General features: G+C 59.9%; 60 protein-coding genes (2 of these 60 only partly in view). 26 read left to right on the forward strand and 34 right to left on the reverse strand.

Annotated features, from left to right (window positions below; translation table 11 throughout):
- From JT51_RS16455 to JT51_RS16465, 3 genes are all read right to left on the reverse strand, one after another.
- Positions 1-540: the beginning of a DNA translocase FtsK gene (locus tag JT51_RS16455; protein ID WP_037315144.1), read on the reverse strand. It extends 2,361 nt beyond the left edge of the window; only the first 540 of its 2,901 coding nucleotides appear in the window; the start codon lies at positions 538-540; the stop codon falls past the left edge of the window.
- A 14-nt stretch (positions 541-554) separates the two neighbouring features.
- Entirely contained in the window at positions 555-1,736 is a 1,182-nt protein-coding gene (locus tag JT51_RS16460) for an aminotransferase class I/II-fold pyridoxal phosphate-dependent enzyme (RefSeq protein ID WP_037315460.1), read from the reverse strand.
- A gap of 109 nt (positions 1,737-1,845) precedes the next feature.
- A complete protein-coding gene (locus JT51_RS16465; protein ID WP_037315147.1) occupies positions 1,846-3,174 on the reverse strand; it encodes an amidase in 1,329 nt (442 codons plus the stop codon).
- Between the two features lie 55 nt (positions 3,175-3,229).
- Between JT51_RS16465 and JT51_RS16470 the strand changes: the two genes are divergently transcribed.
- Positions 3,230-4,492 (forward strand): FAD-dependent monooxygenase, encoded by a 1,263-nt coding sequence (locus tag JT51_RS16470; RefSeq protein ID WP_235216197.1) that lies wholly within the window; start codon positions 3,230-3,232, stop codon positions 4,490-4,492.
- Here the strand turns inward: JT51_RS16470 and JT51_RS16475 are convergent.
- The 4 genes from JT51_RS16475 to JT51_RS16490 form a co-directional block, all read right to left on the reverse strand.
- On the reverse strand, positions 4,489-4,674 hold the full coding sequence (locus JT51_RS16475; RefSeq protein ID WP_037315150.1) for a Trm112 family protein: 186 nt from the start codon (positions 4,672-4,674) through the stop codon (positions 4,489-4,491). The two genes, JT51_RS16470 and JT51_RS16475, sit on opposite strands and share 4 nt — an antisense overlap.
- Complete coding sequence (locus JT51_RS16480) at positions 4,671-5,312, reverse strand: LON peptidase substrate-binding domain-containing protein (RefSeq protein ID WP_037315153.1); 642 nt, start codon at positions 5,310-5,312, stop codon at positions 4,671-4,673. Before JT51_RS16480 ends, JT51_RS16475 begins: the two co-directional genes overlap by 4 nt.
- A gap of 27 nt (positions 5,313-5,339) precedes the next feature.
- Positions 5,340-6,257, reverse strand: coding sequence for a thioredoxin (gene trxA / locus JT51_RS16485; RefSeq protein WP_037315156.1), 918 nt, complete (start codon positions 6,255-6,257; stop codon positions 5,340-5,342).
- An 85-nt stretch (positions 6,258-6,342) separates the two neighbouring features.
- Positions 6,343-7,131: an exodeoxyribonuclease III gene (locus JT51_RS16490; RefSeq protein WP_037315159.1), complete on the reverse strand. Its 789-nt coding sequence runs from the start codon at positions 7,129-7,131 to the stop codon at positions 6,343-6,345.
- A gap of 227 nt (positions 7,132-7,358) precedes the next feature.
- Between JT51_RS16490 and JT51_RS16495 the strand changes: the two genes are divergently transcribed.
- Complete coding sequence (locus tag JT51_RS16495) at positions 7,359-7,814, forward strand: hypothetical protein (RefSeq protein ID WP_037315465.1); 456 nt, start codon at positions 7,359-7,361, stop codon at positions 7,812-7,814.
- A gap of 227 nt (positions 7,815-8,041) precedes the next feature.
- On the opposite strand, the gene JT51_RS16500 is transcribed toward JT51_RS16495, so the two are convergent.
- Positions 8,042-8,728: a response regulator transcription factor gene (locus JT51_RS16500; RefSeq protein WP_037315162.1), complete on the reverse strand. Its 687-nt coding sequence runs from the start codon at positions 8,726-8,728 to the stop codon at positions 8,042-8,044.
- Between the two features lie 161 nt (positions 8,729-8,889).
- On the opposite strand from JT51_RS16500, the gene ribA reads away from it, so the two are divergent.
- Positions 8,890-9,984: a GTP cyclohydrolase II gene (gene ribA, locus JT51_RS16505; protein WP_037315165.1), complete on the forward strand. Its 1,095-nt coding sequence runs from the start codon at positions 8,890-8,892 to the stop codon at positions 9,982-9,984.
- A complete protein-coding gene (locus JT51_RS16510; protein WP_037315168.1) occupies positions 9,981-10,481 on the forward strand; it encodes a L,D-transpeptidase family protein in 501 nt (166 codons plus the stop codon). The genes ribA and JT51_RS16510 overlap by 4 nt, the downstream gene beginning before the upstream one ends.
- On the opposite strand, the gene JT51_RS16515 is transcribed toward JT51_RS16510, so the two are convergent.
- The gene (locus tag JT51_RS16515) at positions 10,465-11,124 is read right to left on the reverse strand and encodes a YggS family pyridoxal phosphate-dependent enzyme (protein WP_037315171.1); all 660 of its coding nucleotides are present in this window, start codon (positions 11,122-11,124) and stop codon (positions 10,465-10,467) included. The two genes, JT51_RS16510 and JT51_RS16515, sit on opposite strands and share 17 nt — an antisense overlap.
- 102 nt (positions 11,125-11,226) lie before the next feature.
- On the reverse strand, positions 11,227-12,264 hold the full coding sequence (locus tag JT51_RS16520) for a porin (RefSeq protein ID WP_037315174.1): 1,038 nt from the start codon (positions 12,262-12,264) through the stop codon (positions 11,227-11,229).
- 294 nt (positions 12,265-12,558) lie between these two features.
- Between JT51_RS16520 and JT51_RS16525 the strand changes: the two genes are divergently transcribed.
- The 4 genes from JT51_RS16525 to holA all read left to right on the forward strand — a co-directional run bounded on the left by JT51_RS16525 (position 12,559) and on the right by holA (position 17,160).
- Positions 12,559-13,047 carry a DUF3576 domain-containing protein gene (locus tag JT51_RS16525; RefSeq protein ID WP_037315177.1) on the forward strand — a complete coding sequence of 163 codons (489 nt, stop codon included), beginning with the start codon at positions 12,559-12,561 and terminating at the stop codon, positions 13,045-13,047.
- Between the two features lie 72 nt (positions 13,048-13,119).
- Positions 13,120-15,657, forward strand: coding sequence for a leucine--tRNA ligase (gene leuS / locus JT51_RS16530; protein WP_037315466.1), 2,538 nt, complete (start codon positions 13,120-13,122; stop codon positions 15,655-15,657).
- Entirely contained in the window at positions 15,644-16,135 is a 492-nt protein-coding gene (gene lptE, locus JT51_RS16535; RefSeq protein ID WP_037315180.1) for an LPS assembly lipoprotein LptE, read from the forward strand. Before leuS ends, lptE begins: the two co-directional genes overlap by 14 nt.
- Positions 16,132-17,160, forward strand: coding sequence for a DNA polymerase III subunit delta (gene holA / locus JT51_RS16540; RefSeq protein ID WP_037315182.1), 1,029 nt, complete (start codon positions 16,132-16,134; stop codon positions 17,158-17,160). The genes lptE and holA overlap by 4 nt, the downstream gene beginning before the upstream one ends.
- Here the strand turns inward: holA and JT51_RS16545 are convergent.
- Positions 17,157-18,341: a TIGR03862 family flavoprotein gene (locus JT51_RS16545; protein ID WP_037315186.1), complete on the reverse strand. Its 1,185-nt coding sequence runs from the start codon at positions 18,339-18,341 to the stop codon at positions 17,157-17,159. The genes holA and JT51_RS16545 overlap by 4 nt on opposite strands.
- Before the next feature lie 48 nt (positions 18,342-18,389).
- Here JT51_RS16545 and JT51_RS16550 point away from each other — a divergent pair, with 48 nt between their 5' ends.
- Positions 18,390-18,686 (forward strand): hypothetical protein, encoded by a 297-nt coding sequence (locus JT51_RS16550; protein WP_037315189.1) that lies wholly within the window; start codon positions 18,390-18,392, stop codon positions 18,684-18,686.
- Here the strand turns inward: JT51_RS16550 and JT51_RS16555 are convergent, their stop codons facing one another.
- From JT51_RS16555 to JT51_RS16565, 3 genes are read right to left on the reverse strand one after another with little or no spacing between them, the layout of a single operon-like run.
- On the reverse strand, positions 18,687-19,424 hold the full coding sequence (locus JT51_RS16555; protein ID WP_037315192.1) for a VOC family protein: 738 nt from the start codon (positions 19,422-19,424) through the stop codon (positions 18,687-18,689).
- Positions 19,421-20,029 (reverse strand): enoyl-CoA hydratase/isomerase family protein, encoded by a 609-nt coding sequence (locus JT51_RS16560; RefSeq protein WP_037315195.1) that lies wholly within the window; start codon positions 20,027-20,029, stop codon positions 19,421-19,423. The genes JT51_RS16555 and JT51_RS16560 overlap by 4 nt, the downstream gene beginning before the upstream one ends.
- The gene (locus JT51_RS16565; protein ID WP_037315198.1) at positions 20,026-20,769 is read right to left on the reverse strand and encodes an SDR family oxidoreductase; all 744 of its coding nucleotides are present in this window, start codon (positions 20,767-20,769) and stop codon (positions 20,026-20,028) included. The genes JT51_RS16560 and JT51_RS16565 overlap by 4 nt, the downstream gene beginning before the upstream one ends.
- A 139-nt stretch (positions 20,770-20,908) precedes the next feature.
- Between JT51_RS16565 and JT51_RS16570 the strand changes: the two genes are divergently transcribed.
- From JT51_RS16570 to lpxK, 5 genes are all read left to right on the forward strand, one after another.
- Positions 20,909-22,432: a hypothetical protein gene (locus JT51_RS16570; protein ID WP_037315469.1), complete on the forward strand. Its 1,524-nt coding sequence runs from the start codon at positions 20,909-20,911 to the stop codon at positions 22,430-22,432.
- A gap of 170 nt (positions 22,433-22,602) precedes the next feature.
- Positions 22,603-23,949, forward strand: a complete 1,347-nt coding sequence (locus JT51_RS16575; protein ID WP_037315201.1) for a TldD/PmbA family protein — start codon at positions 22,603-22,605, stop codon at positions 23,947-23,949.
- Positions 23,936-24,736, forward strand: coding sequence for a 3'(2'),5'-bisphosphate nucleotidase CysQ (locus JT51_RS16580; RefSeq protein WP_037315204.1), 801 nt, complete (start codon positions 23,936-23,938; stop codon positions 24,734-24,736). Before JT51_RS16575 ends, JT51_RS16580 begins: the two co-directional genes overlap by 14 nt.
- Entirely contained in the window at positions 24,733-25,968 is a 1,236-nt protein-coding gene (locus JT51_RS16585; RefSeq protein WP_051927611.1) for a 3-deoxy-D-manno-octulosonic acid transferase, read from the forward strand. Before JT51_RS16580 ends, JT51_RS16585 begins: the two co-directional genes overlap by 4 nt.
- Positions 25,955-26,953: a tetraacyldisaccharide 4'-kinase gene (lpxK, locus tag JT51_RS16590; RefSeq protein ID WP_037315209.1), complete on the forward strand. Its 999-nt coding sequence runs from the start codon at positions 25,955-25,957 to the stop codon at positions 26,951-26,953. Before JT51_RS16585 ends, lpxK begins: the two co-directional genes overlap by 14 nt.
- 38 nt (positions 26,954-26,991) lie before the next feature.
- On the opposite strand, the gene JT51_RS16595 is transcribed toward lpxK, so the two are convergent.
- Positions 26,992-27,657, reverse strand: a complete 666-nt coding sequence (locus tag JT51_RS16595) for a DsbA family protein (protein ID WP_037315213.1) — start codon at positions 27,655-27,657, stop codon at positions 26,992-26,994.
- A gap of 14 nt (positions 27,658-27,671) precedes the next feature.
- Positions 27,672-28,178 (reverse strand): DUF721 domain-containing protein, encoded by a 507-nt coding sequence (locus JT51_RS16600; RefSeq protein WP_037315215.1) that lies wholly within the window; start codon positions 28,176-28,178, stop codon positions 27,672-27,674.
- 81 nt (positions 28,179-28,259) lie between these two features.
- Here JT51_RS16600 and mutY point away from each other — a divergent pair, with 81 nt between their 5' ends.
- Both mutY and JT51_RS16610 read left to right on the forward strand, forming a co-directional pair.
- Complete coding sequence (gene mutY, locus JT51_RS16605; protein ID WP_037315219.1) at positions 28,260-29,315, forward strand: A/G-specific adenine glycosylase; 1,056 nt, start codon at positions 28,260-28,262, stop codon at positions 29,313-29,315.
- A gap of 59 nt (positions 29,316-29,374) precedes the next feature.
- Positions 29,375-30,511 carry an alkane 1-monooxygenase gene (locus JT51_RS16610; RefSeq protein ID WP_037315222.1) on the forward strand — a complete coding sequence of 379 codons (1,137 nt, stop codon included), beginning with the start codon at positions 29,375-29,377 and terminating at the stop codon, positions 30,509-30,511.
- Positions 30,512-30,595: 84 nt separating this feature from the next.
- Here the strand turns inward: JT51_RS16610 and JT51_RS16615 are convergent, their stop codons facing one another.
- The 4 genes from JT51_RS16615 to JT51_RS16630 form a co-directional block, all read right to left on the reverse strand.
- Complete coding sequence (locus tag JT51_RS16615; RefSeq protein ID WP_037315226.1) at positions 30,596-31,978, reverse strand: adenylate/guanylate cyclase domain-containing protein; 1,383 nt, start codon at positions 31,976-31,978, stop codon at positions 30,596-30,598.
- Positions 31,979-32,122: 144 nt separating this feature from the next.
- Positions 32,123-33,226, reverse strand: coding sequence for a site-specific DNA-methyltransferase (locus JT51_RS16620; protein WP_037315230.1), 1,104 nt, complete (start codon positions 33,224-33,226; stop codon positions 32,123-32,125).
- A 107-nt stretch (positions 33,227-33,333) separates the two neighbouring features.
- A complete protein-coding gene (locus tag JT51_RS16625) occupies positions 33,334-33,951 on the reverse strand; it encodes a ribonuclease HII (protein ID WP_037315233.1) in 618 nt (205 codons plus the stop codon).
- A gap of 111 nt (positions 33,952-34,062) precedes the next feature.
- On the reverse strand, positions 34,063-34,530 hold the full coding sequence (locus JT51_RS16630) for a hypothetical protein (protein ID WP_051927612.1): 468 nt from the start codon (positions 34,528-34,530) through the stop codon (positions 34,063-34,065).
- A gap of 177 nt (positions 34,531-34,707) precedes the next feature.
- On the opposite strand from JT51_RS16630, the gene JT51_RS16635 reads away from it, so the two are divergent.
- From JT51_RS16635 to JT51_RS16645, 3 genes are all read left to right on the forward strand, one after another.
- Positions 34,708-34,992, forward strand: a complete 285-nt coding sequence (locus JT51_RS16635; protein WP_051927613.1) for a hypothetical protein — start codon at positions 34,708-34,710, stop codon at positions 34,990-34,992.
- On the forward strand, positions 34,964-35,665 hold the full coding sequence (locus tag JT51_RS16640) for a winged helix-turn-helix domain-containing protein (RefSeq protein ID WP_037315238.1): 702 nt from the start codon (positions 34,964-34,966) through the stop codon (positions 35,663-35,665). Before JT51_RS16635 ends, JT51_RS16640 begins: the two co-directional genes overlap by 29 nt.
- Before the next feature lie 105 nt (positions 35,666-35,770).
- Positions 35,771-37,342 carry a DUF427 domain-containing protein gene (locus tag JT51_RS16645; protein ID WP_051927614.1) on the forward strand — a complete coding sequence of 524 codons (1,572 nt, stop codon included), beginning with the start codon at positions 35,771-35,773 and terminating at the stop codon, positions 37,340-37,342.
- A 107-nt stretch (positions 37,343-37,449) separates the two neighbouring features.
- Here JT51_RS16645 and JT51_RS16650 read toward each other — a convergent pair whose 3' ends face one another.
- The 6 genes from JT51_RS16650 to JT51_RS16675 form a co-directional block, all read right to left on the reverse strand.
- Positions 37,450-38,241, reverse strand: a complete 792-nt coding sequence (locus JT51_RS16650; RefSeq protein ID WP_037315242.1) for a DUF1217 domain-containing protein — start codon at positions 38,239-38,241, stop codon at positions 37,450-37,452.
- Positions 38,238-38,639, reverse strand: a complete 402-nt coding sequence (gene flbT, locus JT51_RS16655) for a flagellar biosynthesis repressor FlbT (RefSeq protein ID WP_037315244.1) — start codon at positions 38,637-38,639, stop codon at positions 38,238-38,240. Before flbT ends, JT51_RS16650 begins: the two co-directional genes overlap by 4 nt.
- Positions 38,639-39,013 (reverse strand): flagellar biosynthesis regulator FlaF, encoded by a 375-nt coding sequence (gene flaF / locus JT51_RS16660; protein WP_037315247.1) that lies wholly within the window; start codon positions 39,011-39,013, stop codon positions 38,639-38,641. The genes flbT and flaF overlap by 1 nt, the downstream gene beginning before the upstream one ends.
- A gap of 77 nt (positions 39,014-39,090) precedes the next feature.
- Entirely contained in the window at positions 39,091-40,299 is a 1,209-nt protein-coding gene (locus JT51_RS16665; RefSeq protein WP_037315249.1) for a flagellin, read from the reverse strand.
- Positions 40,300-40,508: 209 nt separating this feature from the next.
- A complete protein-coding gene (locus JT51_RS16670; protein ID WP_037315252.1) occupies positions 40,509-40,868 on the reverse strand; it encodes a flagellar biosynthesis protein FlgN in 360 nt (119 codons plus the stop codon).
- Positions 40,852-41,133, reverse strand: coding sequence for a rod-binding protein (locus JT51_RS16675; RefSeq protein WP_037315474.1), 282 nt, complete (start codon positions 41,131-41,133; stop codon positions 40,852-40,854). Before JT51_RS16675 ends, JT51_RS16670 begins: the two co-directional genes overlap by 17 nt.
- A gap of 111 nt (positions 41,134-41,244) precedes the next feature.
- Here JT51_RS16675 and JT51_RS16680 point away from each other — a divergent pair, with 111 nt between their 5' ends.
- From JT51_RS16680 to JT51_RS16690, 3 genes are read left to right on the forward strand one after another with little or no spacing between them, the layout of a single operon-like run.
- On the forward strand, positions 41,245-42,465 hold the full coding sequence (locus tag JT51_RS16680) for a flagellar hook-length control protein FliK (protein WP_081894721.1): 1,221 nt from the start codon (positions 41,245-41,247) through the stop codon (positions 42,463-42,465).
- Between the two features lie 2 nt (positions 42,466-42,467).
- Complete coding sequence (locus JT51_RS16685; protein WP_037315258.1) at positions 42,468-43,133, forward strand: flagellar hook capping FlgD N-terminal domain-containing protein; 666 nt, start codon at positions 42,468-42,470, stop codon at positions 43,131-43,133.
- Between the two features lie 55 nt (positions 43,134-43,188).
- A complete protein-coding gene (locus JT51_RS16690) occupies positions 43,189-44,055 on the forward strand; it encodes an aminoglycoside phosphotransferase family protein (protein WP_235216198.1) in 867 nt (288 codons plus the stop codon).
- Positions 44,056-44,058: 3 nt separating this feature from the next.
- Here the strand turns inward: JT51_RS16690 and JT51_RS16695 are convergent, their stop codons facing one another.
- The 5 genes from JT51_RS16695 to JT51_RS16715 all read right to left on the reverse strand — a co-directional run bounded on the left by JT51_RS16695 (position 44,059) and on the right by JT51_RS16715 (position 49,344).
- Positions 44,059-45,360, reverse strand: coding sequence for an NAD(P)/FAD-dependent oxidoreductase (locus JT51_RS16695; protein ID WP_037315261.1), 1,302 nt, complete (start codon positions 45,358-45,360; stop codon positions 44,059-44,061).
- Positions 45,357-46,175 carry an ABC transporter permease gene (locus JT51_RS16700; protein WP_037315264.1) on the reverse strand — a complete coding sequence of 273 codons (819 nt, stop codon included), beginning with the start codon at positions 46,173-46,175 and terminating at the stop codon, positions 45,357-45,359. Before JT51_RS16700 ends, JT51_RS16695 begins: the two co-directional genes overlap by 4 nt.
- The gene (locus tag JT51_RS16705) at positions 46,172-47,062 is read right to left on the reverse strand and encodes an ABC transporter permease subunit (RefSeq protein ID WP_037315480.1); all 891 of its coding nucleotides are present in this window, start codon (positions 47,060-47,062) and stop codon (positions 46,172-46,174) included. The genes JT51_RS16700 and JT51_RS16705 overlap by 4 nt, the downstream gene beginning before the upstream one ends.
- On the reverse strand, positions 47,062-48,189 hold the full coding sequence (locus JT51_RS16710; protein ID WP_037315266.1) for an ABC transporter ATP-binding protein: 1,128 nt from the start codon (positions 48,187-48,189) through the stop codon (positions 47,062-47,064). Before JT51_RS16710 ends, JT51_RS16705 begins: the two co-directional genes overlap by 1 nt.
- Before the next feature lie 69 nt (positions 48,190-48,258).
- Positions 48,259-49,344, reverse strand: coding sequence for a polyamine ABC transporter substrate-binding protein (locus JT51_RS16715; RefSeq protein WP_037315268.1), 1,086 nt, complete (start codon positions 49,342-49,344; stop codon positions 48,259-48,261).
- A 140-nt stretch (positions 49,345-49,484) separates the two neighbouring features.
- On the opposite strand from JT51_RS16715, the gene JT51_RS16720 reads away from it, so the two are divergent.
- Together JT51_RS16720 and JT51_RS16725 are read left to right on the forward strand one after the other, a co-directional pair.
- Positions 49,485-50,168: a GntR family transcriptional regulator gene (locus JT51_RS16720; RefSeq protein WP_081894722.1), complete on the forward strand. Its 684-nt coding sequence runs from the start codon at positions 49,485-49,487 to the stop codon at positions 50,166-50,168.
- A 75-nt stretch (positions 50,169-50,243) separates the two neighbouring features.
- Entirely contained in the window at positions 50,244-51,638 is a 1,395-nt protein-coding gene (locus tag JT51_RS16725) for an aspartate aminotransferase family protein (RefSeq protein ID WP_037315272.1), read from the forward strand.
- A gap of 55 nt (positions 51,639-51,693) precedes the next feature.
- On the opposite strand, the gene JT51_RS16730 is transcribed toward JT51_RS16725, so the two are convergent.
- Both JT51_RS16730 and JT51_RS16735 read right to left on the reverse strand, forming a co-directional pair.
- Positions 51,694-52,992, reverse strand: a complete 1,299-nt coding sequence (locus JT51_RS16730; protein WP_037315275.1) for a lytic murein transglycosylase — start codon at positions 52,990-52,992, stop codon at positions 51,694-51,696.
- Between the two features lie 62 nt (positions 52,993-53,054).
- On the reverse strand, positions 53,055-53,768 hold the full coding sequence (locus JT51_RS16735) for a helix-turn-helix transcriptional regulator (RefSeq protein ID WP_037315277.1): 714 nt from the start codon (positions 53,766-53,768) through the stop codon (positions 53,055-53,057).
- Between the two features lie 83 nt (positions 53,769-53,851).
- Between JT51_RS16735 and JT51_RS16740 the strand changes: the two genes are divergently transcribed.
- Both JT51_RS16740 and JT51_RS16745 read left to right on the forward strand, forming a co-directional pair.
- Positions 53,852-54,550 carry a glutathione S-transferase family protein gene (locus tag JT51_RS16740; RefSeq protein WP_037315483.1) on the forward strand — a complete coding sequence of 233 codons (699 nt, stop codon included), beginning with the start codon at positions 53,852-53,854 and terminating at the stop codon, positions 54,548-54,550.
- The gene (locus JT51_RS16745) at positions 54,547-54,933 is read left to right on the forward strand and encodes a DUF1801 domain-containing protein (RefSeq protein ID WP_037315279.1); all 387 of its coding nucleotides are present in this window, start codon (positions 54,547-54,549) and stop codon (positions 54,931-54,933) included. Before JT51_RS16740 ends, JT51_RS16745 begins: the two co-directional genes overlap by 4 nt.
- Here the strand turns inward: JT51_RS16745 and rnr are convergent.
- Positions 54,924-55,906: the final stretch of a ribonuclease R gene (gene rnr / locus JT51_RS16750; protein ID WP_037315281.1), read on the reverse strand. Its footprint extends 1,276 nt past the window's final position; 983 of the gene's 2,259 nt are visible here — the last part of the coding sequence; its start codon lies off the right edge, out of view — the gene reads right to left on this strand; the stop codon is at positions 54,924-54,926. The two genes, JT51_RS16745 and rnr, sit on opposite strands and share 10 nt — an antisense overlap.

A 55,906-nucleotide genomic window follows, 5' to 3' on the forward strand; every position in this document is an offset into this window, starting at 1 on the left:
CGCCAACATGCCAATCGCCATCGCCAGCGACATGACCTTGATCATGAAATGCGACGAAATCGGCAGTAACGTCAGCAGCGCGCCCATTACTGTATCGCCGAATAGGCCGCCCAGGCCAAAGCTATGTGTTGCGCGCCATGCCTCATCCGGCACCAATGTCGCCGCGTAGACGGAAACCACCGCAATCCAGATCGGCGCAAAGATCAGCCGGGCAATCGCGCGTTCTTCGTTGAAGTGGCCGGCGAACCGTACCCCCCATCCGATCAACACCAGGGCGATGCTCCAGCTGCCCCAGCCGACAATCATGAACAAAGGCGCAGCAATCGAAGCACCGATCCGGCCCAGCCAGTTCTGCACCGGCGCGTCGGTCGACACCATCCAGTTCGGATCATCCGGCGTATAGGACCAGATCATCGCAGCGGCGGCCAGGCCCAGCAGGATCAGGGTGATCCCGATCAGTTCCTTGCTGCGCCGCTCAATCGCGGCCTGCGTGGTGCTGTCCAGCAATGGATCGCGGTTGCGCGCGTTATATGATGCCATTTTGCCCTCGTACCTCACAAATAGATGCAGTCGCGGAGTGTAATCAGCCCCTGCCGCATCTGTGTTTTTGGGGCCACCATGGCGACCCGGATAAATTGCTCGCCCGGGTTTTGCCCCGGATCACCTTGAGAAAGGTATGCGCCCGGCAGAACCCGAACACCGGTCTGCTGCCACAGCTTCAATGCGATTTCTTCGCCGTTTTCGACCGGTAGCCACAGGAAAAACCCGGCCTCGGGCGGCATATAGCCCTGAATTCCAGCGAAAACCTCATCGGCGATGGTGTATTTTTCCTGATAAAGCGCGCGGTTCTCAGCAACATGCACCTCATCGGCCCAGACCTTTGCCGCGGCCGCCTGCAGTGGTGCTGACAGAGGCGCGCCCGCGTAGCTGCGCAATTGCTTGACGCGCCGGATCGTTTCCGGCCCGCCCGCAATCAGGCCCGAGCGCAAACCGGCCAAATTCGACCGTTTCGACAGTGAATTGAACAGGGTAACCCGCTCGGGGTCCGCGCCCAGTTCCTGTGCGACGGTCAGCGCACCGATAGGGGCCGCAGACCGGTAAATCTCGGAATAGCATTCATCCGCGAAAATGCGGAAATCGTATTTTTCGGCCAGCCCGATCAGTTCGGCCCAATATGCGCGCGAGGCAACCGCGCCCTGCGGGTTGGCGGGCGAGCAGACATAAGCCACAGCGGTACGGCTCAGAACATCTTCGGGCAGACCGGCGTAATCTGGCAAATGACCTGTCGCTGCCGTGGCAGGGACAAACACAGGCTCTGCCACGACCGAGATCGCGGCCACCATATAGACCTGATAAAACGGGTTCGGGCACAAAACGACCGGTTTCTGGCCGTTTTTCTGCTCCGGGCACAGGGCCATGGCCGCGTTATACAACCCCTCGCGCGTGCCGTTCAGAGCCATCACGTTGGTCTCGGGGTCCAGGGTCACGCCATAGCGGCGATCAATCCAACCCGTGATCGCCGACCGCAGCTCGGGCGAGCCTTCGTTCGGTGGATAGCTCCGAAAGCCTGCGGCGTTTTCCATGATCACATCCGTCACCCAGGACGGAAAGTCATGCATCGGCGCGCCAATGGTCATGTGAATGACATCTCCGCCCGGCTGGTGATGATCCAACAGGGTGCGCAGACGCGGGAATGCGTATTCCGGTAGGTTCGAAAACCGCTCGGGGAAATTCATAACTGCTGCCTCAATACCGGGATCATTATCGCCCCGTTTTTTTGACAGATTACAGACCGAGGCCCCCTTCGTCCAGACAAACAGGTGCCGAATCAGGGGATTGTGGCATTCAGGCCAGTGCCGCTTCGGCAGCGGCCCCAAGCCGCAACAGCGCCTCTTCCGACCCTGGATAGCCCAGCATCATCAGGCCACAGCCGGGTGTTTCCGTGGGCAAAGTCAGCGCCGCCAGCCCCATCAGGTTGCCGATCCGCGTATTGCGCAGGGCCAACAGGTTTTCGGTTATATAATATTCATGATCATTCATCAGGCGGTCCAGATTCGGCGGCAGAATGGGTGCTGTTGGGGTCAGAACCGCATCAAACCCGGCTGTGGCCGCATCCCAGGCCCCACGGCACGCTTTCAGTTTTGACCAGGCCGCGATGTAATCGGCCCCGGCACAGTCTTTACCCGCGCGGAACCGTTCCAGTATCTCGGGGTACATGGCATCGGGATTGGCCTCGATCACGTCGCGCCACAGGCCATAGGCTTCGGTCGTATACAGAATACCGGACAGGCCCATCGCGTCGTTCAGTTCGGGCACTTCCAGCGGTACAATTTCTGCGCCCGCTTTGCGGAGCCGGTCCACTGCTTCGTCATATGCTTTGCGCGGCGCGTCCCTCAGGTCATCTTTGGCGACGTTTTGGAGATCGGCAAAACGCCTGCCCTTCAGGCTGGCTCCGCGCAGATCGGCAGGCGGGGTTCCCTCCAACAGGGCCAGCATGTGGGCCGCATCTTCGACCGATCGCGCCAGCGGGCCGACCGTATCGAACCGTAAACACAGCGGCACGGTGCCCTCCAGGCTTACGCGGCCAGCGGTGGTTTTCAACCCGACCAGATTGTTCCAGGCCGACGGGATTCGCACTGATCCACCAGTATCCGAGCCAATCCCGCAGGCCGCCAAACCCCATGCGACCGAGGCCGCCGCACCGGATGACGACCCGCCCGACACAGCGTCTTCGTCATCAATGCAGGGCGGCGTGCCGGTGATCGGGTTCACTCCCAGACCCGAAAAGGCCAGCTCGCTCATGTGGGTTTTACCCAGGCAGACGGTTCCCATTGCGGTGGCGTTTCGCACCACAATCGCGTCGGCCTCGGGCACACGGCCTTTCAACAGGGCCGAACCGGCCTCGGTGGCCACGCCGGCGGTATCGAACAGGTCTTTCCAACTGATCGGCACACCATCCAGTAACGACCGGCGAAGCCCCATCGACGCCCGGCTCGCGGCCGCTTTCGCCTCGGCCCGGGCCCGTTCGTGGGTGACACGGGCATAGATACGGTCCCGGTGGGGGTGCGCGTCGATGGCGGACAGATAGGTTTCGGTCAACTCAACCGGATCAATCTGGCCCATGCCAATGCCCCGACCCAGATCACATGCCGTCATGGTCAGCCAATCCTGCATCCCTGCCCCCTTTGGAAAATAATGCTGTGTCTGGACGGTAGCGACAGGACCGCACATGGACAATCCCGAATGGGCGCGCATATTGCGGGGCATGGAACACAAGTCCGATATCCTGATCGTGGGCGGCGGCCTGAACGGCCCGGCCCTGGCTTTGGCACTGGCGCAAACGGGGCACTCCGTCACCGTGATTGACGCCCTGGCCGAACAAGCACGCAAGAATGCCGCCTTTGATGGGCGCGCTTATGCGCTGGCGCTGGCCTCGCAACGGCTGCTGGATGCGATTGGTGTTTGGAACGCCGTCGCCGACCATGCCCAACCCATGCTTGAGATCAAGGTCACCGATGGTCATGCGGGTGCGGGGCCGTCTCCGTTCTTCATGCATTTCGACCATGCCGAGATCGAAGAAGGCCCCATGGGCTATATGGTCGAAGACCGCCACCTGCGCCGCGCCTTTCTGGATGCGATGGACAGGGAAAAGGGCATCACCCAGATCAGCGGCAAAACCGTCGTCGCGCAAGAGGTTGACGCGACCGGTGTAACCGCAACGCTGGACGATGGTGCCACCGTCACGGGCGGGCTGCTGGTGGGGTGTGATGGTCGCCGCAGTGGTACAGCCGCGCGTGCGGGGATCAAACGGTCCGGCTGGGATTACGGGCAAACCGCGCTGGTCTGCGCCATCGAGCATGATTTACCCCATCACGGCGTTGCGCATCAGTTCTTTATGCCTCCCGGTCCATTGGCCATTCTGCCCCTGACCGGCAATCGCAGCTCGATCGTCTGGAGCGAGCGCACCGAGATGGGCCAACGCATCAACGCCCTGCCCGAGGCCGACTACCTTCAAGTCCTGCGCCCACGGTTCGGCGATTTTCTGGGCGACATTCGCCTGGCTGGTGACCGGTTTACCTATCCGCTGAATCTGACCATCGCCAATTCCTTTGTCGGTGACCGCTTGGCGCTGGTCGGGGACGCGGCCCACGGTATGCACCCCATCGCAGGGCAAGGCCTGAACGCCGGGTTGCGCGATGTCGGCGCGCTGGCCGAGGTGCTGACACTGGCGGGTCGACGTGGCGAAGATATCGGCTCGGTGCTGGTACTGGAGCGTTATCAGGAATGGCGCAGGTTCGACACAGCGGCGCTGGCGATGGCGACGGATGTGTTCAACAAGCTGTTTTCCAACGACAACCCCCTGCTACGGATCGGACGGGACATCGGAATGGGTGTCGTTGGCGCGCTGCCCGGTCTGCGCCGTGGATTCGTGCGCGAGGCTGCCGGGCTGACCGGAGACCTGCCCAAGCTGTTGCAAGGGCGCGTGATTTAATCCAGCGCGCGCGCCTCATCGACCAGCATGACCGGGATGCCATTGCGGATCGGAAACGCCAGGCCAGCGGCCTTGGACACAAGTTCCTGCTTTTCGGCATCATAATGCAGGGTCGATTGGGTCTGTGGGCAAATCAACGCCTCTAGCATGTGGCGGTCAAAGGGGTGTTCGCGGTCGTTCATTGCAGATGTTCCTCGTTCGATCCGCCGCGCATGGCGAATTCTATCAATGTCACCAGCGTCTCGCGCCGTGTGCGCAGGCAGGGCGCCTCCAGCAGAGCCTGTTTTTCTTCCGGGTCGAAATCCAGCAGCATGGACAGGGAATTCAGCAGCAGTTCGTCATCCGCATCCTTCAATGTGTCCCAGTCCGTGGACAACTGCTGCGAGGAAAAGAACCGTTCCAGCAAGTTCAGAAAAGCACTGCGATCAAACCCGTTGTCATGCTCTGCCTTACCCAGATCGCGGTCAAACCCGCCCCATGAGACCGTGCAACGTCGGTAAGGGGTAAACGCATCCTGTTCCGACAGGATACGAAACCGCGAGACCCCGGTCAGCGTAACCAGATAGCGGCCGTCTTCCGTTTCCGAAAACTGCGTCACACGCCCGGCACAGCCGATCTGGTGCAGCTTGTCTTCGTTGCTTTGACAGGGATTCGGCTGAATCATACCGATCAGCCGCTCTTGCGTTTTCAGGGCGTCATCCAACATCTGCAGGTAGCGCGGTTCAAAAATATGCAGCGGCAAGCGGGATCGGGGCAGCAACAGCGCCCCAGGCAATGGAAAAATGGATACCGTTTCCGGCAGGTCAGCGGGATGCATCATGTATCCGAGTGTAGCCCTGATCCGGAATTAGGCAAATATCATCGAGCTGAGCTTGCGCCGCCCATTCAGAACAATCGGGTCATTCGGCTTGAGCGCATCGAAGATCGTGAACATCTGCGTCTTGGCCGCACCCTCATTCCATTCGCGATCGCGGCGGAACAGTTCCAGCAGCTGCGACACGGCCTCTTCTATGTCGCCATTGGCGTGCAGGGCCTGCGCCAGATCAAACCGCGCCTGATGGTTGTCGGGGTCAGCTTCGACCGCTGCAGTCAGTTCTGCCACGGGACCGGCATCTGCGGCCTGTTTGGCCAGCTCCAGCTGCGCATGTGCGGCCTCAAGCTCTGGCGAATTGGAGATTTCCGCAGGCGCGCCGTTCAGAATCGCCTCTGCCTGCTCCAGATCATCCGAAGCGATATGGGACCGGACCAGCCCGCCATAAGCTGCGGCATGGTTCGGATCTTCGCCCAGAATGGCGGAAAAGGTCTGCGCCGCATCTTCAGCCGCGCCTTCGGTCAACATTTCCTCGGCTGCAAGAACGGCGTCATCCAATTGCCCGCCGGGGCTTTCGCCGCCCGCAGCCTCGATCACGCGATCGACAAAAGCCTTGATTTCGGACCCGGGCACAGCGCCCTGAAACCCATCCACTGGCTGCCCCTTGAAAAAGGCGAAAACGGTCGGGACCGACTGAATACGCATCTGCGACGCGATCATCTGCGCCTCATCCACGTTGATCTTGACCATCTTTACCGCACCCTTGGCGGCGGTCACCGCCTCTTCCAGTTGCGGCCCCAACGTCTTGCATGGGCCACACCAGGGGGCCCAGAAATCGACGATCACCGGCGTTTCCTGCGAGGCTTCAACAACGTCGGCCATAAACGTGGCCTCGGTTCCGTCCTTGATCAGGTCAGTGGTGTCGGGGCTGGCTGCGGCGTTCAGAAGGTCCATGGCGTATCGTCTCCGGTTCGTACTTGCGCCCTATATGCAACCCCTTGTTGCAGAAACCAAGGGCCGAGTTGGATCTGAGACGCGATCAAACGTCAAAGGTCGCAAAGACAGGGGCGTGATCGCTGGGTTTTTCCCACCCGCGCGCATCGCGCAGGACGCGGCTGGAATGGCCCGCGTTCGAAATATCCGGCGTGGCCCAGACGTGATCCAACCGCCGCCCTTTGTCTGCCGCGTCCCAATCGCGGGCACGATACGACCACCAGCTATACAACTGTCCTTCGGGAATATCCTGCCGGGTAATGTCCACCCAACCGCCCGCATCCTGCGTCTCAGCCAGATGCTCAACCTCGATCGGGGTGTGCGACACGACCTTGAGCAGCTTTTTATGCGACCACACGTCATCTTCGCGCGGGGCAATATTCAAATCGCCGACCAGAATGGATTTTTCCGGTTTTTCCGCGTGGAACCAGTCACGCATATCGGTCAGGTAATCGAGTTTCTGGCCGAATTTCTCATTCACCTCACGATCCGGCACATCACCACCAGCTGGAACATAGAAATTGTGGATCGTGACACCATTTTCCAACCGTCCGGCAATGTGGCGCGCATGGCCCAGGCCCGCGAAATCCTTGTCGCCCGCTTCTTCCATAGGCAGGCGCGACAGGATGGCGACGCCGTTATAGCCCTTTTGCCCACGCGCAACCATGTGGGTGTAGCCCAGTTCAGCAAACCCTTCGGTCGGGATCTTTTCCACCGGCGACTTGCACTCTTGCAGGCATAGAACATCCGGCGCCTCTTCCTGCAGCAGTTTCAGCACGATAGGCTCGCGCAGGCGGACCGAGTTGATGTTCCAGGTGGCAAGGGTAAAGGGCATGAGACGGGAATCCTCTGTCGCGATTGGCGCAGGTTAGCGTGACCTCCGGCCCTGCACCATGGGAAAAATCGGACACATTTGTTTTGAGCATGTGCAGTAATGCAAGCCGCCTCTGCTGCCGATCTCTGCACGTGAAGCAATTATGAAATCCAATTTATAAACTGGAGCGGATATAGAAATCGGGCCGGTGGCTGCCAACATCTATGTCATGTGAAACGGAGGATATCATGACCGGAATTAAGACACTTAGTGCCGCTGCTCTGGCCAGCACCTTTGCCTTTGCCGCAATGGCGACCGCCGACAACACCCCTGATTTGCGCGGCGTTTGGAGCGGCACCCACACCGTTGCAGCTTTGCCCAACGAAAACAGTGATGGTGCGCCGCGTTTCAACCAGTCGGAATGGGTTCTTGAGATCAAGGAACAGCAGGACAACGTGTTCTGGGGCACCAGCAAATGGAGCCGCACCAGCTCGGACCGGTGGAATGAAGGTCAGGTGACGGGCACGATAAGCCGTGATGGCACCGGCTCAATTGCCATGGTCGAAAGCCGGGTCGGAGAAGACCGCAAGGTGAATGGGCTGATCGACGCCACCTTTGAGGATGGCAAGATTTTCGCGGACTTCCGCAGCCTTCGCAGCGGCATAACCTACAGTACCGTTCTGGAGAACGACGGTATCAGCTAGCCTGTGGATTGAGCAGCAAGCCTGGCGATTGATCGTGAACGCGAAACGCGGGTCACGTCGACCAAGCGGCTTAACCGCTGAACCAATGCAACCTACAAAAAAAGGCCGGGCCAAAGGCCCGGCAGTCCAACAGGGAGGTACATGTCATTACCCGGACATGCACGGGATGGGAGTACTCTAATTACGAGTCCAGAGTATCACTTTGATCCACGTCAATCCACAACGAGTTAAGAAACCAACCGGTATCCGCCCGACTCTGTGACCAAAAGGCGCGCGTTTGACGGATCGGGCTCGATTTTCTGGCGCAGACGATAGATGTGGGTTTCCAGCGTATGGGTGGTGACACCGGCGTTATAGCCCCAGACCTCGTGCAGCAGCACATCGCGGGCTACAACACCGTCGGCGGACCGATACAGGAACTTGAGAATATTGGTTTCTTTCTCGGTCAGGCGGATTTTGCGATCTTCTTCGGTGATCAGCATCTTCATCGCGGGCTTGAACGTATACGGCCCAAGTACAAAGACCGCATCCTCGGATTGTTCGTGCTGGCGCAGCTGGGCGCGGATGCGGGCCAGAAGAACCGGAAACTTGAAAGGTTTTGAAACATAATCGTTGGCACCCGCGTCCAAACCCAGAATCGTGTCTGCGTCGCTGTCATGGCCGGTCAGCATCAGAACCGGGCTTTTAACGCCCTGCTTGCGCATCAGGCGGCACAGTTCACGCCCATCCGTATCGGGCAGACCGACGTCCAATATAACCAGGTCGTATATCGCCTCGCGCGCCCGCTCCATGGCGGATTGACCGTCCGATGCCTCAAACACATCAAAATCCTCGGTCATCACAAGTTGCTCACTGAGCGCCTCGCGCAGGTCTTCATCGTCATCCACCAGCAGGATTTTCTTGAGCTGAGCCATGTCCGGTCCTCCTTAACCTGTTCCACCACTTGCGCGCGGAAGATGCAATCAACAAGATTTGCTGCAACCGTCTCACGCCCTCGTGTCCAACACGGAGGAAATGTTTCACATTTCCATCTTTTCAGGCTACAGGAAGGCCAGAACGTTACAGGGTAACATAGATGAGTCTCATCCCGGACATTTCAGAATTGCTGGCACGGGCCCGCGCAGACCTGCGCATGGGGGTTCCGGTTGCCCTTACGGATGACAGTGGGTTCAGCGTGCTGGCGATTGCATCAGAAACGCTTGATCCCCAACGCCTTGCGGATTTGCGCGGACTTGGGGGCGAGCCGGTGGTGGCCATCACCGTACGGCGGGCCGAAACCCTGAAGGCCCGCGCCTATGACGGCGATCTGGCGCGGGTGATCATCCCGGCGGATGCGGATATCGCCTGGGTTCAGGCCGTGGCCGATCCCTCGGACGATCTGAACGCACCGATGAAAGGCCCCCTGATGAGCGAACGCCAGGGCAACGCCAATCTGCACCGTATTGCCATCGCGCTGACCAAATCGGCCCGTTTGCTGCCAGCAGCTGTTGTTGTTCCTATCGAGGACGGTCGGGCGTTCGCAGCGGCGCACAGCCTGACATGTATCGACCACACCCGCGCGGCACCGCATCTGGCGGATCGCAGCGTTCTGAACGAAATTGTCGCCGCCCGCCTGCCTATGGAAGTGTCCGAGGCTGGGCGGCTGCATGTATTCCGCCCGGAAGACGGCGGAGAGGAGCATTACGCCGTCGAAATCGGCCGCCCGGATCGGAACCAGCCCGTATTGGCCCGGCTGCATTCGGCCTGTTTTACTGGCGATCTGATGGGCAGCCTGAAATGCGACTGCGGCCCGCAGTTGCGGGGTGCGCTGGCGCAGATGGGCTCGGAAGGGGCTGGCGTGTTGCTGTACCTCAACCAAGAGGGGCGCGGTATTGGTCTGGCCAACAAGATGCGCGCCTATTTCCTGCAGGATCAGGGGTTCGATACGGTCGAAGCCAATCACCGGCTGGGGTTCGAGGATGATGAGCGGGATTTCCGGCTAGGTTCAGACATTCTGAAATCTCTGGGGTTCAGCGCGGTCCGGTTGCTGACCAATAATCCGGCGAAGATCGCGATGATGGAAAAAACCGGGATCGCGGTGACCGAACGTGTGCCCCTGAAGGTCGGAGAGACCGCCCATAACCGTGAGTATCTGGCGACAAAGGCCGCCAAGTCAGGGCATCTGCTGTGACACCAGACGATCTGGTGCTGACCCCGCGCGGCGTTCGATTTGCCGGGCGGGCGTTCCCCTGCTCGATCGGCAAGGGCGGGCTGAGCAACGCCAAACGCGAGGGGGACGGTGCCACCCCGACGGGGGTCCACCAAATCGTCGGGATGCTGTATCGGCCGGATCGAATCGCAGCCCCTGCCCCTTGGGCGATTCCCATTGGCCCGCGCGATCTGTGGGCGGATGACATCCGGGACGGCCAGTACAATCATCTGGTCAGCGCGCCCTATGCCTTTAGCTACGAAGTGCTGCGCCGTGCCGATCCGCTGTATGATCTGGTGCTGCTTACCGATTGGAACTGGCCCAATGCCGTACCGGGGCGCGGGTCGGCGATCTTTATTCATCAATGGCGGCGCCCGGGATACCCGACCGAAGGCTGCATTGCCTTGCGCCGCGAACACCTGCACTGGATCGCGCAGCGCATATCGCTGGGAACGCGTGTAATTATTCCTCGGGTTTGACCCGCTCTCCGAATATGGCCGATCCCACACGCACATGGGTTGCCCCCAGCGCGATGGCGCGTTCGAAATCGCCGCTCATGCCCATCGAAAGGCCGGTCAGACCGTTGCGCGCCGCAATCTTGGCCAGCAAAGCGAAATGCAGCGCGGGTTCTTCGTCAACGGGCGGAATACACATCAGGCCCTGTACCGGCAGGTCCAGCCCCCGGCACTCGGCAACAAAAGCATCCGCATCGGTCGGCAGAATCCCTGCTTTCTGATCCTCTTCCCCGGTGTTGACCTGAATAAACAGATCCGGGCAGGTGCCGGTTTCTTGTGCCAGCCGTGCCAGCGCTTTGGCCAGCTTGGGTCGGTCAACGGAATGAATCGCGCTGAACAGCTCAATCGCCTGTCGGACTTTGTTGGTTTGCAAAGGCCCGATCAGATGCAAATCAACGTCTGAAAACTGCTCTTTGAACTCTGGCCATTTGCCAGCAGCCTCTTGCACACGGTTTTCACCGAAACAGCGGTGGCCCTGAACCAGAACATCCCGCACACGCTCGTTTGGCTGAACTTTTGATACGGCGATCAGCTTTACAGATCCCTTGGGGCGTCCCGCGGCGGTTTCGGCATCGGTGATACGGGTGGTGATATCCTGCAGCGACATTTGGTTCCTCAATCTGCTTTGCCCGCAGAAAAACACCATGTCAGCGCAAAAGAAAAGGGCAGGCCCGAAGACCTGCCCTTGAACCTTGTGGTTCAGATCAACTTAGAAGTTGAACTGAGCACCAAAGTCGGCGCGGACGAGACCTTCATCGTCACCGGTCTTTTCACGGCCAATACCACCGCGCAGCGATGCACCGCCGCCCAGGTCGTAGATGGCGCCGATACCGAATTCCTGGCGGTCGCCGTCTGCAGAACCGTCACCGTAGGCGAAGTTCAGAGTGGTTGCAGCGCCAACGTTGTAAGAAGCCGACACACCGTAGAAGGTGCCGTCAGTTTCTTGACCCGAGGAAGTGTCCGCGGTGTTGTCGTCGCGACCAACGATCAGAGTGCCGCCGAAGTCGCCCCATTCACCGCCCAGGGTGAAGGCCAGCAGGCTTGGATCGTCGCTGGACAGGTTGCCAGCGTCGGTACGACCATAGGCCAGAGCAGCCGTGATGTTGTTGAAGGTGTACGTCGCGCTGACGTCCCAACGGTCGGCATCTTCGGCGTTGCCGTTGAATGCAACAGTGCGCTGGTCATACGATGCGCCAAACGCGAAATCGCCGACTGCGTACTGGAAGAACACAGCGTTGTCGCCGGAACCGGTCGAGGTGTACGACAGGAACTCGTAGTTCACGCCCGAGTACTGAGCGATGAAGGCTTCCAGGCCAGGCTCGTTACCGTAGTAGTTTGCCAGGTTGTCGAACGAACCCGAAACGTTGCCCGCGTCAACACGCAGACCGCCGTAGATGACCGAGAAGCGCGCGCCGTTCAGGCCAGCTTCGCCTTGCTCACCGTTGCCGGCGTTTTCGTCAGCTTGCAGACGAACACGAGCCGAGAACTCGACGCCGCCATCAGTTTCTGCGGTGCCGTCGATGTTCAGGCGGAAGCGCGAGATCAGGATGGTGTTGTCGGTGTCGACAGCGGCCGTACCGGCGCTGATAACATTACCATCTGCGTCTGTGGTGAAGTTCGGAACGGTACCGGAACGGTCTTCCTGATAGCCAATACCAAAACGACCATAGCCGCTGAATTTAACGTCGGCCGCTGCAACACTTGCGGTTGCGATCAGAGCGGTCGATGCGAAGAGAACTTTTTTCATCTTGTTTCCCTCGGTTTCAAAAGTTTTTTCTACTCGACACATGCATCAGCACATGTCTCAGCACGGGAACCGTTTCGCTCTTTTTGCCCCCTTCACGCAAGCTTGCCATAAATGTGGCGTCCGCATTGGCCAGAAATTGGTGCAAGGATGCCACAGTACGTTTTATGGCCCGATCTGCCAGCCAACCCACCTGTATGTGCCCATATGTGACAATAATAGGGTTGTTGCTGCACTGGACCTTGTCTAGGAGTAACACATACGAACTTAGACCAAAGTGAACAGGACCAGTCGACAATGCGCCTGCAGACGATTTTCGGTTTGATCATAATGACTGCTGCCCTGTCGGCCTGCGGACAGAATCGAAACACATCCACCAGCCCCCAGTACGTGAATCTCGACGGCGGCCGGACAGATGAACGCGAGCTGAACGATCCGAATCGTTCAACCATCTGGGATGTGTTCAACACAGGCGATGCCGAGCAGGTCACGAATGTGAACCGCTATTTATGGACGGCCTCGCTGGATGTGCTGAATTTCCTGCCCGTTCAGGAAGTTGATCCTTTTACCGGTGTGATCGTGACCGGATACGGCACACCTCCGGGTGGGGGGCGGCAGTACCGCGCAACGGTTCACATCAGTGATCCGGCGCTGGCGGCACGCTCTTTGTCCGTTTCCCTGCAAACAAGTGGCGGGTCGCCGGTCAGCGCGGCAACCACACGTGCAGTCGAGGATGCAATACTGTCACGGGCGCGTCAGCTACGCGTCGCGGACAACAAACTCTAGCAACCCGCAGAAATTCACAATATTACCACGCCGGGCCCCTGCCCGGCGTTTTCATTCACGAAGGACCGCATGATGTCGCGTTACTCGGCCAACGAAATCGAAGCTAAATGGCAAGAGGCCTGGGACAAGGCCGGGGTATTTACCGCCAACCGCAAGGCGGACAAGCCCAAGTACTATGTGCTTGAGATGTTCCCCTACCCGTCGGGCCGAATCCATATGGGGCATGTGCGCAACTATACGATGGGTGACGTGATCGCGCGGCATAAGCTGGCGACCGGCCACAACGTGCTGCACCCGATGGGATGGGATGCCTTTGGTATGCCTGCGGAAAACGCGGCTATGGCCATTGGTGGCCACCCCAAAGAGTGGACCTATGGCAACATCGCCGACATGCGCGCGCAGATGAAGCCGCTGGGCCTGTCGATCGACTGGTCCCGCGAGTTCGCCACCTGCGACCCCGAATATTATGGCCAGCAGCAGGCGCTGTTCCTGGATATGCTCGATTCCGGGCTGGTTTACCGCAAGAACGCCGTGGTGAACTGGGACCCAATCGACATGACCGTTCTGGCCAATGAACAGGTGGAAAACGGGCGCGGCTGGCGCTCGGGGGCGCTGGTGGAACGGCGTGAGCTGACCCAGTGGTTCTTCAAAATTTCGGACTATTCCGAAGAACTGCTGGATGCGCTGGACACATTAGAGAACTGGCCCGCCAAAGTGCGCCTGATGCAGGAGAACTGGATCGGCAAGTCACGCGGCCTGCAATTCGGGTTCGAGCGCACCGACGGAGAGGAGCCGATCACCGTATACACGACGCGCCCCGACACGCTGTTGGGTGCGTCCTTCGTTGGTATTTCGCCCGATCACCCCATCGCCCGCCAGCTTGAGGTCGAGAACCCCGAAATCGCTGATTTCGTTGCCGAATGCCGCAAGGGCGGCACCACGGAAGAGGCCATCGAGACGGCGGAAAAACTGGGCTATGACACCGGTATCCGCGTCAAACATCCGCTGGACCCGAATTGGGAACTGCCGGTCTGGATCGCCAACTTTATCCTGATGGATTACGGCACCGGCGCGATTTTTGCCTGTCCGGCGCATGACCAGCGCGATCTGGATTTCTGCCGCAAGTATGATCTGCCCGTCGTCGACACCTTCTTTGCGCTGGATGACGATACGCCAGTCGACAAGACCGCCTTTGTCCCACCGAAAACCGAAAAAGTGCGCTGGGTGAATCACTTTGCCGGTCTGACCGAGGCCACCGGTGAGGATGCCATCAATACCACCGTTGATTTCGCCGAAAAGGCAGGCTGGGGCGAAGGCGTCACCAAATACCGGCTGCGTGACTGGGGTCTGTCGCGCCAACGCTATTGGGGCTGCCCGATTCCCGTTGTGCATTGCGATGCCTGCGGCGTGGTCCCCGAAAAGAAAGAGAACCTCCCCGTTCGCCTGCCTGATGATGTCACCTTTGACAAACCCGGCAACCCGCTGGATCGTCACCCGACATGGCGCGATTGCGAATGCCCGTCCTGCGGGGCACCGGCCCGGCGTGAAACCGACACGATGGACACTTTCGTCGATTCGTCGTGGTATTTCGCCCGCTTCACCGCGCCCCACGCGGAAACGCCCACCGATCTGGCCGAAGCTGAATACTGGATGAACGTCGACCAGTATATCGGTGGCATTGAACATGCGATTCTGCACCTGCTCTATTCCCGATTCTTTGCGCGGGCGATGAACATCACAGGCCACCTGCCGAAAAAAGCCATCGAGCCGTTTGATGCGCTGTTCACCCAAGGCATGGTCACGCATGAGATTTATCAGACCCGTGACGCCAATGAACGCCCGGTCTATCACCTGCCCGAGGATGTGACCGACGGCAAGCTGGCCGACGGCACCGAAGTCGAGGTCATCCCCTCGGCCAAAATGTCGAAATCCAAGAAGAATGTGGTCGACCCGGTCAGCATCATCTCGGCCTTTGGCGCAGACACCGCGCGCTGGTTCGTGCTGTCCGATTCGCCGCCAGAGCGCGACGTGGAATGGACCGCATCCGGGGCCGAGGCTGCGTTCAAACATCTGAACCGGGTCTGGAACCTGTGCGATAAGATCGGCGCAATGAACCCCGAGGCGAAAGGCGAAGGCGATCAGGACCTGCTGCGCGAGATGCACAAAGCCATCCGCGACGTGACGCTTGGCGTTGAAAGCTTTGGCTTCAACGCGGCCATTGCCAAGCTGTATGCCTTCACCAACACGCTGGCAAAATCCAAAGCGGGTGCTGCGGCCCAAAAGCAGGCGATCAAAACATTGGCGCAGCTGATGTCACCGATGACGCCGCATTTGGCCGAGGACATCTGGGCCCACCAGGGCGGCGAGGGGCTGGTGGCCACCGCCCCCTGGCCGGTCGCGGATGACGCGATGCTGGTGGATGACACTGTCACCTTGCCGATCCAGATCAACGGCAAGCGTCGCGCGGAAATCAACGTGGCCAAAGATATGGACAAGGCAGAGGTTGAAAAAATCGCGCTCAGCACCGAAGCTGTGCAAAAGGCGCTGGATGGTGCCACGCCGAAAAAAGTGATCGTTGTTCCGGGCCGGATCGTGAATGTCGTTGTTTAATCGCAGAACCCTGTTGTTGATCCCGCTGGCGCTGGCCGCCTGCGGGTTTGAACCTGTCTACGCACCCGGCGGTTCGGGCGCGGCGCTGAACGGCAACGTCGCCGTGTCCGCCCCGAATACGGTGGACAGCTTTCTGCTGGTCCAGAATCTGGAACAGCAGTTGGGCCGCAGCGCCAACTCGGGTCAGGACTATATGCTGGACGTCTCGGTTTCGACCGTGACGCAGGCTGCGGCCATTACGCAAACCAACGAAATCAACCGCCTGATCATAGACGGACGGGCAAGCTATGCGCTCAAGTCCGGCGAATCGGGGCAGGTGCTTGCCTCGGGCGAGGTTACGGATTTTGTCGGTTATTCCGCCGCCGGGTCCACCGTGTCCACCCTGGCCGATGAACGCGATGCGAAACAGCGGCTGATGGTGATTCTGGCCGATCAGATCGTAAACAGGCTGTACGCCGTACCGGATTTATCCAAATGAAGCTCAGCCCGCGCGAGGCTGAGGGATATTTTGCCAAGCCGGACACAGACAAGGCGGGCCTGCTGATCTACGGCGCAGATGCGATGCGCGTGGCGCTGAAACGTCAGCAGGTTCTGGCCGCCTTGCTGGGCCCCGGTGCCGAAGAGGAAATGCGCCTGACCCGTATGCCCGGCGCAAATCTGCGCGGTGATCCCGCTTTGCTGCTGGATGCGGTCAAGGCGGTTGGGTTCTTCCCCGGCCCACGCGCTGTTTTTGTCGAAGACACCACGGATATCGCCGCCCCGGCGATCATCACCGCGTTCGAGGATTGGTCCCCCGGTGATGCGCAAATCATCGTGACCGCAGGGCAGCTCAAACCCAGTTCGAAAATCCGCAAGACGTTTGAGGCGCATCCGGCGGCCTATGCGGTCGGCATCTATGATGACCCGCCATCCCGTGGTGAAATCGAACGGATTCTGGCGCAAGCCGGGCTTAGGAACATCCCGCGCGATTCCATGTCTGCGCTTGCCGAACTGGCAGCAGGGATCAGCCCCGGTGATTTCACCCAAACCATCGAAAAGCTGTCTCTTTACAAAAGCAACGACAGCGCGGATCTGACTATCGAAGATATTGAAGCCTGCGCGCCGCGCTCGACCGAGGCCGCGTTGGACGATGTTCTGAACGTCATCGCAGAAGGCCGCGCGGGAGAGATCGGCCCGCTGATCCGGCGGTTGCAATCACAAGGCACCAACGCGGTGACGCTGTGTATCGGGGCGACCCGGCATTTTCGCACCCTTTATGCCTGCGCCTCTGATCCGGGTGGCGCGGCGCAAGGCATCGGCAAGCTGCGCCCGCCAGTCTATGGCAAGCGCCGTGATCGGATATTGCGGCAGGCACAGGGTTGGGGCGCGCAGAAATTGCAAACGGCATTGACCGTTCTTACGGATACGGATTTGTCCCTGCGATCCGCCGGTCAGACGGCCCCGGCCATGGCATTGGTCGAACGCGCCATGATCCGTCTGGCGATGCTGGCGCGGTCACGCTAGCCGCCCTGACGCAACCGGTTCGCGGCCGCAAGCCCGGCCCATCGTCCGGTCGCCAGACAAGCCGTCAGCAGATAGCCACCGGTCGGGGCCTCCCAATCCAGCATTTCCCCGGCGCAAAAGACACCCGGCATGGATGTCAGCATCAGCCCATCGTCCAGCGCGGCGCGTGTGACGCCTCCGGCTGTAGAAATAGCCTCATCCATCGGGCGCAATCCCCGGTGAAAGACCGGCAACTGTTTGAGCGCGCTCAACTGATGCGATTGAGAATCCGCGTCGCGTTTTACCATTTCATGAAACAGTGCGATTTTCTGCGGCGACAGGTGCAGGGATTTTTTCAGCCATTGCGACAGCGTGGTTTTTGGCCTTTTTGACGCAAGCCGCGTTTGCAGGGCTGCGTCATCCAGATCAGGGACCAGATCAACAAACAGCGGTGTGCCGTCCCGCAGGGCCGGGGTCAGGGAATACAGTCCGCCGCCCTCCAGCCCTGTGTCCGAAATCGTGGCCTCACCCCTGCTGTCGAGGGGTCCGGCAGCCCATCGCACCGATTTAAGCGCGGCCCCGGAATGGGCCTGCATGTGCGGGCTCCATTCTACCGACAGGGCCGAGTTTGCCGGGGTGAAAGGCGCAAGGGGTACGCCCCTGTCCCTCAGAGTATCCGCCCACATGCCATCCGAACCCAGCCGCGCCCAGCTTGCCCCGCCCAGGGCAAGCACAGTGGCATCCGCGTGGATGCTTTGCGGCCCCTCCGGCGTATCAAACACCGCAGCCCTGTCGGCCCAGCCCGTCCACCGCCAGCGGGTGTTGATCGTCACCCCGGCACCGGCAAGACGCCCCAGCCACGCCCGCAAAAGCGGCGAGGCTTTCATCACGGACGGAAAAACCCGACCGGTTGAGCCTGTGAACACCTCTTGATCCAGACCTCGCGCCCAGGTCTGCACTGCGTCTGCGTCAAATTCGGCGATCATCGGGCGCAACCAATCTGCCGCGCTGCCGTAGGACCGAAGCAGGGTCTCGAACGGTTCGTCCTTGGTCAGGTTCAGGCCAGACTTGCCCGCCATCAGGAATTTACGCGCAACAGATGGCTTGGCTTCGGCCACCAGCACATCGTGGCCTGCGGCTGCAAGCTGCTGGGCGGCCATCAGCCCCGCTGGCCCCGCCCCGATTACCAATGCCTGTGCCATCGCTGCCCTCTTGCCTTCGGCGCCCCGTGGCGCGACCTTGCCCCGACCATGACCGATAGCGATCCGATCTGCCCGCTTTGCGACCGCCCGATCCCCGAAGGGGGCGGCAGCCTGCACCATCTGATCCCAAAACTCAAAGGGGGCAAGGGCGGACCCACAGTATTGTTGCACCTGATCTGCCACAAAGAAATCCACGCCACCCTGACCGAGGCCGAACTGGCGCGCGATTTCAACACGGTCGAGGCGCTGCGGACCCATCCGCGTCTGGAAAAATTCCTGTCCTGGGTTCGCAAACGCCCGCCGGGGTTCCGCTCAGAAGTTCCGGGCAGGCGGCGCGGGCGTTGATCAACCGGGTTTGACCGGATCGCCAAACGCATCCCGCGTCGGCGCGTTCAGGCCCAGAACCTCCAGCCCCAGATAATCGGGCACAGGTGCAAATTGCGCGCCTGCCAGATGCTGGAATTCAAGCGTCGTATAGGGGCGTTTCCACAACCACTCGCGATTTTCCACGGCCCAGAGATCCGCATTTGGCGGCATCTCATCCGTAAAGGCGTAGAAATGCAGATCGAACCCGTATAGCGCAACGTCCTGCATCGACAGCAATCGCATACCCAAAGCGCGGCAGAACGCATCCTCGGCGGCGATATCCCCGGTGCGCAGGGTAACCTGCCCGATACGGGCATCGGCAAAGGGGGCCGCAGGGTCGGCGGCATCATCCGGACGGTTGCCCTCAAAATCATGCTGCAACAGCTCGATCACGAACCCTTCGGGGTCTTGCAGATGACACATGTACCCGATGTCCGTGAACTGCCCCGGGTCCGAGACCGCCACCCCGACCTGACGCAACCGCGACGCGGCAAGGTCGACATCCGGCAAGGTGATCCCGATCTTCCAATACCGCTGACCCCGGTCATGGGTGTATCCGCCTCCGCCCGGCGTCAACAGCAGGTCCGCGTCCTGCCCTGCATACCCTACCAGCCGGTTCGGCCCCTGTACCTGCACCGTCATGCCCAGAACATCGCGGTAAAACCCGGCCAACCGGTCCGGATCGGCCACACGCAACTGAAGGGCGGACAACCTCATTGACATAATTTTGCAATCCCTTTGGCAATCTTCGGGTCGGCTGCGACGCTGTCAGCGACCAGCTCATGCGCGGTTTTCATCAGCGCGTCGGGCGCGACCACCCGATCGACCAGACCGAATTCATACGCCTCATCCGCGGTGATCTTTTGTCCGGCCATCAGAATCATCTTGGTCCGGGATGGCCCGATCAGGGCCGCCATGCGCACCGGGTCCGAAGGTTGCGGCAAAAATCCCAGCTTCATGACCGGGTAAAAGAACTTGGCCGCAGGCACAGCAATGCGAATGTCGCAGGCCAGCGCCATACCGTTCGCGCCCCCGGCCAGGGTTCCGTTCAATGCGGCAACGGTCAGACACGGCAAAGCGGCAATCGCACCGGACAGCCTTTCCCACAGCCCCGAGGTCGCAAGACCGGCGCGCGCCTCGTCCAGATCGGCCCCGGCGCTGAACACCTTGCCCGCACCGGTCAGGATCAGGGCACGGGCCTCTGTCGCGGCCTCGGCGATTTCGGCCAGTTCGGTCAGCATCGCCCCGGTCAGCGCGTTGGCCTTTTCGGGGTTGTTGAGCGTGACGGTCCACAACCCGTCCGCTTTGTTCAGTTCGATCACGTCAGCCCAACCCTTTGCCGAATATCCTCGCGCCGCAGCGAGATTTCTGTGCCCAGAAATTCATCCGCATCGGCGGAACACATCCAAAGCAGCGCCCGCGCGGGCCAGTCGGCGGGGATATGATCGCTCCAATCCAACTGGCTGACAGCGTTGATGCCACTGTCCTTGATGACCCGCTGCATGTCTGTTGCAACCGTACCGGGGGACAGGCCCATGGCGCGTATCCCGTGAATGGCCTCTTCCAGATGCAGGCATTCGGTCAGCATCTTCGCCCCCGCTTTCGAGGCACAATAATGGCTCCAGGCCTCGATCGGGTTGGTCGCGGCACCGGATGACACGGTCAGCACCGTACCCCCACCTGCTGCGCGCATAATAGGCAAAGCGGCGCGCATCCCATAGAAAACACCCTTGAGGTTGATGTCGATGGCTGTGCTCCAGGCGGATACATCCGCGTTGGACAGGTGAAAGATCGGATCAATGACCCCGGCGTTACCGATCAGCACATCCAGCCCGCCGAACCGGTCCACGCAATCGGCAACGGCTTGTTCCACCTGCGCGAAATCGCTGACGTCGCAGCCCAGCGCGATTGCGTTTTCCCCCAGCCCCGAGGCCAACGCCCCGATCTGATCCCTGTTGCGTGCGACCAGTGCGACATTAGCCCCGGCTGCGGCAAATACGCGCCCTGCCTCGGCTCCTATGCCACGGCTGGCCCCTGTTATCAGCACGGTTTTCCCTTGCATGCGGACCCTGTACCTCCGTTGGAATGCCTTTGCATGAACCTCTACCTTGCGAATGGGGAAAGGGTCCAGCCCTTGCCCCTTGACGCCCGAAGCCACAGGCACGACGATGCCGGCAAAATTGATCAAGAAGGGTTCTCAAATGTCCGTTTTCCTTCGCCGCAGCTGCGGCGCAGCTCTGGCCTATGCCGTTGTCGCCAATGGGGCGCTTGCCGACGTCACCGCAAATGATATCTGGGACGACTGGCAGGCGTACCTGACCCAGATGGGGTACACGGTTTCCGGCGATCAGGCGATCTCGGGCGCGGTGACTACCATCACGGATATGACCGTGTCGATGGAACTGCCCGAAGAAGAAGGTCAGTTCCAGTTCGTCGTACCGCAGATGACGCTGATCGAAAACGGCGATGGTACGGTCAACGTTGATCTGCCCGAAAGCCTGCCGATGACGGTTTCGGGCGAGCTCGACGGCGATGCGTTCTCGGTCAATGTCGTGCAAACACAAAGCGGGCTGAACATGGTCGTCTCTGGCACGCCGGACGATATGACCTATGATTATACAGCGGATAGCCTCGGCTTGAAGCTGGACAAGCTGGAAGTCGAAGGCGAGACATCGCAGGATGACGTCCTCGCCGCAAATCTGGAGATGACCGATCTTGCCGGCAGCTCGCGGATGAAAATCGGTGAAAACCGCGATGTCGATCAGGAATTCACGGCGGACGACCTGACCTATAGCATGGCGTTCCAAGACCCCGAGGGGGAGGACGACGCGAAATTCGACGGATCGATGAAGCAACTGGCATTTGAGGGCAACAGCGTCATCCCATCGAATTTCGACGCCGCTGACCCTCAGAGCTTTATGGCCAACGGCTTCGCGTTTTCGGGCGTCTTCACCATTGCCTCGGGCATGACAACCGTCGCAGGCACCAGCGAGGGTGAGGCGTTCTCGATGGCCAGCGAATCCGAAGGCGGACGGTTTGGGGCCAGCATTGATACCCAGCGTCTTGCTTATGATATCGAACAAAACCGCACCAAACTGGCGATCACGACTGCTGATCTGCCCTTCCCGATCGAAATCGCGATGGCCAGGGCTGGCCTGAAATTCGAATTCCCGGTTCAGGAATCCGAAGAAATCCAGCCCTTTGGCTTTGCGATGAATCTGACGGATTTCACCATGTCGGACGTATTGTGGAGCATCTTTGACCCTGCAGGCACCCTGCCCCGTGATCCGGCGACCATTGCCCTGGACTCGACCGGTACAGCCAAGGTTCTGACAAACATCTTTGACCCCGTCGCAGTTGAAGCGCTGGAAAATTCAGACGAGGCACCTGGCGAACTGCATTCCCTGAAAATCAATGAGCTGCTGGTGTCGCTGGTCGGTGCAAAGCTGTCGGGTGATGCGGATTTCGCCTTCGACAACTCGAACACCGAAGAATTCGACGGTATGCCCACACCTTCAGGCGTTGCGAACCTGCAACTGGATGGCGCAAACGCCCTGCTCGACAAGCTGATCGGGGTGGGCCTGGTTTCGGAAAACGACGCCTTGGGTGCGCGGATGATGATGGGCCTGATGGCCGTGCCCGGTGAAGAACCGGACACACTGAAATCGAAAATCGAGTTCACGGAAGACGGCCAGATCCTGGCGAATGGCCAGCGTCTCAAATAATGACAACCGGGAAGGCGGCCCCGCTGCCTTCCCGCTCCTCAGGGTTGCGCCCCCTTTTTGGGCGGCTCACCCCGCGACCTTCACACTTGTTTGCGCCAATCAATACCGCCGCAGGCCTTGCGGGACGGGCGGTCCAAGGCTAGGTCCAGTGCAACAAGACCGGAGGCCGCATGACCCTTACACCTGAAGAAATCAGCCAAAACCTGCTGGATGCGGCCCGCAAAGCCGGGGCCGAGGCCGCGGATGCCATCGTGATCGACGGGTCTTCGGTATCGGTCGAGGTGCGCAATGGCGCGCTGGAACATGCCGAAAGGTCGGAAGGGTCGGATTTGGGCCTGCGGGTTTTTCTGGGGCAGCGTCAGGCGATCGTGTCCAGTTCCGACAGCCGCCCCGAGACATTGACAGCCATGGCCGAACGGGCCGTGGCCATGGCGCGCGAAGCCCCCGAAGATCAGTTCACCGGTCTGGCCGATGCAGATCAACTAGCCAACGGCTGGGATGTGCAGGCGCTGGAGTTGTTCGACGCTTCGCCAGAACCCACCGCCGAAGACCTCATGCGCGATGCATTATCCGCCGAAGAAGCGGCGCAGGCCGTTCAGGGGGTATCACAGGTGTCCGACGCGGCGGCGGCTTATGGAACCCACCGCGTGCATCTGGCTGCCACCAACGGGTTTTCCGGCGGGTACATCCGCAGCAGCAGATCGACGTCCTGCGTGGCGATTTCGGGCGAAGGCACCGGGATGGAGCGCGATTATGACGGGGACAGCCGCACCTTTCAAAGCGACCTGCGCAGCCCCACGGATATCGGCCGCACCGCCGGGGAACGCGCTGTGGCGCTGGTCGGGGCGCAAAAACCCGCAACCGGCACCTATCCGGTGCTGTTTGATGAACGTATATCGTCTTCGTTGATCGGCCACCTAATGGCGGCCAGCAACGGCGCGGCCATTGCCCGTGGGGCATCGTGGCTTTCCGATTGTCTGGGCCAGCAGGTGCTGCCGGACAACCTGTCGCTGATCGAAGACCCGCACCGCCAACGGATTTCAGGTTCTCGCCCGTTTGACGCCGAAGGGTTACCGACCCGGCAGCGGGCCATTGTCGAAAACGGTATCCTGACCGGCTGGACACTTGATCTGTCCAGCGCGCGCAAGCTTGGCATGACCTCTACCGGGAATGCCGCGCGCGGGGTCTCGGGCCCGCCCTCACCCAGCAACTGGAACCTTGGCCTGACCCAGGGCGGGCGCAGCCGTGCCGACCTTTTGCGCGACATGGGAACGGGTCTTCTGGTGACCTCGATGATCGGATCGACGATCAACCCCAATACCGGCGACTATTCCCGCGGGGCCTCGGGTTTCTGGGTGGAAAACGGGGAAATCACGCATCCGGTCAATGAGTGCACGATTGCCGGTAATCTGCGCGATATGCTCAAGCGGATCATCCCGGCAAATGATGCCCGAACGCATCTGTCCCGCGTGGTGCCATCCCTGCTGATCGAAGGAATGACGCTTGCCGGCAACTGACCTGCCCCTGCTGATCGACGCCGCACTAGAGGCCGGAAAGATCGCCACCCGATATTCGGGCACCACGGCGAAACGCTGGGACAAACCTCAGGGCGCAGGCCCCGTGACCGAAGCGGATCTGGCCGTCAACGCGATGTTGGAACAGCGGCTGCCCGCCGCCCGGCCCGGCTATGGCTGGCTGAGCGAAGAGACCGAAGATACGTCTGAACGGCTGTCAAAATCCCGCGTGTTCATCATCGACCCGATCGACGGCACCCGCAGCTTTGCCGAAGGATCGCAGACCTGGGCGCATTCCCTGGCAATTGCCGAACAGGGCGAGGTGACCGCCGCAGTGATCTATCTTCCGCTGCGCAACCTGTTGTACGCGGCGGCCAAAGGGCGCGGCGCAACGCTGAATGACGCTCCGATCAAAGTGTCCGATACTCCTGATCTGAACACGGCCGAGATTTTGGCGGCAAAACCCAATATGGACCCGCGCCATTGGCAGCAGGGTAAGGTGCCTGCGTTCAAGCGTATGTATCGCCCGTCTCTGGCCTATCGCATGGCGCTTGTCGGACAGGGGCGGTTTGATGGGATGCTGACACTGAGACCCAGTTGGGAATGGGACATCGCCGCCGGTGACCTGATCATTCGCGAAGCGGGCGGCGCTTGTTCGAACCGGTTGGGGGAGCCGCTGCGGTTCAACAACTCCCAACCTCGCCTGAATGGTGTCGTTGCCGCTGGCACCGGTGTTCACAATGCCCTGTCTGCGCGGCTGGACCTTGGCAGCACCGGAATCGCCCCATGAGCAAACCGCGTTCTCTAAGCCTTGCGGCCTATCGGGTACTGTCGTGGGGAGTGCCCTATTCCGCCGATCACCCCCTTTTTCCCCGACCGGACGGCGAACTGATCTGGGTTCACATCAACGACCCGGACCGCCTGCGCGCCGTTGTTGATTTCTGTCGCAGACTGCAACAGGCACGCCCGGAACTGTCGGTGCTTCTATCTGCACCCCCCGAGGCTGATCTGACGCGGTGGGAAAACTGCGAATACCCCATGGTGAACCTACCTTTGGAAAAAACCGGGGCGGCGCGTGCATTTCTGGATCACTGGCGCCCGGATGTCGGCCTCTGGGTCGGGGGCGGGCTTATGCCCAACGTGATCACACGGGCGGACGAGCGGGCCATTCCCCTGATCCTGATCGAAGCCCAGGTCGACATAAAGGTCGCGCGGGGGGCCAGGTGGCTTCCGGATATCACCAGATACACCTTCGATTGCTTTCGGCGCATCTTTGCGACAACGCCGGAAACGGCGCGACACCTGCGTCGCCTTGGGGTTTCGGCCAGAAAAGTCAATGAATCACCCGCCCTGCACGTCAGCCCGAATCCACGCCCCTGGCCCGAAGATGAGTTGATTGAAATGAACCATGCGCTGGCGGGCCGTCCGGTCTGGTTGGCGGCATGTGTGCGGGACAAGGAATTTATCTCGATCCTCAGCGCCCATCGTCAGGCGATGCGGATGCTGCCCCGGCTGGCGTTGGTGCTGCACGTTGCGGATACAGCCGAAGCAATGCCTTTGCACAGGCGGCTGGAATCCATGGACCTGCGATGCGTGAACTGGGACGATAGCGGGCAGATCGAGGACACGACCCAGGTCATCCTTTCGGCGGTGTCCGAGGATCTGGGCCTGTGGCACCGGGTTTCGGCGGTGACCTTTATGGGCGGCTCGCTGGAACGCGGAGCAGGCGGGCACGATCCACTGGTCGCCACGGCCCTGGGTTCGGCCATTATCCACGGTCCGTTTGTCGATCGCCATCAACAGCTGTATGACCAGTTGAACCGGGCGGGCGCAGCACGCGTCGTCAGAACCGCAACAGAACTGGGTGATTCCGTTGTCGAGCTTTTGGCGCCGGATCGCGCCGCCGACATGGCGCTGGCGGGCTGGCAGGTCGTAACCGAAGGGGCACCACAGGCAGATCAGATGATCGACTTGGTGCAGGATTATCTGGATCAGCGGAGTGCAGATTATGCGAGCACCTGATTTCTGGAACACCACGCCCGAACACCCCGGCCTGCGGGCCAGATTGTTGGCCCCGCTTGGGCGCATCTACGCGGCCGCGACGGCACGCCGGATCGCGTCCGACACCGGGATGAACCCGGGTGTTCCCGTTATCTGCATCGGCAATCTGAATGCAGGCGGCACCGGTAAGACGCCAACCGTAATCTGGATGATCGAACAACTGCGCGACGCCTGGCACCAGACACATGTTGTGACCCGTGGACATGGCGGTTCACTTGAAGGACCTGTCCGCGTTGACCCCGGCAAACACTCCGCCGCGCAGGTCGGGGACGAGCCACTTTTGCTGGCGGCCTTTGCCGATGTCTGGGTGGCCAAGGATCGCGCGGCCGGGGCACAGGCCGCTGCCGCTGCCGGGGCAACCGTGATCGTTCTGGATGACGGCTTTCAGAACCCCTCGGTCGCCAAGGATTTCTCGGTCATTGTCGTGGATGCCGCGCGCGGGTTCGGCAATGGGTTGTGTCTGCCTGCGGGGCCACTGCGCGAACCGGTCGATGTGGGCCTGCTACGGGCCGATCTTGTCCTGTCTTTGGGCGATACACCATCGCAGGATCAGTTTGCCGCGCACTGGGGGCCAAAGCTTTCGGTTCCCCATGCCACCGGCGCGGTTGAACCGCTGCAAACCGGCATGGATTGGCATGACACGCCCGTTCTTGCCTTTGCCGGTATCGGCCACCCCGAGAAGTTCTTTGCCACCCTGCGCCAGCAAGGCGCTACCCTGCTGCGGTCCGAGGCGCTGGATGACCATCAGCCGTTGACCACGGCACTGATGGCCCGGCTGGAAAACGAAGCGCGCCTGTTGGGTGCGCAGATGGTGACAACGGAAAAAGACGCCGTGCGCCTGCCCGCTGCGTTTCGCAGCAAGGTAATCACCCTGCCCGTTCGTCTGAAAATGGATAAGGCCGACAAGGTCCGGCAGATGCTGCTGCAGGTCGCCCCGTCGCCCTGAAAGGCGACCGGCCCGAACAAGGCCGGTCGCCATTGGGTTTAGCTGCCCAGTTCAGCCTCAATCAGCTTTTTGAAATCGCCATAAGACTGATTGTCGACCTTCTTGCCGTTCACGATAAAGGACGGGGTCGCCTGAATTCCGTCACGCTCGGCGTTCTCCTGGTACCAGGCCACCAACGTCTGTGCGCGGGTGCCGTCCTGCAGACAGGCCTCAAGCTGATCGTTGTCGATACCGGCCAGACGGCCGATTTTGCGCAGCTCGTCCACGATCTCGGCCGGGCCACCGGCGCGGGTCCATTCGGACTGACCTTTGTAGATCAGATCGGAAATGCCAAAGAACTTCTCGGGACCGGCGCAGCGCGCCACCATCGAGGCCCACAGGCCAATGCGGTCAAAGTACACCTCGCGATAGGTGAATTTCACTTTGCCGGTGTCGATGAAGTCTTTCTTGAGCTGCTTGTACGCCCCGGTGTGGAACGTGGCGCAGTGCGGGCAGGTATAGGATGCATATTCGATAATCTCGACCGGCGCGTCTTTGGCACCCTGCACCATGTCGACGACACTCGACGTATCCAGATCGGCTTCCTGCGCCTCGGCGCTGCTGACCAGCGGATAAGACGGGGACGAGGAGTTTGACAGCGACAGCCAATAGCCGCCCGCAGCTATGGCAACAGCTGCACAAATTCCGGTTGCAATACGGCTCATTTCTCAGCCCTTTCTCAGCGATTTTGCTTGGATAAAACGTTGCGGCCCAGGCGTTCAAGGGCCGCGCGCAGGTCACCATCGTGAACGTCCCGTGCGGTCCGGCCTGCCTCGGCCGCGATTTCCGGGTCGATGCTGGGTTTCACCGCTTTCGGCTTGTGGTCGAAACTGGCCTGCCCCTCGGCAAATCCGGTCGGAGCGGTCTGGGTGATGCGTATCCGGCTGATGGCGTTATAGCCATAGGCCGCATTCACCTTGCCGCGCAGCTGTTCCTTTTGCATTTCAAGCATCGGGGCCTGCGGGCCGGTTGTCAGCACTGTCAGCGTTGCACCGATCCCACCCTTGCCGTAGCCCACCTTGACCGGCCGCGCGATGGCGGCCATGTCCTGACCCACGATCTCGGACCAATGAGTCAGCAGACGCGATACGGCAAAGCCCCGGCTTTCACCGGCGCGCCTGATCTGGCCGTTCAGCAATGTCGCGGTGCGTTTGAACCCGCGGGTCGACGAACGTCTGCGCTGCATCTGGTTTCCAACTCCTGCGCCGCTATTGTAAAGGGCATACGGACGGGCGCCAGCGAAACCCGACAGGGAGATAAATAAAACTTGCGTGACACCAATCAAGACACCCCCAGCAACGCCTTGCTGGGCTGGTATGATCGCCACGCCCGCGCGATGCCCTGGCGCGTGGGTCCGGCAGACCGGGCCGCTGGCATCCTGCCCGATCCCTATCAGGTCTGGCTGTCCGAAGTGATGTTGCAACAGACCACCGTCGCCGCCGTGCGTGACTATTTCCTGCGTTTTACCGCTCGTTGGCCAACGGTTCAGGCGCTGGCGGCGGCACCTGACGATCAGGTCATGGGGGAATGGGCCGGACTGGGCTATTACGCCCGCGCCCGCAACCTGCTTAAATGCGCGCGGGTGGTGGCCGGTGAACATGGTGGGGTCTTCCCAGACACCTATGACGCCCTGCTGCAATTGCCCGGCATCGGCCCTTATACCGCCGCCGCAATCTCGGCCATTGCCTTCGACCGCCCAGAAACAGTGCTGGACGGCAATGTCGAACGGGTCATGGCGCGGTTTTATGACATCCACGACCCGCTTCCGGGTTCGAAACCGGTTCTGAAAGCCAAAGCCGCCGCGTTGACGCCGGACGCACGCCCCGGAGATTACGCACAAGCTGTCATGGATCTGGGTGCCACGATCTGCACGCCGAAATCCCCGGCTTGCGGTATTTGCCCGGTCCGCGACCCCTGCCAGGCCCGCGCCGCCGGAACCCAGTCCGACCTGCCGCGCAAAACACCGAAGAAACCCAAACCCACCCGATACGGACATGTCTATATCGCCCAAAGCACCGACGGAGCCCTGCTGCTGGAGCGCCGCCCCGACAAGGGGCTGCTGGGCGGTATGCTGGGCTGGCCCGGCTCGGACTGGTCCGCAACGCCCACCGAAGCGCCGCCATTTCCCGCCGACTGGCAAACCCTGCCCGGTGAGGTGCGCCATACCTTTACCCATTTCCACCTGATCCTGCGCATCTGGACCGCCCGTTTGCCGAACAACACGGCACCCGGCGGCCTGATCGTGATGGAAAAACACGCCTTCCGCCCGGGTGATCTGCCGACCGTCATGCGCAAGGCGCACGACCTCTGGCGTACCCGGTAACCCATTGTGTGGCCTGCCCAATCAGGGCTAATCTTGGCGCAGTAGATCGGAGCCTATGAATGATCGCAGCTGAAACCCTGTCCCGCTGGCAATCGGCCCTGCCTTTCTGGGTCTCGTTCCTGCTGATCCCGCTGATCTGGGCCACTGCGGTTGCGGGCAGCTGGTGGGTGTTGCTTGTTCCGATGTCGACCTGGTGGATCTTTGCCGTACTGGACCGCCTGACCGGGCTAGAGCTGGACAATGCCGACCCCGACACGCCCGATTCCGTGCTGCGCTGGCACATCCTGCTGACAAGGGCCTGGGTTCCGGTGCAATTCCTGACCCTTTTCGGGCTGATCTGGTACGCGACACATACCGACCACTTGTCCGTGCTGGCCAAAATCGGACTGTTCTTCGGCATGGGAGTGATTTCGGGCACAATCGGCATCAACTACAGCCATGAGCTGATGCACCAGAAGGGGCGGCAAGAACGATGGCTGGGTGATATCCTGCTAGCCATGGTGCTGTATTCGCACTTCCGGTCCGAACACCTGCTGGTGCACCACCGTTACGTCGGCACGCCGCGCGATCCCGTCACCGCGCGCTACAACGAAGGGTTTCACCGGTTCTATCCGCGCGTCCTGGTGCAATGTCTGGCCTCGGCCTTACGCGCCGAACGCGACAAGCTGGCGCGCAAGGATCGCCCCTGGAACGACCCGAGCAACCCATTCTGGCGCTATTGGGCGCTTCAGGTCGCCATGCTGGCACTGGCTTTCATGATCGGGGGCTGGTCCGGCCTCGCCCTGTTCCTGCTGCAGGCGGGCGTCGCCATCTGGCAGCTTGAACTTGTAAACTATGTGGAACATTACGGCCTGACCCGCAAACATCTGGGCGGCGGCAAATACGAACACGTTCAGCCGCGCCATTCATGGAATGCCTCGCACAAAGCGTCGAACTGGCTGCTGATCAACCTGCAACGCCACTCGGACCATCACCACAAGCCCAACAGGCGCTTTCCGCTGCTGCAACACCATTCTGAAGACGCCGCGCCACAACTGCCCTTTGGCTATCCAGTGATGACTGTCGCCGCCATGATCCCGCCGCTGTGGCGTCGCGTGATGAATCCCCGCGTCCGCGCATGGCGTCGCCAACACTACCCCGAAGTCTCCGACTGGACACCCTACAACAAATCACAAAACCCGCGCCCCTTGTCCTGACCGCAGCGCGCATCAGCGCGCTGCCCGGCCCAACGGTCCGGCTTGCATCTTTGATGCAAGGCTGATCGGCGGGAGCACCCGGCCCTAATGCACCCAGATATCCATCGGCGCCTCGACACCGCGCACTGCCTGTTGTTGGCGCTTTTCAAAGCCCGCAATCAGTTCAGCGGTATCAGCACTTTCTTCCGCCAACTGCATCCGCACTGCGTCGCTCAGAATAACACTGACGGTCAGGTCCCGGGTCAGCGCCTCCAGCTTGGCCGCCACATTGACCGCATCGCCGATAACAGCGAATTCCAACCGGTTGGCCCCGATATCCCCCAGCACAACCGACCCATAGTGAACACCGATTCCCACGTGGATCTCAGGCTCTCCGGCCCGGCGGCGTTCGAGGTTCCACCGCGTGATCACGGCAACCATTGCGCGCGCGCAAGCCACTGCGTTGCTGGCGTCCGTGGTGGTCGGCACCGGTGTACCAAACGTGGCCATCAACCCATCCCCAAGGTATTTGTCCAATGTACCATGATGCCGAAACACCTCGGCCTCCATCCGGGCATGAAATCCGCGCAGCACCTCAATCACTTCGTAAGGGTCACGACCGGCTGCGTATTTGGTGAACCCGACGATATCAATGAACAGAACGGCAACGCTTTCCTTGCGGACCTGCTTGAGCGGCTCGTCATTCTGGCTCAACTCATCCACCACATTGGGCGAAAAATACCGCGACAGGTTGGCGCGTTCCCGTTCAAGCCCCGCATTCGTCATCAATAGCCAGTCAAGGCGGCGCATCGAGATACCCAAGGTAACCGCGACCATCATGAAAACGATCACCTGCTGAATGCGTTGCTGCGCGCCAAAACTGTTTGGATCCAACATCCTCGCAACATCCGGGTAACCCGCCAGAGCCTCTGCCAAGCTTGCGCTAATACCTGGGAACGGCGTTGAAACGAACCAGGCTATGATCCAACCGACCGTCCACATCACGGCGGTCCAAATCCCGATCGCCACAACTGTCCGCCAGGAATAAGCCAATGTCCCGGCGGCCAGAATGATGAAGAAATACTGGAAATTGTCGAACCTGAACTGCATGGCCAGCGGCCGGACCTCGTCGCTGAACGGGTTGGGGATGACCATCCCCAGCGTCATGATCAGCAGGTCCAGAAAAATCAGAAACAGCTCAGTGCGCGACCGCTCGACGCGGCCCGCCCGCCTGATCAGCCAGCCATTTGCGCAGATCAGCAACAAAATGAAGTGGTACCACAGAACGTTCCAATAGGGGTTCAGGAAGATCAGCAATATGGCGGTCAGACCCATTGCGATCCACCGCGCGCGAACGGCAAGTTCCAGTCCTTCGCGTTTGTGCCGCTCCAGCGCGGCTTCGGTGTACTTGTTATCCAGATCGTAAGCCTTGGGAGGCGCTGCAAAAAACCGTCCCAAGCGGGGCGCGCTGGATGTGGTTTCTGACATTGCTGAGCCTCCTTCGGGACACTACTTGTAAGGAAGGCTCATATCGGAACTACCGGGGGAAGAAAACAAAAGACCCCGCCGAGAACGGCGGGGCAAGGCGTAGTGCCTTGTGTCAGGCCACAGGCACCGGCGGTGTTCTTGAAATCAGTTGTGCATCTCGGCCCGAATCTGCTGACGCAGAATGTCGATCGGCACAGTCTTGCCGTCGCGCTTAAAGCACCAGTAGGTCCAGCCATTGCAGGACGGCGCGTTTTCCAGATGCGCCCCCACCTGATGGATCGAGCCTTTGACGTTGTCGCCCACCAGCGTCCCATCTGCCCGCACCTTGGCTTTGTGGCGCTGGTTCATGGAATACAGTTCCTCACCCGGACGCAGCATGCCGCGCTCGACCAGCTGGCCAAAGGGCACGCGCGGTTCGGCGCGCTTGCTGGCGCTGACCTCCAGCGCCTCGCGGTCGAATTTGCGGACCTTGGCAATGCGTTTCTCGGCCACCTTGCGATAGCTCTCCTCACGCTCGATGCCGATGAACTCGCGGCCCAGCATCTTGGCAACAGCGCCGGTCGTGCCGGTGCCAAAGAATGGGTCCAGCACCACATCGCCCGGATTGGTCGAGCCGACCAGAACCCGGTGTAGCAGCGATTCCGGCTTTTGCGTCGGATGCGCCTTGTCGCCGTTTTCATCCTTGAGGCGTTCGTGCCCGGTACAGATCGGCAGCACCCAGTCGCTGCGCATCTGCACGCCTTCGTTCAGCGCCTTCAACGCCTCATAGTTGAAGGTGTATTTCCCACCTTCGCTTTTGGATGCCCAGATCATCGTCTCATGTGCGTTGGTAAAGCGTTTGCCACGGAAATTCGGCATCGGGTTCGATTTACGCCACACCACATCGTTCAGAATCCAGTATCCCGCGTCCTGCAGGGCCGTGCCCACACGGAAAATATTGTGGTACGAGCCGATCACCCATATCGCGCCATTGGGTTTCAGCAGACGGTGCGCCGCCTTCAGCCAGTCGCGCGTGAACTGGTCATAGACGCCAAAGCTGGAAAACTGATCCCAGTGGTCATCAACCGCATCCACCTGACTGTTGTCGGGGCGATGCAACTGGCCCTTTAGCTGCAGATTATAGGGCGGATCAGCGAAAATCAGGTCAACCGACGCCTCGGGCAGACTGTTCATCACATCGATGCAGTCCCCGGATAGAATCGTGTTTAAAGGGAGCGCTTTTGCGCCCTTTTTAGTGATTGTTGTCATTTTACTGCCTCAAGTATCCACGGCGCTTTTGCGCTCATTTGGTTGAGACAAGGATGAGTCAAAGACGATTCGCCGTCAATTTCTTTTTTGAATCAGTAAGTTACTATTTACCCTTGATACAAGATATTGTGTACGGGCTTGAAGGAACGCCTATGATGTGGGGTCACGCCAAGATTTTGCAGTGCTTCTTTGTGTTGTTTCGACGGATAGCCTGCGTTTGTCTCCCATCCGTAACCGGGATGCTGTTGCGCCAAATCCACCATCAGTTGATCGCGCCAGTTTTTGGCGATGATTGAAGCCGCCGCAATCGACACAGAATGCGCATCACCTTTGACCACGGCCTGCGCTGGGATCGTCAGACCGCGCGGAATCATATTGCCGTCGATCAGCAGGTAATCCGGTGGCGGGTCCAGCATGGCAACGGCACGTTCCATCGCCAGATGTGAGGCGCGCAGGATGTTGTGTTCGTCGATCTCGGCCACGGATGCCTCGGCTATCGCAATCTCGGCCCGGTTGCGCAGGACGGTGTCCAGCACGGCGCGCCGTTTCGCCGTCAGTTTCTTGGAATCGTTCAGCCCGTCGGGAATGTCCTTTGGGTCCAGAACCACAGCCGCCGCAACCACTGGCCCCGCCAGCGGCCCGCGGCCAACTTCATCCACACCAGCGATCCGCAGATACCCCTGCGCCATCGCGGTCTTTTCGATTTCATAATCCGGAGTCGTCATCCCCCGGGGAAATCGCGTTTCGCCGCGCACCGCAAGACAAAAAAGAGAGGGCAGCCTGCGCCACCCTCTCCAGCGCGGCGCTTCTGCGGCACCGCTCCTGCTCGAAAATCGTTACTGGTAACTTACGCGGTACCCCTTCTGGCGCAGGCACGCGGGTTCATACGCCCGCTTGACCTTTTTGCCATTCCAGAAACCGACCTTGCACTCTTGCGGCAGGCTATTGGTGTGTCTGTAGTGTTTTTTCAGGCAACCCGGCCCCAGCAGCGGGCGGTTATGCGAATACCCCTTGAAGGTGCGCAGGCATTTCTGCGGCAAATCATACCGCGCAACCTGTTGCGGCAAGGGGCGCACAGGATGGCTGGGTTGGGCAACATAAGGCTGATAGGTGTGCGTTTGCTGGCGCGTCGCCCGGTTCTTGCGTTTTTCCTGATTATAATAGTGAACCCCCGCGCCGATAATCGCGATGGCGGCAAGGCCCCCAAGAATGTCTTTGGTATCCGCCGCCCGCGCCTGGGATACCGAAACGCCGGTGACGGTGATCGCGGTGGCAACGATAAGAGCGATGAATTTACGGTGCATGATGCGTGTCCTTCTGGATGTTGAGGGGCGATCCGGCACAGACCGCAAACTTGATGCACCACACTTGGGTCCGCCCCCCTCAGACAAGCAATAACGGCCGGTTGTTATCCGATATCACACCCTTCAAACCCCTTGGGTTATTGAATATCAGACAAAGCCATGCGCAGGATGCGGCCTATGAAACCGATCCTCTCTTCTCTGGCCGTTGCGGCCCTGATATCGCTTGGCACCTCTGCTGCGGCGGAATGTTATGCGGACTACAAGGCCAAGCAGGACAACCCGCTGCGGCTGCACTATGGCGTGATGCAGGTGTCAGCCTGTGACAAAGGTCAGGCCCAGCAAGAGGTCGCGCAGCGCCTCAAGGCGTCCGGCTGGTCACTGCTGAACGTCATGTCCGTCTTCGGACCGGAAGGGTTGGATAAAAGGAAGGCCAATGCCGGACAATTCTATCTCCGTTTCTGAGGCCCGCCGATCCGGTGTCAGACTGGTTGGCGCGGGCATCGCGGCGATCGTGGTGATTCTGGTGACGGCGGCGGTTTTCCTGTTCTGGACCCTGCCCGACGCCAACGCCTTTAACGCCCGGGTCGAGCGGCTGTTTGTCGAAAGCGACCTGACCTCGCAGACCGAAATACGCCTGTTGGAAATTCTGGCGCAGTCCGGCACCGCCTTTGCCGACACGCTGTCAAGCTATCGCATGGTGATATTCGTGCTGCTGGTCTTTGCTACGGCCATGCTGGTGACGGCGCTGGTGTTTCTGGTGATGCTGGTGATGCTGAATCGACGGATGGCACAGATCGAACGGACCGGCATTCAGGTGACCTCGCTTCTGATCAGCCGCGAGGAAAACACCGTGTACCTCAACAACATGGACTTCAAACTGACCCCCGCAGCGATGGAGACCTTATCCGTTCTGGCCGAATCCCGGTTGGACGACGAAGTCCTGTCCGGTGCCCAGATCGAGGCGATGATATCAGGCAAAAACGCCGCCGATTGCGACGAGGCCGCAGGTGCCACGCGGATCAAACGACTGCGCGACACCTTGGGCAATCAGATGGTCAGCGAATTGCTGGTCAAGAACATCGCCAAGAAGGGTTATATGCTGTCGATCGAAAAGGACGTGATCCAGATGGTCTAATCCGGTGGAAAACCATGCGGATCATACCGAAAATCTTGGCGTCCCCCTTGGAAAATCCTGTCCGAAGGACCATCCTAGAAAGGACCTGCGCCAGGGAGGTTGATAATGAACGTCCACGCCACGCCAAAAACCAAAGGCTACGGGATTTCGGTTGAGCGGCTGAAAGGCCGGGTTGCGATTTACCGCGATGACATTCTGTTGGCCGAAAGTTCCGACGCCAAGGTGATGTATGAAACGCGGCTGTCGCCGACGATCTATATCCCGCGCGAAGATGTTTGTGTCGATCTTGGTGATGAAACCGAATTGCAGACCTTTTGCCCCTTTAAGGGCACGGCCACCTATCACGACGTCGTCCTGAACGATCAGCGGTTGGCAAATTCCGTCTGGGCCTATGAGGAAGCTCTGCCCGAAAGCGTCGCCATTCAGGGGCACATCGGTTTCATGTCCGGCATCTATACCAAGTTGGATCTGGGCGAAAACCATCTGCGGGAACCTGATGACGGCAATATCAGTGGTCCGCTGATCGACTGGCTGATGCGCGGCGCGTCCGAGAACGGCACGCCCGAGACGTTCACCAAAGCCCTGGCCGAAAAGATGCTGGAACACGGCATCGCCATCCAGCGTCTCAGCATCCTGACCTGGTCGCTGCATCCGCTGATCGCGGGCAAGATTTATATCTGGGAAAAGGGCACGGCCGAGATTTCGACCAATGTGCCCACTTATGAAATTCATGACCACCCGGCCTATATCAACAGCCCGCTGCGTCATGTGTCGAACGGGCTGGGCGGTGTGCGCCAGCGTCTGAATGCGGACAACCCGCAAAACAGCTTTCCGATCATGGCAGACCTGCGGGCCAAGGGCGCGACCGACTATGTCGCCATGCCGTTGCCATTCTCGGACGGGCGGACCAACGTGCTGACCCTGACCTGCGATCACCCGGACGGGTTCACTACGGAAAACCTTGGGTTGGTGTTCGAATGCTCTTCGGTCATTGCCCGGTTCTACGAGGTCTTCATGCAGCGCGAAAACGCGCAGGTTCTGTTGGAAACCTATGTGGGGAAACGTTCAGGTGCGCGGGTGCTGGGCGGCGAAATCCGGCGCGGTGACGGGGATGAGATCGACGCCGCGATCATGTTCTGCGACCTGCGCAATTCCACCAGTCTGGAAGAGCAGCTGGGCCGCACCGCCTATATCAGCCTGCTGAACGACTTTTTCGAGACCGTGTCAGGCATCGTGCATGACAACGGCGGCGAGGTTCTGAAGTTCATAGGCGACGCTGTTCTGGCGGTGTTTCCCGAAGGCGAAGATTCCATCGCCGCGCGCGGAAACGCCCAACGCTCGGCCGTAGAGATCGTAGAGAAGCTTGGCGCGCTGCGCCAAGCCGGGTCTGATACCCATTGCGATTGCTCTATCGGCGTGGCCTATGGGCGCGTCACCTATGGCAATGTCGGATCGCGCGAACGGTTGGATTTCACCGTCATCGGACAGGCAGCGAATATTGCCGCGCGTCTGGGGGAATACGGTAAAACAGTGGGTCACCGGATCGTCGTGTCGGCCGATATTCAACCCGCGTGCGCCAATGCGCTGCCGTTGGGCGATATCAAACTGCATAACGTCTCACGACCCGTGACGTCCTTTGCGCTTAGAACGTCCGCGGATGCAGTACTGAACGCCTGACGCCCCGATATCGTAAGCCGTTCCCTGCAGTTGGCCCGCGCAATATCGGTTTGTCCATCTGGCACAGATTTGCCAGACCGCCACCCTGCCGGTCGGACGATCCCACATCATGCCCCCAGCAGGATCAGTGCGGTTTGGGCCGGTGAAATTATGCTTTGCAATTGGGCGATTTGCCGGCGGGCAAGAAACTGATCTGTCAGCTTTGAAACAGCGGCCTCTTCCGTGAATTGTGCCAGATCATCAGACCCGGTCAGACCTGACAACCTGTCCTTGAAAACCTCAAGCTGCTTGTCGATATCCAACTGCGCGAAACTTGACGGAAGCCCCAGCGCCGTCTCCATCATACTGCGCAGCGGGGGCAAGCCCATCAGATCGAACCATTTGGTGTCTGAGCTGCTGTCCTGCGACGCAAGATCCTTCAGGGCGTGTTGCGCGTACAGGGATATACGCATGGAATCATCCGACTCACCCACCGCGATCTCGAACCGGGACACCACGTTGTCCTGCGCAATCGCCTCCATATCGCTGACCCGGCCCGTTTTGCGCACCTCTCCCGGCCCGAAACCAAACGCCTCGGACAGCTCTCGGTACCTTTTGTCCGCCAGCCGGTTGGGCAACGCATCATCAGCGCTTGTGCCATCAGAGAGGATTTTCTGAATGAAATAGCGGTTGTTTATGTCACCCTCCAACCCGAAGGCACCCAGCGCCACCTGCAACAGGCGCCGGTCCGACACCAGATCTTCTGCGGATTGAACCTTGCCGATGTTTTCCAGAAAATACCGCGTTTCCCTTTCCCTGACGGTTGATGAAGAATAGCTTTCCAGCTGCGCATCATAAGTGCGCTGCAAAAAGCGCCAGCCGACGATACCGTCCGAAGGTACGACAGGTTGAAACGTCATTGCTGATAGGCCATCAACCGTTCTTCGCGCGGCAGCAAGGCCCGCAGAGACTTCAGGCATTTGTAATACTGTTCGTCCAACAGGGCTTCGGTGGCTTCGGAGAGCACCCGACGACTATCCGCATCGGTAAAGACCTGGCTCAGTTCTTCTACCCGCCGCAAGAGTTGATGCCGCGCCCGTTCGGGCTCCATATCGCCGGACAGAACCAGCTGGGCCGCGTAGCACACCCGTCGGACCGGCGTGTTTACTTCATCGGGATGGATGGCATCGCGCAGACGCAGAACATTTGCTTGCGGCGTCATAATCGAAAACCGACTACGGCGGTCTCCATTCTCGACAACCACACCGTTGATCAGCACCCTTTCTTTTGGTGCCAGTTTCAGTACCAGCCCCCCCATCAGGTCGCACTCATTTGCCGCAGGCCACGCAAGACGGCCATGTTGATTTCAAGCAGAGGTTCCACGGTCGCCTTGTTGCCCAGAACCTGACTGCTGTGTTGTTCCGTGAATTCCGCCAGATAGAATATCCGCGCGCGCAATTCATTGGGCAGCGCGTTGTCGGCATCAGATACACCCGTTGCAAGGACGGTCCACAAACGACGGTTTTCGTGCAGCGCCTGAACAAACCCGCCGAAATCCGATGTGCGCCGGGCCGCAGCGGCCTTGAGACGATGCGTGATCTTCGAAATAGCCTCGTACTCGGTATCGCGCGGCGTGCGGGTTGGGGCGGCGGTCTGCGCGTAGGCACGCTGTGCAAGAGTTTGCGGTGTCACTTGAAATCCTTTCAATAGGCCGTCTTTTGGCGGTCAGGGCCGGGGCGCTTGCGCGCGCCCCGACCAGGTTCCGGAGATTAACGGAACAGCGACAGGATCGACTGCGGCGCTTGATTGGCGATGGACAGCGACTGGGTGGCCAGCTGCTGTTGCACCTGCAGGGCCTGCAGACGGGCCGAAGTCTCTTCCATATCGGCGTCAACCAGCGAACCGATGCCGGATTTGAACGAGTCCGCCAGGTTCGAGATGAACTCTTTCTGGGTCTCGATCCGGCTTTGGGATGACCCAAATGCAGCCGAGGCGTCAATCGACGTGTCGATCAGCGATTCAACTGCGGCCAGCGCAGCGGTTGCACCCGCGCCTGTGGACACGTCAATGCCGCTTAGCGCGCCCAGACCACCAGCACCCGCATTCACGTATTGAGCCGAGAAGGAAACATCAGCGCCCGTCGCATTGGCCACAGACAGGGTGCCAGCGGTACCCGAATCGTAGTCAACGGTCAGACCGGTAATACCCAGCTCTTCGATCTTGGACTTCAGACCCACGGCGACCAGGTCACCGGTGGATGTGGCGGCTGCATCGGCTGCGGACACGGTGTAAGACACAACCTGATCGTCAATCGCAACGATCACCTTGTCCCCAGCCGCGAAAGTGCCGCTGGTTTCGTCCGTCACCAGCGCGGTGGCAGAGGTCGCGCCGTTGTCAATGGTTGCACCCACGCGGTCATTGCCGGTCGACGAACCGGTCGATCCGTCAAAGACCTGAGCCGCGACATAGCCACCCGTCGACAGGTCCTGACCCGCAACGGAAATGGACGACGCGGTCACCGCGCCCGTGTTATCGCGATCCAGTGAGGCCAGTATCGAGGCCGATCCTGATCCATTCACCAGGTTCAACCCGTTGAACTGCGCCGCGCTGACAACCGATGCGATCTGATCTTTCAGGGCGGTCACGTCGTCGTTGATCTTGCCCCGATCAACGTTGTCTTCCTGCGCCGCGACGATCTTGCCCTTCATCTGGGTCAGAAGGTCGGTCACGGTTTCCGAGGCGTTCCGGGCCACCGCAACAGTCGATTCACCCAGCGCCAGGCTGTCCTTGATCGCGTTGAACCCTTTGACGTCCGACTCCATGACTTTGGAAATCGCCCAGACGGCCGAATTGTCCTTGGCGGTCGCGACGTCCTTACCGGTCGAGATCGCGTTTTGGGTTTGACCCAGGTTCTTGTTGACCGACTTCAGTGTTTGCAGCGCCACCATTGCGCCATTGTTTGTCAGAATGCTGGACATAGCTTTCTTCCTTTTCCGTTCGGGCCCTTTGCGCCCATGCTTACCCCGCACTATCTGCGGGCTTTGACGTCTTTCTGATCAATGCGTTTTGCCATCGGGCCGTTCGCGCCACCTGTTGTTCCAGGTGCAGGACCACTCTTGCCGCCGATCCCCTAACGGAGTGCTAAGGCGCAATCGCCAGAAATTTCGGATTTGAATCAAACCCGTCGCTATGCCCGTTTTTCCAGTTTTGCGTGGCTGCGCACGGTAAAGCCGCTGCGTTGCCCGTCAGCCCCATATGTGCTGAATTCCTGCCTTACGCGCCGCATCTCGGCCATGCGGCTGGCGACTGCGCGTATCCCGTCAGCAGCGCTGTTCAGCAGGGCCTGATTCCGTTCGACCTTTTTATGAAGCCGAATCAAATCTTCGCTGTCATGGACCTGAAGGTCGTTGATCGCACCGATCAGCTTTTCTTTTTCGGGGGTCATATGGTGCAGACGATCCAGATCCCCGTGGACCAGCGCGGCGCGCTCAAGGTCCAGTACTTCTTCGAGCGATCTGATCAGGTTGGCCTCAGGTTTGGTCGACATTGGCGTTCTCCATCATCGATTTGAACAGGATTTCGGACAGACCAACGCCACCGGATTTCGCCAGTTGTGTTGCCTGTTGCTGTACAAGAAACGACGAGAACTGATCCTCTCCGGCTCCGCCGCCCATGGATTGGCGCGCTTCGCCCAATCCGGCCGATTTCAGCATTTCCGCCAGAAATGCGGCCTCCAACTCGACCGCTGCGGCCTGCAATCTGTCTGTAACTGTGGGTGCATGCACCGCAGGCGGGGACGCGGTAATCTTCATCGCTTTCTCCGAAATTTGCATCGAACTTTCTTGATCAAAGAGGAAAGCAGTTAAAATAAACGTAACTTCCTGCGGGCAGATTTCCGGTCATACAAACGGAGTCGGAGCAAAATGCCCAACCCTCTTTCAATGGCGATGTCCACGCCAACTGCGGCCGTAAAGCCGGACGCAAACGCCCGGGACCAGCGCGACCCGAATGCAGCGGCGTCCTTTCAATCGGTCATGGATGAAGAGAACGGCCAACAGCCCGCCGGGCCAGAGGTCGCAGATCCCCCCCTTCAGGAACTTGAGGCCGAGCCCGAGGTTGAAGAAACCACCGAAGACGTGGAAACAGCAGACATCGCTGTTGCCCTGGAAGATCATCCTTTGCCTGAAACGCGCAACGTCAGCGAGGAGCCTGCTTTAACCCCAGCCGCGCGAACAAGCACTGAACACCCTTCTTTTGTTCAAGTCCCGGTCAAGCTGGATGAGCAGGCCACCGCAGCCGACCAGCTGGATTCCTCGAAGGCGGAAATCCCGGCGTCGCAGCAAAGCACCGTTCAGCAGGCCGGTCACACTGTGGTTCAAACGCTGCGTTGGGGGGACGGAATGCGCGCCAATACGGCCCTGAAACCGCAAAACGACAACTCAGTTCCGGCAACAGCCGAGGCGCGGCCAAAGGATGTTCCGAATCTCACCGCATCCTTTGGGTCGGGTCGCGACATTTCGCATGATCCGCCCGCATCTGCCCCCCCTCCAAAGCGGCCAACCGGTCCAGAGCAGGCACCGACACTTGTCCAGATGCAGTTGCTGGCGACAGAACAGACCAGTGATGACGCTGATACCGCGTCGGATCAGGAAATCGAAGGATTGCAGACAACCCGGGACACAGCGGGTTCGTCGTCGACCCGTGAAACTGCGGCTGGGACGCATGCAATGACGGCCACGGCCAGGGCAGAGACGGCCCGGGCCATAGCGGGTCAGATGATATCGGCCATCAATACGCGCCCGCAATCCGGTGCGATCGAAATTGCGCTGAACCCCGAAGAATTGGGGCGCGTTTCGATTGTTCTGAACGGCCGCGATGACGGGTTTCACCTGACCATCGCCGCAGAACGCCCCGAGACGATGGATCTGATGCGTCGGCATCTTTCGGTGCTGGAGGCCGAGTTCAAGAACCTCGGCCTTGGGGATCTGACCTTTGACCTGGGCACCTCATCCGACGCGGAGCAGGACCATCCCAATACCGAAGACGGATCACCGCAAACGTCGCATCTGCCCGAGAATACCACCGATTCCGAACCGGATCTTCCGAAAATTCGCGCCGATGGGCGCATCGACATAAGGCTTTGACCATGATCACTGCAACCCAACCAACGACCCAGAATACGGCTCAGGCCCCAGCGGCGACACCGCCGAAAACCTCCGGCCTGGCGACGGATTTTCAGACATTTTTGTTGATGTTGACGACTCAGGCCAAGAATCAGGACCCGCTGGAGCCCTTGGATTCCTCTCAATACGCATCGCAGCTGGCGCAGTTTTCCATGGTCGAACAGCAGACAAGGACCAACAACCTGCTGTCTGGCCTGTCGTCGTCAATGGGCAGCGTCAATCTGGAAGAGCTCACGCGCTGGGTCGGAATGGATGTCCGCACTGCGTCTGCTTTTCAATTTGACGGTGCGCCCAAGACCCTTTTCGCCCAGGCAGAGCCTGCGGCAACCAATGCCGTCATGGTGATCCGCGACAACGCCGGGACGGTCATCGACAGAATCGCCGTTCCCAAGTCCGAGGCGGAATTTGTCTGGGCCGGAGTGGATGGCGATGGCAATCCACTGCCTAAAGGAAGCTATTCGGCCACCTTGGAAAGTTACGACGGGGATAAATTGCTGTCCCAGAAACTGGCATCCGCCTACAACAAGGTGAAAGAGGCACAGTCCAGCGATGATACGATCCTGCTGACCCTGGAAAATGGTCAGGTTGTATCCGCGGCAGAGGTGACTGCAGTTCGAACCGGAGCTTGATCTGACGGGCGCGACAGGCCACACCGATGGAACCATCGACTCGCTGACTGAACTGGTGATCCTGCTGTCTGACCCGACCGTCCCCCCTTTGGACCTTGCCGACGATCTTCGCAATCGGGGACTTGTTGATTCCGGTGCGCAGTTTCAGGCGCTTTATGGCGGGCGCACCAATCAGGTCTGGAAAGTGCTGGACGGAAACGGCGGCAAGGTTCTGAAACTGTACCGCGCCACGCTGCGCAATCCACTTTTTCGCAATGACGCCCGGTTAGAAGCACGCTGTCTGAGAGCGTTGGATTTCACCGGTTTTGTACCCCGTCTGCGCGCCACCGGCCTGCACGACAGCGGCCATTGGGTTTTGTACGATCACGCGCCGGGAACGCCCTGGCAGCAAGACCCGACAAAGGTGGCAAAGCTTTTGTGCAAGCTGCATTCGCTTGATCTGGACGTTCAGGTGCCCCGGGGATGCAACGGCAGCGCGGATCTGGCACGGCACGGACAGGACATTCTGGACGGGTGCTCGGCGGATGCCCAGCGCCAGATAGAGCATTTGCGCCCGAACGAACCGGTGCTCCCTGCCGCCCGCACCTGCCTGATTCACGGCGACCCGGTTGCCGGGAACATCCTGGTCGCGGCATCCGGCCTGACCCTGATTGACTGGCAATGCCCGGCGCGGGGCGACCCGTGCGAGGATCTGGCGCTGTTCCTTTCACCGGCCATGCAGCACCTTTACCGGGGCGCGCCTTTGACACCATCGGAAGAAAGCTTGTTCCTATCAGCCTACGGTCGGACAGAAACCGTAGCCCGGTACAGGCTGCTGCGCCGCTGGTATGCATGGCGGATGGCTGCGTATTGTCTGTGGCGCGCCGAAAACGGCACGCCAGATTACGCCATTGGGTTCAAGCTGGAAGTTGCCGCGTTGTAAGGGTCAAAGATCCGCAAGCGCCATCGCCGCATAAGCCGGAGGTAACAAGGCGCGGCGCCACGGCCCAAGCGGGAACTGCGCCGGTGGCCTGGTGACCGGGTCCGGCAACCCTGCCTCCTGCCCCAGAACCAGACGCGCCAGTCCACGTCCACAATAAGTCCCCATCGCGACCCCGTTCCCGTGGTAGGCAAATCCTGCAAACATACCCGGCTGGCCCGGGATCGGTCCGGCGTAGGGGGTCAGCGATCGCGACATACATACCATCCCGGACCACATATTGGTTACTTCTACGCCTGCCCACTCCGGAAACATGTTGCGAAAATCGCGCTGGGCTTGTTGGCGAATTGCGGCCTCGGCCCCGGCAGACGACCGCAGCCCCCCACGCATGCCAAACAGAAACCGACGATCCGGCATCAGGCGAAAATAATGCAGCAAGTTGCGAGTGTCATAAGACATCTGATCCGAGGTCCAGCCCTGCGCATGCAACTCGGATTCCGACAAGGGGCGGGTTACCAAAACCGTTGACTGCGTAGGCATATATCGCCCGGACAGCCATGGCGGCAGGTCCTCGCTGGAGTATCCGTTGGTGCAGATCAGAACGTTCTCCGCCCTGACCCGACCCGAGCGGGTTTGAACGTCAAATCCCGACGGCGTCTTTTGCAGGGTTTCGACCGTGCTTTGCTGGTACAGTTTCGCCCCGTGCGCCTGCGCGACATTTGCAATTCCGAAAAGGTATTTCCGGGGATTCAGGCCAAAACCGATCGGATCGGTGTACCCGCCGTAAAACATGTCACCGAACCCAAGACCCGGCAGGTCAGCGGCCTCATGCAGCTTGCCTGCACCCTCGGCGGATCGGCGCAGCTTTTCCATCGCTCGCGGGTTATGAGCCAGCTTCGTTTCACCCTTTGAATGCGTTTCTGCATCAATCTGATGGGTGTTCAGCAAACCAGCGACCAGTTGAACGGCCTCTGCTTCGGCCTGTGCATAGCTTTGTGCAGCAGCGTCCCCAAACCGGCGGATCATGGCATTCTGGCTTAGCTTTGAGCCACCGGTACAACAGAACCCCCCATTTCGACCCGAGGCACCCCAACCGGGTGTCTCGGCCTCAAGCACTGCGACGGACACGCCCGCCTCGGCCAGATGCAAAGCGGCCGACATGCCGGTGAAGCCGCCGCCAACGACGGCGACATCCACGTTCAGATCACCCCGCAGTACCGGCCAGTCCGGGCTGGCGATTGTCTCGTCCCACCAACAGTTCGTGCGGGGGCCCGGCCCATAGGTGTAATCTGGGAACAGACGTCTCATTCTGCGCGCGCTGCGGCCATTTCATCCTGCTTTTGCTTCATCATCGCACGTTTCGTGACCAATGATGCCGTGATCACACCAACCGTCACAACCGCAATCATCAGTGTGGACAGGGCGTTGATCTCGGGGCTGACCCCCAGACGCACAGCCGAGAAGATCTTGATCGGCAAGGTCGTGGCCGATGGGCCCGAGGTAAAGGACGCAATCACCAGATCATCCAGCGACAGGGTAAAGGCCAGCAACCAGCCCGAAATCACCGCAGGCGCAATGATCGGAAGCGTTACCAACCGGAATGCCTGTGCCGGGGAACAACCCAGATCCAGCGCGGCCTCTTCCAGCGACCGATCAAAGGTCACCAGACGAGACGAGACAACAACCGAGACAAAGCACATCGAAAACGTCGTATGTGCCAGAACGATGGTCAGAATGCCCCGGTCCAGCCCGATGCCGATGAACAGCAACAGCAGGGACAGGCCGGTGATCACCTCGGGCATCACCAGCGGGGCGTAGATCATGCCAGAAAACAGCGTCCGGCCAAAGAACCGCCCGCCGCGCACCATCACATAGGCCGCAGCGGTTCCCAGAACGGTTGCCAGCGTCGATGAAAACACCGCAACCCGCAACGTGACCCAGGCCGCATCCAGAAACGCCTCGTTCTGAACCAGCTCTCCGTACCATCTAGTCGAAAACCCGGACCAGACGGTGACCAGTTTGCCGTCGTTAAAGCTGAAGATGATCAGAATGACCATCGGGATGTAAAGAAACGCAAACCCAAGCGTCAGGGACACCGCGTTGAACCAACTCAACCTGTTCATTGTTCGGCCTCCGTCTGCTTTTGCTGGTTGCGTTGGAACAGCACGATCGGCACCACAAGGATCAGCAACAGCACCACCGCCACGGCGCTGGCCACCGGCCAGTCACGGTTTGAGAAGAACTCCTCCCACAGCACTTTACCGATCATCAGCGTGCCGGAACCACCCAGCAGCGATGGGATCACGAATTCGCCGATCACGGGAATCATCACCAGGAAACAGCCGGCGATGATGCCGGGTCTCGACAATGGGATGGTCACCAGCCAGAACGCCTGAATACGCGAGCAGCCCAAGTCCTCGGCGGCTTCGATCAGGGATTCATCCATCCGCTCCAGCGCGGAATAGATCGGCAGGATCATGAATGGCAGATAGGTGTAAACGATACCGATATAGACGGCCGTGTTGGTGTTCAGAATGGTCAGCGGGGTCGAAATGACACCGATCCACAGCAGGAACTGGTTCAGATACCCTTCGTTGCTAAGAATACCCATCCACGCATAGACCCGGATCAGGAACGAGGTCCAGAACGGCAAGATGATCAGCATCATCAGCGTCGGACGCCATTCTTCAGGCGCGCGCGCCATGCCGTAGGCAATCGGATACCCGAAAATCAGCGTAAAAATTGTCGCAATCAGCGCGATCTTGACGCTGGACAGGTAGGCTTTCCAATAAAGGTCGTCTTCGGTCAGCCAGACAAAATTCTCAAAATCCAGCTGGCTGAAAAATTCCGTAATACCGGACCAACCCTGCGACAGGTCCAATGTCGGGGTGTAGGGCGGGATCGCAAGCGCGGTGTCCGACAGCGAGATCTTCAGGACGATGAAGAACGGCACCAGAAACAGCGCCAGCAGCCAGACATAGGGGACCGCGATCAAAAAAGCGCGGCGCATCAGTTCGCCAACAAAACCGCGGCCGTTGCTGTCCAGGACAGCCAGACCGGGTCTTCCCATGTGAAGGAGCGGCGCGAGATGCGGCGGGTGTTGGCCGATTGCGCCTTGATGATCGTGCCGTTTGCCAGCTCGACATAATAGGTGGACAGGTTGCCCAGATAGGCGATGTCATGGACTTTGCCCTGAATTGCATTGACCGCATCCGCCGGGCGGTCCGCCGAGATCGTGACCTTTTCAGGCCGGATCGCCAGATGGCAGCCCTGCCCATTGGACAGATCAGTGGCCGAGGTCGCCGTCAGGGGCGTCTGCCCTTCGGCCCAGTTGATCTGATAGGTCTCATCGCCCTGTGCCGTCGCACGGCCTTCGATGATGTTCACGTCACCGATGAAGTCCGCCACATAGACCGAGTTCGGATTCTCATAAATCCGATCCGGGGTCGCGACTTGTTTCAACTGCCCCTGATCCATGACCGCGACGCGGCTGGCGACCGTCATCGCCTCTTCCTGATCGTGGGTCACAATCACAAAGGTGGTGCCGGTCTTTTCCTGAATATCCATCAGTTCGAACTGCGTGTCCTGCCGCAGTTTCTTGTCCAACGCCCCCAAAGGTTCATCCAGCAGCAAAAGCTTGGGCGCCTTGGCCAGCGACCGGGCCAGCGCAACACGTTGCCGTTGCCCCCCGGATATCTGATGCGGCTTGCGGCGGGCAAATTGTTCCAGCCGGGTCAGACGCAGCATCTCCTCGACCCGGTCTTCCAGATCACGTTTCGGCATTTTATCGCGTCGCAGGCCAAAAGCGATGTTTTCCCAGATGCTCAGATGCGGGAACAACGCATAGGACTGGAACATCATGTTCACCGCCCGCTTGTTCGGTGGGATCGGGTCGATGTCCTGCCCGCTGAGGATGATGTGACCCTCCGTCGGGGTTTCGAACCCGGCCAACATCCGCATCATCGTGGTCTTGCCACAGCCGGATGGTCCCAGCAGGGCAAAAAACTCGCGTTCGAAAATGTCCAGCGACAGGTTGTCGATGGCCGTAAAACCGCCGAACCGCTTGGTAACATTTTTGAACTGGATCAAAGGCTTCGCCTGTGGGTCGTCCCACGGCGTAAAAACGTCAGAGGTCAAAGCGGTCCCCGCATGTCTGTCTAGGCATAAAAAAGGGCGCGGGACGTTGATGTCGCCCCGCGCAGAGAGTCAGGTACCGGACTTGATCTTGGTCCAGAGACGGGTCACGGAACGCTGCGTTTTCTGCGGATAAGGCGTTGTGATGTAGAGATTCTGCATCGTGGTCTCATCCGGGTAAATCGCCGGATCGCCGATCACGTCTTCCTCAAGAAACTCCTGAGACGCCTTGTTGCCGTTGGCGTAGTACACATAGTTCGACGCGGCAGCCATGTTGTTGGCATCCAGAATGAAATCGAGGAACTTATGTGCGCCTTCCGGGTTTGGCGCGTCCACCGGAACGGCCATCTGGTCGAACCACATCAGCGAACCTTCGGCGAACGGATGGTATTCGATCTCGACACCGTTTTCTGCTTCGACCGCACGATCGCGCGCCTGCAGAATATCACCCGACCAGCCGACGGCCACGCAGATATCCCCATTCGCCAGCGCGTTGATATATTCCGAGCTGTGGAATTTCTGGATATAGGGGCGTACGCTGGTCAGCACTTCTTCGGTCTTGGCGATGACATCCTTGTCGTGGCTGTCGGGGTCCTCACCGAGGTATTGCAGAGTCATCGGAAGAATTTCGGCTGGCGCGTCCAGGAAATGCACGCCGCAGGCGGCCAGCTTTTCCATGTTCTCCGGCTTCAGAACCAGATCCATGCTGTTCAGCGCAACATCGTCACCCAGTACCTCTTTGACCTTACCGACATTCACGCCAAGGCCTGTGGTTCCCCACATGTAGTTGATCGAGTAGGCGTTGTTCGGATCGTAGCCTGCGGTGCGCTCCTGAATAACGTCCCAAAGGTTGTCTGCATTCGAAAGCTTGGATGTGTCCAGTTCCTGAAACGCGCCGGCTTGGATCTGGCGCTGAAGAAATGTGCCTGTGGGCACCACCACATCATAGCCCGACCCACCAGCCAGCATCTTGGTTTCCAACACTTCGTTGCTGTCGAAAACATCGTAGACCAGGGTCAGGCCGGTTTCTTCTTCGAATTTCTTCAGAAGATCCTCGTCAATGTAGTCGGACCAGTTGTAAACCCGCACCTCTTCGGCAAAGGCCGCCGAAGTCCCCAGTGCGATGACCGCTGTCAGTGTCAGCGTTTTGATTGTCATTTTAGTCTCCCTGCAGGTTTGCGTGTATTTTCACGTTTTTTTGGATTTGATCAAGTTTTGCGTTTTCCCTCGATCCAACTTATGGTTTCACGAGGTCAGGCACCTGGCAAGTCAACATCATCGGAAACAGGGCAAACCAATTGGATTTGATCAAAAATAAGGCTTCGGGCGCATCAGCGGATGCTGACAAACTACCCGCTCACGAACGTGTGTACCAGAGGCTCAGATCGCAGATCATGTACGGTGAACTGGTGCCCGGACAGCCGGTCACGATACAGGGGCTGACTGATTCGCTGGGTGTTGGCATGACCCCGGTGCGCGAAGCCATCCGGCGGCTGATCTCGGACGGTGCGCTGATGTTTCAGGGCAATCGACGGGTCAGCGTACCGCTGTTGTCGGGGCGCGATGTCGAGCAGATGATTTTTGCCAGAATTTCAATAGAATCAGAACTTTCTCGTCGCGCGACAGTAAACATCAAATCCACGGACATTGATCGCCTGGAACAGATTGACCAACAGTTGGACCGCACAATCATAGACGGTGACGTCAGCGGTTACCTGCGCCAGAACCACACATTCCATGAAACGCTGTATTCCCACGCCGATGCGCCGATTCTCAGTGATCTGGCAGAGCGGCTCTGGCTTAGATTCGGGCCATCGCTGCGGGTTGTCAGCGGCCGCTTGGGCACCCAATGCCTGCCTGACCGCCATAAGGATATCATCACGGCATTGCGCAAACAGGACGCCGATCTTGTGGCCAAAGCCACCGCGCAGGACATCGAACAGGGTATGGAGTTGATGGCGGATACGCTGACCAGCACCTAAATCGATTCGATTCGATTGACTGTGAGAAATTTGATCATATTGTGTTGAGCAACCGCTCTTGCAGGAGATTCTCCGATGACGACCATCACGAACCACATGCCGACCGCCGAATTGCAGGCGCTGGACGCCGCCCATCACATGCACCCTTTCTCGACCAATGCGTCGCTGGCAGAAGATGGCGTGCGCGTCATCACCAGGGCCAAAGGTGCCTATTTGTTCGACAGCGAGGGGGAAAAGATCCTCGACGCGATGGCCGGGCTGTGGTGTGTCAATATCGGCTATGGCCGCGAAGAACTGCCCGAAGTTGCGGCCCGCCAAATGCGCGAACTGCCCTATTACAACACGTTCTTCAAAACCACCCATGTGCCCGGCATCGCGCTGGCCGCCAAGCTGGCGGAGCTGGCCCCCGGTGACCTGAACCACGTATTCTTTGCCGGTGGCGGGTCCGAGGCGAATGACACCAACCTTCGCATGGTGCGCACCTACTGGGCCGAAAAGGGCCAGCCGGACAAGAACATCATCATCAGCCGGGAAAATGCCTATCACGGCTCGACCCTGGGGGCTTCGTCGCTGGGCGGTATGTCAGGCATGCACGCGCAGGGCGGCGTGGTGCCGAACATTCATCACATCGGGCAGCCGAACTGGTGGGCCGAAGGCAGCAACATGTCGCCCGAGGAATTCGGCCTGGCCCGCGCTCGCGAGCTGGAAGAGGCGATTCTGGAACTGGGCGAAGACCGCGTCGCCGCCTTTATCGCCGAGCCCGTTCAGGGCGCCGGGGGCGTCATCGTGGCACCCGACACCTATTGGCCCGAGATTCAGCGGATCTGCGACAAGTATGAAATCCTGCTGATCGCGGACGAGGTGATCTGCGGATTTGGCCGCACCGGCAATTGGTTCGGATCGCAGACCGTCGGCATCACCCCGCATATCATGACCATCGCCAAGGGCCTCAGCTCGGGCTATGCGCCGATTGGCGGGTCCATCGTGTGCGACGAGGTTGCCGAAGTGATCAGCAAGGCCGAGTTCAATCACGGCTACACCTATTCCGGCCACCCGGTCGCGGCGGCTGTTGCCTTGGAAAACCTGCGCATTCTGGAAGAAGAGAACATTCTGGACCATGTCCGCGACGTCGCGGCCCCCCATCTGAAAAAGAAATGGGAGGCTCTGGCCGATCACCCGCTGGTGGGTGAGGCCAGGATCGTGGGCATGATGGCCTCTATCGCGCTGACGCCAGACAAGGCCAACCGCGCCAAATTCGCGTCCGAGCCGGGCACAATCGGCTATATCTGCCGCGAGCATTGCTTTGCCAACAACCTGATCATGCGCCATGTGGGCGACCGGATGATCATCTCACCACCGCTGGTTATGACCCCTGCGGATATTGATGAGATGTTCGTGCGCATCCACAAATCGCTGGATGAAGCCCATGCTGAAATCATCGAAAAAGGACTGATGAAAGCCGCTTCCTGAGGCCATCGGTAACTAATACATCGGTCGGGCGGTCTTTTCGGGCCGCCCGATTTCTTTACCGCAAATGTTCCAGCAGGTTCAGGCTGGCATAACCGTCCGGCAGCAGCCCCTGTGCCACCTGATAGGCGCGTACTGCATTGATGGTATTGGGACCGACGCGCCCATCAATGGTCTGCGTATCAAACCCTGCCTGTGTCAGACGCGTCTGCAATTCCTTGCGTTCCGTGAAACTCAGCACCCGGTCGCCACGGGGCCAGTTGGATCGAAACGGGCCGCGCCCTGCCAGACGGTCGGACAGGTGGCCAATGCCGATCACATAAGCATCCGCGCCATTATATTTCTCGATCACGCTGAAGTTGTCGAAGATCATCAGTGCGACGCCCCGCCCGCCTGCGGGCAGCAGGATCGCCGCCTGCCCGTGATCCGCCACGTCCGAGCCGTCCGTCGCCGTGACGCCACGCGCGGCCCATTCCGACGGTTTCAGCGTATAATCGCGTTTGGCCGTGGCAAAATCGAACCCATCTGGCAAGCGCACCTCGGCCCCCCATGGCTGCCCCTTGGTCCAGCCATGCCGCGCCAGATAGGACGCGGCCGAGGCCAGCGCATCTGTGGGATCATCCGACCAGATATCGCGCCGCCCGTCGCCGTCAAAATCGACCGCATGATCCAGATATGAGGTCGGCATGAACTGCGTATGCCCCATCGCCCCGGCCCAGCTGCCGATCATGTTTCCGGCGCTCACATCCCCCGCCTGAACGATCCGCAGCGCCGCGATCAGCTGGGTTTCAAAGAACTGCGCCCGCCGTGCATCAAAGGCCAGCGTCGCCAGCGACCGGATGGTCTGATTGCTGCCCCGGAACGTCCCGAACGACGTTTCAAGCCCCCAGATCGCCGTTACGATCTCTTTTTCAACGCCATATTGCGCCTCGATCCGGGTCAGGGTTGCGTGATGACGCTCCAGCCCGGCGCGGCCATTTGAAATCCGCGTATCCGACACGGCGGCATCCAGATACTCCCATATCGGCTTGGAAAACTCGGCCTGATTTCGATCCCGCGCGATGATCTTCTTGTCATAGGTCAGACCCGCCAGCGACCGGTCCAGTGTTGCAGGGGCAATGCCTTGTTGAATCGCACGGTCGCGGAACGCCCCAAGCCACGCCTGAAATCGCGCGTTTCCTTCGGTAGACACCCGATACTCCTTTGCTGAGGGTCGCACGACCGGCCTGAGCGACACCGCCACATCGGCCGAGGCCAGCTGAATGGTCTTCGACCGATCCGCCGTGTTCAGGGTTTCCGCCTGCACAATGGATGCCCATAATGCGGCGGCCACGACGCCACCCATGCATTTACGCATTCCGTTTTTCCTGATTACTGCTCGGGCACAGAATAGCGCAAAACCGGGCTTTCACAAAGCGTTCAAACCGCCCCCTCACGGTCTTTTGCCTCCCGCTCGGCGCGGATGCGGGCCAACGCCTCGCGCAGCAGGGGAACACGGTTCGGCCTAAAGCTTTGATCCAATACAGACATCTTCTGCATCCTGTCCAATCGGAAGAAACGAAAATCCTGCCGCAGATGACACCAGCCAATCAGAATGCTGGAGCGATCCATGTAGACGATGCTCAGCGGGTTCACCCGGCGGTGGGTTTCCTGCCCCTTTGCATCGGAATAGGCAAATTCCACCGCGCGCTCGTCCCAGGTGGCCTGCCGCAGGACGGCCACGTCGATGGTCGGTTTTTCCGGACGATCAAAACGTGTTGCGGTCAGGACCGCATGGCTGAGGCGATGGGACTGGCGCTGCGGCAACCGACCCTGCAATTTGCGCAACACCGCGCTGGCCGCCTCTGACAGTCCGGGATCGCCGATGGACTGCACCTCGCGCAGGCCAAGAACCAGCGCCTCCAGCTCATCATCGGTGAAGCCCAGCGGCGGCAGTGTTGCATCCTCGATCAGGGTGAAACCAAACCCGGCCTCTCCGTCGATGACCGCACCCAGCCCGCGCAGCGCATCTATGTCGCGGTGAACGGTGCGGGGTGAAACGCCAAGATCCTGCGCCAGCTGCGCCGATGTTTTCGGCGACGGGCCAGAGCGCAAGGCTTGCATCAACTGGAACAGGCGGGCGGTGCGGGACATGACGAAGCTTAGCTTATACCTGATGACAGAAACTGTCATCAGTGACCGTTATCAACCGGACATCCCCAATGATGGAGCAGACGATGTTGACCCTTCTCACCTACCCTTCAGCCTTTGGTCTGTTCAGCGCCAGCCCGTTCTGTGTCAAGACGGCCCTGATGCTGCAACAATCCGGCCAGGCCTGGCGGCGGTCCGACATGCTGGACCCTCGCAAGATGCCGCATCAGAAACTGCCCGTTCTGCGCACACCCGAACGGCTGGTGCCTGACAGCGACCTGATCCGCGAATGGCTCGAGGCGCAGGGCGCGGATTTTGATCAGGGCCTGACGGATGTGCAAAAGGCACAAGCCCGCACGCTGACCCGCATGTCTGAGGAACACCTGTATTTTCACATCGTTCTGGATCGCTGGGGCAATGATGCGGTCTGGCCCATCCTGCGCGCGATGTTCTTTGCCGAAATCCCGGCCCTGATCCGAAAACCCGTGTCAGGCGCGATCCGCAAATCCGTCCTTAGGGGAATTCGGACCCAGGGCATCGGGCGCTTCTCACCGGCGGAACGATTGGATCGGGTCGAGCGCGACCTTGAGGCAATCTCGGCCTACCTGTGGCAATCGCCGTTTTTGCTGGGGGAACACCCGACCTCGGCAGATATGAGCGTCGGTCCGATGCTGGCGGCCATGCGCGCAACACCCGCCGATACCCCGCTGACCCGGCGCATCAAACAGGATAACCTGCTCAACAGCTATGTAGATCGGATGGAGGAGGCATTGCCGCTGGCATGAGACGTTTCGATGACCCCGCCGTTGCCGCCGCCTTCGAGGCCTTCCCCGAGGCCACGCGCGCAGGCGCACTGGCCCTGCGCGCGCTGGTGTTCGAAACGGCGGGTTCGCTGCCCGGTGCCCAACCGGTGCAAGAGGCGCTGCGCTGGGGGCAGCCCGCCTATCTGGCGCCCAAAGGCACCACGATCCGGCTGGGCGGGCACAAGGCGGCAAGCTTTGCCCTGTTCGTGCATTGCCAAAGCCGTGTCATGGGTGATTTCACCTCGGCCTTTCCGGGCGAGGATCGCATCGACGGCAACCGTGCCGTGCTGTTCGACGACCCGGATCAGATCGACGCAACCCGCCATGGCTGGCTGATTGCGCGGGCGCTGACCTATCACTTTTGACGGCGCTTGCGTTCGACCTTGCGCTTGATCTTGTCTTTCTTGCGTTTATAGCTGGCGGTCTTGCGGCGCGCCCCGCGCCCCGCAGGCCCCCGCCCACGCGGCAGGGCCTGGTCGTCAATCGACAACAGCTCCAGTTCCAGCCCGCCGGTTACAGGGGTCGCTGCGGTCAGCCGCACGGTGACGCGCTGGCCGATGGCAATGGTCAGGCCGGTGTCCGACCCCATCAATGTTCCCGCCTCGCGGTCGAAATGGAAAAACTCCCGCCCTAACGAGCGTACGGGAACCAGCCCATCCGCACCGGTTTCGTCCATCTTCACGAAGGCCCCGAACCGGGCAATACCGCTGATCCGGCCAGAGAATTCATTGCCCACCCGCTCGCTGAGGTAGGCGGCCAGATACCGGTCGGTCGTGTCCCGTTCGGCCATCATCGAGCGGCGTTCCGTGTCCGAGATATGCGTGGCGGTGTCGTCCAGCCGGGCGATTTCCTCCTCGGTCAGCCCGTCCTCGCCCCAGCCATGCGCCGAAATCAGCGCGCGGTGCACGATCAGGTCGGCATAGCGGCGAATGGGCGAGGTGAAATGTGCATAGTTCCGCAGCGCCAGCCCGAAATGACCGAAGTTTTCGGCGTTGTAATAGGCCTGCGCCATGGACCGCAGCGTGGACAGGTTGATCAGCTCTGCATCCTCGGTCCCGGCGGCGGCATTCAGCAGCGCGTTCAGGTGGCGGGTTTGCAGCACCTGCCCCTTGGCCAGATTCAAGCCCGCCGCCTGCGCCGTTTCCCGCAGGCTTTCCAGTTTTTCCTGCGCCGGTTCTTCGTGCACGCGGAACAGCAGCGGACGCCGCTTGGCGATCAGCGTCTCGGCAGCGGCGACATTGGCGAGGATCATGAATTCTTCGATCAGCTTGTGCGCATCCAGACGGTCGCGGAAGGCCACGCTTTGAACCTCGCCCGCGTCGCTGAGGATGATCTTGC

It is taken from the genome of Ruegeria halocynthiae (assembly GCF_000743705.1).
Taxonomy (GTDB): Bacteria; Pseudomonadota; Alphaproteobacteria; order Rhodobacterales; family Rhodobacteraceae; genus Ruegeria; species Ruegeria halocynthiae_B.

Coding starts and splice junctions, on each gene's coding strand:
- JT51_RS16675 (WP_037315474.1), bottom strand. CDS start 41,133: ATGAAGATTACCGCGTCCCCGCCTGCGGTGCATGCACCCACAGTTACA.
- JT51_RS16460 (WP_037315460.1), bottom strand. CDS start 1,736: ATGAATTTCCCCGAGCGGTTTTCGAACCTACCGGAATACGCATTCCCG.
- JT51_RS16490 (WP_037315159.1), bottom strand. CDS start 7,131: ATGCCCTTTACCCTTGCCACCTGGAACATCAACTCGGTCCGCCTGCGC.
- JT51_RS16595 (WP_037315213.1), bottom strand. CDS start 27,657: ATGAGCCGTATTGCAACCGGAATTTGTGCAGCTGTTGCCATAGCTGCG.
- JT51_RS16685 (WP_037315258.1), top strand. CDS start 42,468: ATGATCACTGCAACCCAACCAACGACCCAGAATACGGCTCAGGCCCCA.
- JT51_RS16565 (WP_037315198.1), bottom strand. CDS start 20,769: ATGCAAGGGAAAACCGTGCTGATAACAGGGGCCAGCCGTGGCATAGGA.
- JT51_RS16475 (WP_037315150.1), bottom strand. CDS start 4,674: ATGAACGACCGCGAACACCCCTTTGACCGCCACATGCTAGAGGCGTTG.
- JT51_RS16630 (WP_051927612.1), bottom strand. CDS start 34,530: ATGCACCGTAAATTCATCGCTCTTATCGTTGCCACCGCGATCACCGTC.
- JT51_RS16730 (WP_037315275.1), bottom strand. CDS start 52,992: ATGCGTAAATGCATGGGTGGCGTCGTGGCCGCCGCATTATGGGCATCC.
- JT51_RS16650 (WP_037315242.1), bottom strand. CDS start 38,241: ATGACGTTTCAACCTGTCGTACCTTCGGACGGTATCGTCGGCTGGCGC.
- JT51_RS16470 (WP_235216197.1), top strand. CDS start 3,230: ATGGACAATCCCGAATGGGCGCGCATATTGCGGGGCATGGAACACAAG.
- flbT (WP_037315244.1), bottom strand. CDS start 38,639: ATGGGGGGGCTGGTACTGAAACTGGCACCAAAAGAAAGGGTGCTGATC.
- JT51_RS16745 (WP_037315279.1), top strand. CDS start 54,547: ATGAGACGTTTCGATGACCCCGCCGTTGCCGCCGCCTTCGAGGCCTTC.
- JT51_RS16670 (WP_037315252.1), bottom strand. CDS start 40,868: ATGTCGACCAAACCTGAGGCCAACCTGATCAGATCGCTCGAAGAAGTA.
- JT51_RS16735 (WP_037315277.1), bottom strand. CDS start 53,768: ATGTCCCGCACCGCCCGCCTGTTCCAGTTGATGCAAGCCTTGCGCTCT.
- JT51_RS16615 (WP_037315226.1), bottom strand. CDS start 31,978: ATGTCAGAAACCACATCCAGCGCGCCCCGCTTGGGACGGTTTTTTGCA.
- JT51_RS16715 (WP_037315268.1), bottom strand. CDS start 49,344: ATGACAATCAAAACGCTGACACTGACAGCGGTCATCGCACTGGGGACT.
- JT51_RS16680 (WP_081894721.1), top strand. CDS start 41,245: ATGCCCAACCCTCTTTCAATGGCGATGTCCACGCCAACTGCGGCCGTA.
- JT51_RS16520 (WP_037315174.1), bottom strand. CDS start 12,264: ATGAAAAAAGTTCTCTTCGCATCGACCGCTCTGATCGCAACCGCAAGT.
- JT51_RS16640 (WP_037315238.1), top strand. CDS start 34,964: ATGCCGGACAATTCTATCTCCGTTTCTGAGGCCCGCCGATCCGGTGTC.
- JT51_RS16725 (WP_037315272.1), top strand. CDS start 50,244: ATGACGACCATCACGAACCACATGCCGACCGCCGAATTGCAGGCGCTG.
- JT51_RS16545 (WP_037315186.1), bottom strand. CDS start 18,341: ATGGCACAGGCATTGGTAATCGGGGCGGGGCCAGCGGGGCTGATGGCC.
- JT51_RS16695 (WP_037315261.1), bottom strand. CDS start 45,360: ATGAGACGTCTGTTCCCAGATTACACCTATGGGCCGGGCCCCCGCACG.
- JT51_RS16570 (WP_037315469.1), top strand. CDS start 20,909: ATGTCCGTTTTCCTTCGCCGCAGCTGCGGCGCAGCTCTGGCCTATGCC.
- JT51_RS16465 (WP_037315147.1), bottom strand. CDS start 3,174: ATGCAGGATTGGCTGACCATGACGGCATGTGATCTGGGTCGGGGCATT.
- JT51_RS16700 (WP_037315264.1), bottom strand. CDS start 46,175: ATGAACAGGTTGAGTTGGTTCAACGCGGTGTCCCTGACGCTTGGGTTT.
- JT51_RS16585 (WP_051927611.1), top strand. CDS start 24,733: ATGAGCAAACCGCGTTCTCTAAGCCTTGCGGCCTATCGGGTACTGTCG.
- JT51_RS16515 (WP_037315171.1), bottom strand. CDS start 11,124: ATGTCGCTGCAGGATATCACCACCCGTATCACCGATGCCGAAACCGCC.
- JT51_RS16620 (WP_037315230.1), bottom strand. CDS start 33,226: ATGACAACAATCACTAAAAAGGGCGCAAAAGCGCTCCCTTTAAACACG.
- lpxK (WP_037315209.1), top strand. CDS start 25,955: ATGCGAGCACCTGATTTCTGGAACACCACGCCCGAACACCCCGGCCTG.
- JT51_RS16635 (WP_051927613.1), top strand. CDS start 34,708: ATGAAACCGATCCTCTCTTCTCTGGCCGTTGCGGCCCTGATATCGCTT.
- JT51_RS16575 (WP_037315201.1), top strand. CDS start 22,603: ATGACCCTTACACCTGAAGAAATCAGCCAAAACCTGCTGGATGCGGCC.
- JT51_RS16500 (WP_037315162.1), bottom strand. CDS start 8,728: ATGGCTCAGCTCAAGAAAATCCTGCTGGTGGATGACGATGAAGACCTG.
- JT51_RS16550 (WP_037315189.1), top strand. CDS start 18,390: ATGACCGATAGCGATCCGATCTGCCCGCTTTGCGACCGCCCGATCCCC.
- JT51_RS16645 (WP_051927614.1), top strand. CDS start 35,771: ATGAACGTCCACGCCACGCCAAAAACCAAAGGCTACGGGATTTCGGTT.
- holA (WP_037315182.1), top strand. CDS start 16,132: ATGAAGCTCAGCCCGCGCGAGGCTGAGGGATATTTTGCCAAGCCGGAC.
- lptE (WP_037315180.1), top strand. CDS start 15,644: ATGTCGTTGTTTAATCGCAGAACCCTGTTGTTGATCCCGCTGGCGCTG.
- JT51_RS16705 (WP_037315480.1), bottom strand. CDS start 47,062: ATGCGCCGCGCTTTTTTGATCGCGGTCCCCTATGTCTGGCTGCTGGCG.
- JT51_RS16525 (WP_037315177.1), top strand. CDS start 12,559: ATGCGCCTGCAGACGATTTTCGGTTTGATCATAATGACTGCTGCCCTG.
- ribA (WP_037315165.1), top strand. CDS start 8,890: ATGAGTCTCATCCCGGACATTTCAGAATTGCTGGCACGGGCCCGCGCA.
- JT51_RS16555 (WP_037315192.1), bottom strand. CDS start 19,424: ATGAGGTTGTCCGCCCTTCAGTTGCGTGTGGCCGATCCGGACCGGTTG.
- JT51_RS16495 (WP_037315465.1), top strand. CDS start 7,359: ATGACCGGAATTAAGACACTTAGTGCCGCTGCTCTGGCCAGCACCTTT.
- leuS (WP_037315466.1), top strand. CDS start 13,120: ATGTCGCGTTACTCGGCCAACGAAATCGAAGCTAAATGGCAAGAGGCC.
- JT51_RS16600 (WP_037315215.1), bottom strand. CDS start 28,178: ATGCAGCGCAGACGTTCGTCGACCCGCGGGTTCAAACGCACCGCGACA.
- JT51_RS16665 (WP_037315249.1), bottom strand. CDS start 40,299: ATGTCCAGCATTCTGACAAACAATGGCGCAATGGTGGCGCTGCAAACA.
- trxA (WP_037315156.1), bottom strand. CDS start 6,257: ATGGACCTTCTGAACGCCGCAGCCAGCCCCGACACCACTGACCTGATC.
- JT51_RS16625 (WP_037315233.1), bottom strand. CDS start 33,951: ATGACGACTCCGGATTATGAAATCGAAAAGACCGCGATGGCGCAGGGG.
- JT51_RS16740 (WP_037315483.1), top strand. CDS start 53,852: ATGTTGACCCTTCTCACCTACCCTTCAGCCTTTGGTCTGTTCAGCGCC.
- JT51_RS16480 (WP_037315153.1), bottom strand. CDS start 5,312: ATGATGCATCCCGCTGACCTGCCGGAAACGGTATCCATTTTTCCATTG.
- JT51_RS16610 (WP_037315222.1), top strand. CDS start 29,375: ATGATCGCAGCTGAAACCCTGTCCCGCTGGCAATCGGCCCTGCCTTTC.